Origin of the sequence: Variovorax sp. KBS0712, from assembly GCF_006323185.2 — a bacterium.
GTDB lineage: Bacteria > Pseudomonadota > Gammaproteobacteria > Burkholderiales > Burkholderiaceae_C > Variovorax > Variovorax boronicumulans.
Map to the genome: position 1 here is coordinate 843,975 of NZ_VCCD02000002.1, position 55,544 is coordinate 899,518.

Consider the following 55,544-nt stretch of genomic DNA (forward strand, 5'->3'; position numbering starts at 1 on the left):
GCACCCACCATCGGCGCCGAGTACGGCATGCCCCAGGCGTTGGCATGGAACATGGGCACGGCCAGCAGCAGCGTCATCTGCGAGCACACGCCGAAGGTGTCGGGCGCGCATTCCATCAGCGAATGCAGCACGGTGGAGCGGTGCGAATACAGCACGCCCTTGGGGTTGCCCGTGGTGCCCGAGGTGTAGCAAAGCGACGAGGCGGTGCGCTCGTCGAACTCGGGCCAGGTGTAGTCCTCGCTCTGCGCGCCGACGAGCTCGTCGTAGCACAGCAGGTTCGGCACATCGATGGCCGGCATGTGGGCGCGGTCGGTCATGGCGACGAAGGCGCGCACGCTCTTGAGCTTGGGCGCAAGCTTCTCGACCAGCGGCGCGAAGCTGGTGTCGAAGAACAGCACCTTGTCTTCGGCGTGGTTGACGATGTAGTCGATCTGCTCCGGAAAGAGCCGCGGGTTCACCGTGTGCAGCACCGCGCCCGAACCCGACACGCCGTAGTACAGCGCCAGGTGCCGGTAGGTGTTCCACGCCAGCGTGCCCACGCGGTCGCCGGGCGCCACGCCCAGCGCCTTCATCGCATTGGCCACCTGCTTGGAGCGCCGCTGCACCTCGCGGTAGTTGGTGCGGTGCACCGGGCCTTCGACGGTGCGCCCGACGATCTCGACGTGGGGGTGGAAGGTGGCCGCGTGGTCGATCAGCGACGAGATCAGCAGCGGGCGGTCCTGCATCAGTCCGAACATGGTGTGTGTCTCCTGTGGTTCTTTTGAGCGTGCGTCTGCGAAGGCTACTTCACGGCAATCGAATCACCCATGGGCTCGAACTCCTTGCCGTTGAACTGCACCAGCTGCAGCGTGTTGAACGGAAAGTAGTCGGTGGCCGAGGTGTTCAGCGCAATGCCCGGCAGCAGCATGCCGGTGCGCATGTTCTTCAGCGTGGTGGCCTGCTTGAGCACGTTCTCGCGCGTGAGGTTATCGCCCGAGGCCTTGAGCACCGTCTCCATCGCCTGCGCCACGCCGTAGCCGTACACGCCGGCGGCGTTGTTCACGTCTTCGTTGGGTGCGTACTTCTTCATGAAGGCCAGGAACTCCTGCGTGGCCGGGTCGTTGGCCCAGCGCGGCTGCGCGGCGTCCTTGAAGAAGGCCATGGCCATGATGCCCTTCGACTTCTCCAGGCCCGCGGGCTCCAGCGTCATCTTCACGTAGGCCGACACGTAGGTGAGGTACTGCTGCTTCGGTTTCCAGCCGATGTCCCACGCTTTGCGGATGGCCTGCGCGGCAAAGCGTGCCGTAGCGAAGTTGACGAACACGTCGGCGCCCGACGACTGCAGCTTGATGATCTGCGAGTCGACCGTCGGGTCGGCCACTTCGAACGAGGCCTCGGCCACCACCATCGAGGCCTTGTCGCCCAGGCCCTTCTTCAGGCCCTTGAGCAGGTCCTTGCCGAAGTCGTCGTTCTGGTAGAGCACGGCGATCTTCGCGTTCGGCATCGTTTTCAGGATGTTCTTCGCGTAGAGGCTGCCCTCGCCCTCGTAGCTGGGCATGTAGGGCGTGGTCCAGGGGTAGGCCTTGGGGTCGTTGAAGCGGTCGGCGCCCACGCCCAGGAACAGGTGCGGCACCTTCTTGGCGTTCATGTAGCGCTGGATCGCGGCATTCGATGCCGAGCCCAGGTTGCCGTACACGGCGAGCACTTCGTCCTGCTCGACCAGCTTGCGCACCACCTCGGTGGTGCGCGGCGGCGTGTACTGGTCGTCGTAGCTGATGAGCGTGACCTTGCGGCCGTTGATGCCGCCCTTGTCGTTCACCATCTTGAAGTAGGCCTCGTTGACCTTGCCGACGATGCCGTACGACGACACCGGGCCGCTGTAGGGCATGGCCATGCCGAGCTTGATCTCGGTGTCGGAGGCGCCGGTGTCGTACTTCTTCTGCGCGAGGGCCGCGCCGGCGGTGAACAGGAGGGCCGCGCCGCCCAGGGCGGCGGCCAGTCGAACGATGGAGGTCATGGAAGCTTCAGTGGAAAAACGAAAAGGGGGAAGACATCAAGAACGAGGCGCTCAGTCGCCGAGCACCTTGCCGAAGGGCTCGTAGCGCGTGCCGTTGAAACGCACCAGCTGCATGCGCTCGATCGGGTAGAAGTCGGTCGGCGAAGTCTTCACCTCGATGCCCGGGTAGAGCATGGGCGGGCTGTACTGCAGGTTGGCCGCCACCTTCATGATGTTGGCGCGCGTGAGGTCGTCGCCCGCCTTGCGCAGCACCTGCTCCAGCGTCTGCGCCGACGAGTAGCCCAGCACGTTGAGCGAATCGCTCAGGTCGCCCGAGGGGTAGTACTTGCTGAACCAGGTCTTGTAGTCCTCGTACTCCTTGGCGCCCTTCCACATGTCGTCGGCCGGGTCGCGCAGGTAGGTGGCCGAGATCACGCCCACCGCGTTCTCGGGGCCCGCCGGCTTGATCACCGCCGACACCGACACCGACACGCTCGACAGGTACTGCGTGGGCTTCCAGCCGATGTCGGCCGCCTTGCGGATCGCCTGCGCCGCGAACTTGGGCGTGGTGATGCTGAAGAAGGTGTCGGCGCCCGAGGCCTTCAGGTTGACCATCTGGCTGTCGATGGTCGGGTCGGTCACCTCGTAGGTCGATTGCGCCACGATCATCGTCTTGGCCTTGTCGCCCAGCGCCTCGAGGAAGCCCTTCAAAAAGTCCTTGCCGAAGTCGTCGTTCTGCATGAGCACGGCGATCTTCGCGTTGGGCTTCGTGGAGAGGATGTGCTGCGCGTAGATCTTGCCTTCGGTCTGGTACGTGGGCTGCCAGCCCATGGTCCAGGGGAAGGCCTTCGGATCGCCGAAGCGCGTGGCGCCCGTGGCCACGAACAGCTGCGGCACCTTCTTGGCGTTCATGTAGCGCTGGATCGCCAGGTTGTGCGCCGTGCCCAGCGGACCGAAGAGCACCAGCACTTCATCTTGTTCGACCAGCTTGCGTGCCTGCTCCACCGTCTTGGAGGGGTTGTAGGCATCGTCCAGCGAGATGAACGTGACCTTGCGGCCGTTGATGCCGCCCTCGGCATTGAGCTTGGCGAAGTAGCCCGCCGCCGCCTTGCCGATGGTGCCGTAGGCCGACACCGGGCCCGAGTACGGGACGATGTGGCCGATCTTGATCTCGGTGTCGCTCGCGCCCGGGTCATAGCGCTTCTGAGCCTGCGCCGTGAAAGCGGTGGCGAGGCCGAGCGTGGCGGCAAGGCCGGCGCCCAGCAGGCGGCGGCGCGTGCCGGGGCGGGCGGAAATGAGGGAACGTGTCATGGTGTTGTCTCCGTCGTTCTCGTGAAAAAGAAGCTGCGGCCGCGGGCCTCTCACCGGCCTCGCATCGGTCTCTTGCGGACCTCGTGCGGCGTTCGGGCTGGATGGTAGGCAGCGCCCCCTGCGCGTCACATCGTCGGAACGGACGATTGAGAGCGGCTGAGGGTTGCCCCTAGCATGAGCCTCGACACGGAGACACACCCACCGCCGCGCAACGCGGCGCGCACCGAAGGCAAGCACCGCATGGACCTCACGCTCAATCCCCGCTACGAAGCCTTTCGCGACGAGCTGCGCGCGTTCCTGGCCACGCACGGCCACCGCTCGGCCTTCGCGCGCACCGCCGAACGCCCCGACGCCGACGCCCTTGCGTGGCAGCGCCTGCTGCTGGACCACGGCTACGCCGGGCGCACCGTGCCGCGCGACTACGGCGGCCACGGCGCGACGCCCGACGTGATGGAGTCGCACCTCATCGCCGAAGAGTTCGCGCGCGCCGGCGCCGCGCCGCCGCTGGGCAACCAGGGCATCTCGATGCTGGTGCCCACCCTGCTCGAGCTGGGCAGCGAGGCGCAGCGGCGCGAGTGGATCGGCCCCACGCTGCGCGGCGAGGTGGTCTGGTGCCAGGGCTACTCCGAGCCCGGCGCGGGCTCCGACCTGGCCTCGCTGCAGACGCGCGCCACCGAAGACGGTGGCGACTTCGTCATCAACGGCCAGAAGATCTGGACCTCGACCGCGCACGTGGCCGACATGATCTTCTGCCTCGTGCGCACCGAACCCGGCGCCGCGAAGCATGCGGGCATCAGCTACCTGCTGTTCTCGATGAGGACGCCCGGCATCGAGGTGCGCCCGCTCAAGACCATGACGGGCCACGCCGAGTTCAACGAGGTCTTCTTCACCGACGTGCGCGTGCCGCAGCACCAGATCGTGGGCCAGCGCGGCGACGGCTGGAAGGTGGCCAACGCCACGCTCAAGCACGAGCGCGGCTCGCTCGGCAACCCCAACCTCACGACCCAGCGCTACCAGGAGCTCGCCACGCTGATGCAGGCCGAGACGGTGGACGGCACGCGCCTCATCGACCAGCCCGTGCTGCGCGACCGCCTGATGCGGCTGCAAGGTCAGGTGCTGGCGCAGAAGTGCCACGGCCTGCGGCTGCTCACGGCCGCGGCCACCGGCGAAGACCCGGGCCTGGCCGCGCTGGTCGTGAAGCTGCAGGGCTGCGAACTGCGCCACCAGCTGGCCGCGCTCGCCATCGACGCGCTGGGCGAACTGGGCCTGTTGATGCCGGGTAGCGCGCACCTGCGCGCGCAGGCGCTCTGGCAGGAGCGCTACATGTTCGACCTGGGTCTGATCATCGGCGGCGGCACCGCGCAGATCCAGAAAAACATCATCGCGGAACGCGGGCTGGACATGCCGCGCGAACCGCGCCTCGCCTGATCGCCATCGGAAGAAAGCACGCCATGGAATTCGCCCTCTCCGCCGACCAGAAGCTGCTGCAGGACAGCCTGCGCCGCGCCCTCGAACGCGCCTGCCCGCTCGATCGCGTGCGCCGCGTCGCGGCCGACGACCTGCCGCAGGACCGCGAGGTCTGGCGCACGCTGTGCGAGGTCGGCGTGCCGGCCCTGCTCGTGCCCGAGGCCTTCGGCGGGCTCGGCCTGTCGCTGCTCGACGCTGCGCTGGCCGCCGAGGAACTGGGCCGCCATGTCGCACCCACGCCCTTCCTCGGCACCGCCGTGCTCGCACCGCTGGCGCTGCGCGAGGCCGGCAGCGCGGCACAGCAGGATGAATGGCTGCCGCGCCTGGCGGCCGGCGAATGCATTGCCGGCGTGGCCATCGCCGAGGCCGTGGCCGGCGCACGCGACGGCGCCGGCGTGACGGCCAACACCAACGGCACGCTCGACGGCAGCGCGCTCTTCGTGCTCGACGCGGGCGCGGCCGATGTGTTCATCGTGGCCGACCGCGCGGGCGGCCTGCACCTTGTGCGCGCCGATGCACAGGGCCTCACGCGCGGCTCGCTGCGCAACATCGACGCCACGCGCCCGCTCGGCGAGTTGCACTTCGCACAGGTGAAGGCCGAACCACTGCCCCACGCCAACCCCGCCACGCTCGCGCGCCTGCGCAGCGCGGGCTGGGCCCTGCTCGCCGCCGACACGCTCGGCGCGGGCGAAGCCATGATCGGCCAGGCCGTGGCCTACGCCAAGGAGCGCCGCCAGTTCGGCCGCGTGATCGGTTCCTTCCAGGCCGTGAAGCACCTGTGCGCCGAGATGGCCGCCGCGCTGGAGCCCGGCCGCGCACTCGTCTGGTACGCAGCCCACGCCTTCGACGCGTTGCCCGAAGAAGCCGCACTGCTTGCCGCACATGCCAAGTCGCACCTGAGCGAAACCGGCACCTTCGTCGCCCGCACCGCCACCGAGGTGCACGGCGGCATGGGCATCACCGACCTGCTGGGCCTGCACTACTGGTTCAAGCGCATCGGCTTCAACCGCCAGCTGCTCGGCGGGCCCGAGCGCGTGCGCCATCTCGCTGCCGAGATGCAGGGCCTCGTCGCCGCATGACCTCCCACCCCATGACCACCACATCCCCCGCCCCCCGCATGCTCGAAGGCCTGCGCATCGTCGACCTCACCACGGTGATCTTCGGCCCCTACTGCACGCAGATCCTCGCGGACCTCGGCGCCGAAGTGGTCAAGGTCGAGCCGCCCGAGGGCGACAGCATCCGCATCATCGGCACGCCGCCCGTCACGCCGCTGATGAGCCCCGTGCACCTGCGGCTGAACCGCGGCAAGCGCTCGGTCGACTGGGACCTGAAGAGCGAGGACGGCCGCACCGCGATGCGACGCCTCATCGAGACCAGCGACATCTTCATCCACAACGTGCGTAGCGACGCCATCGCGCGCGCGGGCCTCTCGTACGACGACGTGCGCGCCATCCGCCCCGACATCGTCTACGTGCACTGCACCGGCTTCGACCAGCGCGGGCCGTATGCCGCGCTGCAGGCCTACGACGACATCATCCAGGCCGCCTCGGGCATCGCCTCGCTGCCGCCCAAGGTCGACGGCAACCCGCAGCCGCGCTATGTGCCGATGACCATGGCCGACAAGGTCTCGGGCCTGCACGCGGCGTATGCCGTGCTCGCCGCCGTGGTGCACCGGCTGCGCACCGGCGAGGGCCAGCAGGTGGAGGTGCCGATGTTCGAGTCGCTCGCCAGCTTCAACCTCGTGGAGCACCTGTGCGACAAGACCTTCGTGCCGCCCACCGGCCCCGCGCTGTACCCGCGCCAGATCGACCCCATGCGCCAGCCCATGCGCACGCGCGACGGCTACATCGCCATTGCGCCCTACCTGGACGACCGCTGGCTGCGCTTCTTCGAGGCCACCGGCCACCCCGAAGTGCTCGAGGCGCCCGAGCTGGCCGACAAGGCGCTGCGGCGCAAGCACATGAGCCGCATGTACGAGGCCGCCGCCGCGATCCTGCCCGAGCGCACCACGGCCGAGTGGCTCGACATCTTGAAGAAGGCCAACGTGCCCGCGATGCGCGTGAACGACATCGCCGACCTGCCCGACGACCCGCAGCTGCAGGCCGCCGGTCTTTTCCGACAGCGCACGCATCCGACCGAAGGCGCGTATCTTGAGGTGCGCCCGCCGGTGCGTTTCTCGGGCTATGACTACGCCGACCTGTCACATGCCGCGACACCCGGCCAGCACAGCGCCGAAGTGGCCCGCGAACTGGGCGTGACCCTCATGAACGAACGAAAGAACGCCGCATGACCATGACTGTCTACGACGCCGTCGCAAGCCGCCGCTCGGTGCGCGAATTTCTCGACCGCCCCGTGCCGGCCGACACCATTCGCCGCGTGCTGCAGGCCGCGCTGCGCGCGCCCTCGGGCGGCAACCTGCAACCGTGGCACCTGCATGTGGTGGGCGGCGAGCGGCTGGACGAACTCAAGGCCCTCATGCGCACCCGCGTGCAGGAAACGCCCGGCGGAGAAGGCAGCGAGTACGACATCTATCCGCGCGAGCTGGTGGCGCCCTACCGCGACCGCCGCTTTGCCGTGGGCGAGGCGATGTACGCGCGCCTGGGCATTCCGCGCGAGGACAAGGCCGCGCGTTTGAAATGGTTTGCGCGCAACTTCCAGTTCTTCGGCGCGCCGCTCGCGCTCTTTTGCACCGTCGACCGCCGCATGGGCCCGCCGCAGTGGTCCGACCTCGGAATGATGTTGCAGAACGTGATGCTGCTGCTGCGCGCCGAGGGCCTGGACAGCTGTCCGCAAGAGTGCTGGGCCATCTACCCGCAGACCATCGGCCGCTTCATCGACCTGCCGCCCGAACGCATGCTCTTCACCGGCATGGCCATCGGTTATGCCGACCGCGACAAGCCCCTCGACGCCCTGGAGACCGAGCGCGCGCCGCTGGACGACGTGGCCGAGTTCATCGGCATCTAGGAAGGCAATCACCCATGGACGATTGGGAAAGCGCCTGGGCGCCGATGGTGGCGCGCGTGGGCGAAGACTTTGCGAACGGCGTGATCCGCTGGGGCGTCGACGTGATCGAGGCCGGCGCGGTGCGCCGCTATGTCGAGGTGCTGGAGTTCGACTGCCCGTTGCATCAAGGCCCAGATGCAGTGGCGCCATCGACCAGCCTCGCCAGCCTCACGCTGCCGCCCATGTGGGCCCCGGGCCAGCCGCCCGTGTTCACCAGCGACGCGCGCAACGCCGAGCCCGAGCGCAGCCCGCTCAAGGGCACGCGCCCCGAGGGCATGCCGCCCACCACCGCCTACATGGCGACCGACTACGAGGTCGACTACCTGCAACCCGCGCGCCTGGGCGACCGCCTGGGCCGGCGCGGCAACCGGCTCGTGCGTTGCGAACCCAAGGCGACCAAGGTGGGAAAGGGCGCCTTCACGACGTGGGAGTACGACATCGTGAACCAGCGCGAAGAAATCGTGGCCCGCTGCCGCTTCGGCATGTACCACTACCTGCCGCACTAGCGAACAGACACCCAATGCCGTGCGGCCTCCCGCACCGGCGCGCTGCGTCCCGTGAACAGGGCATTGGGTGCTCCCCGCAGCGAAATCAAGGAGGAGGGGCGAAGCCCCGGGGGACATTCGCGGAGGGGAGTACCCGATGTCCTGTGCACGCGCCCTGAACCGACCCATAACGCCTCACAAGCAGAGCATCAAGATGAACTGGCAAACACAACGCCGCTGGGAAGAAGTCAACGAGGGCGACACCCTGGCCCCCGTTCCCTTCCCCCTCACCGTCTACCGCCTCGTGATGGCCGCCGGCGCCAACCGCGACTTCAACGCGATCCACCACAACACCGAGCACGCGCAATCGACCGGCGCCCCCGAGATGTACGCCAACGTCATGGTGCTGCAGGGCATGTGGGAGCGCGCGATTCGCGAGTACATCGGCACGGCCGGCGTGCTGCACGCCATCCGCGGCTTTCGCATGAAGTCGTTCAACACCGCGGGCGACACCGTCACCGTGCGCGGCCAGGTCGAGCGCAAATGGATCGACGACAGCGCCGACGCCGCGCACCGCCACCGCCTCGACCTGCGCCTGTGGAGCGAGAACCGCCACGGCGTGTCCGTCGGCCCCGGCCTGGCCGTCGTGAGCCTGCCACCCTGACATCGCACCCACACAGAAAAACCATCGGAGACAAGACAGACATGCACAGCAGATTCACCCGCCGCCACGCCCTCGCGCTGGCCGCCGCCCTGGCCATGGGCAGCGCCTTCGCGCAGCAGCCAACCTGGCCCGACAAACCCATCCGCATGATCGTGCCCTACGCCGCAGGCGGCGGCACCGACGTGTTCGCGCGCATCGTCGCCGAGGGCCTGGGCAAGCGGCTCGGCCAGAGCGTCATCGTCGACAACCGCCCCGGCGGCAACGGGCAGATCGGCATCACCGCCGTGCAGCGCGCACCGGCCGACGGCTACACCGTGCTGTTCTCGCTCACCTCCATCATCCAGAACCCGCTGCTGTACCCCAACGCCGGCTTCGATCCGTTCAAGGACTTCGTGCCCGTGTCGGAAGCGGGCCGCCTGCCCATCGTCTTCACCGTGAGCAACAAGCTCGGCGTCGACACCCTCGACGGCTTCGTCAAGCTTGCGCGCGCCGCGCCCGGCAAATACTCGTACGGCTCCTACGGCAACGGATCGAGCGCGCACCTGTACGCCGAGGTGCTGCAGGACGCCGCGGGCATCCAGCTGCTGCACGTGCCCTACAAGGGCGAAGCGCCGGCCATCACCGACCTGCTCGGCGGCACCGTCGATGCCGTGTTCGTCTCGGCCAAGGGCGTGGGCCCGCACGTCTCGGCCGGCAAGGTCAAGTCGATCGCCGTGGTCGGCACCGCACGCGCCCCGCTCGCGGCCGGCGTGCCCACCTTCAAGGAACAGGGCTTCGCCGGCATGGAGTCGGTCGGCTGGTTCGGCATCTACCTGCCTGCCGGCACGCCGCAGCCCATCGCGCAGCGCCTGTCGACCGAGGTGGCGCAGGTGGTGCAAAGCCCCGAGCAGGCGGCTCGCATCGAAGGCCTGGGCGTGATCCCGGTCGGCAGCACGCCCGCGCAGCTCACCGCCACCATGCGCGCGGACCATGCGCGGTGGAAGCAGGTGATCCAGGCCAAGAACATCAAGCTCGATTGAAGCGACTCCTCATGACACGTCTTTCCTCCACGCTCGGCATTGCGTTCGCTGCCTTTTTCGCCCTGCCCGCCGCCGCGCAACAACCACCGGCCGACTACCCCTCGCAACCCGTCACGCTCGTCGTGCCCTTCCCCGCCGGCGGCATCACCGACAACATCGCGCGGCTGGTCGCGCAGGAACTCGGCACTGCCTGGGGCAAGCCCGTCGTCGTCGACAACCGCGTGGGCGCCAGCGGCACCATCGGCGCCGCTGCCGTCGCGCGCGCCCCGAAGGACGGCCACACCGCCCTCTTCACCATCACCACCCACGTGCAGATGCCCGCGCTGCAGCGCAAGCTCTCGTACGACGCGGTGAAAGACTTCGCGGCCGTGTCGCAGATCGGCATCTCAACCTCGGCCCTGGTCGTGACGCCCGACGTGCCCGCCAAGACGCTGGTCGAACTCGTCACGCTGCTCAAGGCCGAGCCCGGCAAGTATTCGTACGGCTCCACCGGCGTGGCGACCACCTCGCACATCTACGGCGAGCTGTTCAAGAAAGAAGCCGGCGTCGACATGCCGCACGTGCCCTACAAGGGCGCCGCACCCATGGTGACCGACCTGCTCGGCGGCCACATCCGCGTGGCCGTGCTCGACACCGGCACCGCCCTGCCCTACCTGCAAAGCGGCAAGCTGCGCGCACTGGCGGCGCTGGGCACGCAGCGCTCGGCCACGCTGCCGCAGGTGCCGACCTTCCAGCAGGCGGGCTACGCGGGCTTCGAGCCCTATGCGTGGATTGCGCTGTTCCTGCCGGCCGGCACGCCGCAGCCGCGCGTGGACAAGATGTCGAAGGCCGTCGCCGCCATCATCGCCAAGCCCGAGGTGCAAAAGAAGATGCGCGACATGAACATCGAGCCCGTGGGCAGCACGGCCGCCGAATTTTCCGTGGTGCTGCGCCAGGACGCCGACACCTGGAAGCGCGTGATCGACAAGACCGGCATCCGCCTGGAGGACTGACCGATGACGCCCCCTCCACTTTTTCGCGGCGCCCTCGAAGGCGTCAAGGTGCTCGACCTGTCGTCCGTGGTGCTCGGCCCGCTGGCCAGCCAGATGCTGGCCGACATGGGCGCCGACGTCATCAAGGTCGAGGCGCCGCAGGGCGACCTGGCCCGCTCGGTCGGGCCCGCGCGCCACAAGGGCATGTCGTCGCTGTACCTGTCGTGCAACCGGAACAAGCGCAGCCTCGTGCTCGACCTGAAGCAACCCGCCGCGCGCGAGGTGCTCGACACGCTGGTGCGCGGCAGCGACGTGCTCGTGCATTCGGTGCGCACCGACGCAGCGGCGCGCATCGGCATCGACGCGGCGCGGCTGCTGGAACTCAACCTGCGGCTGGTGAGCGCGCACGTCAAGGGCTTCTCGGACGAGGGGCCGTACGCGGGCCTGCCGGCCTTCGACGACATCATCCAGGCCGCCTCGGGCCTGGCGCAGCTGCAATCGATCTACACCGGCGAGCCGCGCTACATGCCCGCGCTCGTGGCCGACAAGACCACCGCGCTGTATGCCGCCTACGCCATCGTCACCGCGCTGTTCCACCGCGAACGCAGCGGCCAGGGGCAGGCCGTCGACGTGCCGATGTTCGAGACCATGACCGCCTTCAACATGGTGGAGCACCTGTGGGGCCACACCTTCCAGCCGCCCATCGACGACATGGTGTACGGCTCGATCCGCTCCGGCGTGCGCAAGCCCTTTCGCACGGCCGACGGCTACATCGCGCTGGTGCCCTACACCGACGCACAGTGGCTGCGCTTCTTCGAGGTGGTGGGCCACCCCGAGCTGCGCGAGGACGAACGCTTTGCCACACTGGCCGCGCGCGTGCGCAACCACACCGTGGTGTTCGGCGAACTCGAACGCGCCACCGGCGCGCGCACCACGGCCGAATGGGTCGCGGCGTTCCGCCAGGCCGACATCCCGGCGATGCCGATCCAGACGCTGCAGCAGCTGCCCGATGACCCGCAGCTGAAAGCCAGCGGCCTGTGGCACGACGCCGAGCACCCGACCGAAGGCAGGCTGCGCTTTCCCGGCGTGCCGTTCACGCTGTCGGCCACGCCGGGCGGCGTGCAGCGGCTCGCGCCGTCGCTGGGCGAGCACACGGACGAGGTGCTGGAGGAGTTCGGGTTCGAACGCGCGGCGGTCGATGCGCTGGTGACCGCCGGCGTGGTGGCGCGGGCCTGAGGTCTATTCAAGCTTCAGGTTCATGTCCTTGATGAGCCGCGACCACAGCAGGTTCTCTCTGCGCACCGCCGCCATCAACTCCCCCGGCCCTTCACCCGAAGGCTCCAGCCCCAAACCGATCATCCGTTCCTGCAGATCAGGCTGCGCCACGGCCTGGCGCACCGCGCCGGCCAGCTTGTCGATGGCCGGCTGCGGCGTGCCCGTGGGCGCGAAGAAGCCCCAGAAGCCGCCGTGCTCGTAGCCCTTGAAGCCCTGCTCGGTGAAGGTGGGGATCTGCGGTGCGAGCGGCATGCGGCGCGTGCCGAACACGCCCAGCAATTTCGCGCGGCCCGACTTCGCGTGCGGCAGCGCCTCGCCCATGGTGACGAAGCCGCCCTGCACCTGGCCGCCGAGGATGTCGATCATCAGCGGCGCGCCGCCCTTGTAGGGCACGTGCGTCATCTGCAGGCCCTCGTCGCGCATCAGCTTCTCGCCGTAGAGGTGGCCCGACGAGCCCTGCCCCGCCGAGCCGAAACTCAGCTTGCCGGGCTGCGCCTTGGCCATGGCGACGAACTCGCGCATGCTCTTCGCGGGGACGCCCTCGCCCACCGCGAACACGAGCAGGCCGTAGTTCGACAGCGACACGGGCGCGAAGTCCTTGAACACGTCGTAGCCAGGCTTGGCCATCAGCAGCGGCGCGAGCACGAAGGAGTTGACGGCGAACAGCAGCGTGTGGCCATCGGCCGGCGCCTTGGCCACGAAGGACGCGGCAATGGCGCCGTTCGCACCGGGCTTGGGGTCGATGAGCACCGGCTGGCCCAGCGGCTTGGCGATGCGCTCGCCGATGGTGCGCGCGATGCCGTCGACCAGCCCGCCGGCGGCCGACGACACGATCACCTTGATCGGCTGGGTCGGGTAGGCGTCGGCCGCCTGCGCCTTCGGCAAGGCACCGAGCGCGGGGGCCAGCAGTCCGCTCGCGCCCCATTGCGCGAATCGACGTCGTTGCAGCATGAAGATGTCTCCTGTTGATTCTTTTGAAGATGAAGTTCTGCTCAGCCGGCCGCGCCCCACACGGCCAGCGCATCGAGCGCCTCGACCGTGCGACCGTCCACCCGCAGCGGGTTGACTTCGAGCGAGACCAGTTCGGGGCCGAGCGCGAGCGCCGCGTTGCCGATGGCGGCCACGGCTTCGGCGATGGCGTCGCGGTCGGCCGCGAGCGCGCCGCGCCAGCCGTCGAGCAGGCGCGCACCGCGCAGCTCGGCCAGCATGTCCTTCACTTCGGCGGGCGTCACGGGCAGCAGGCGCAGGCTGGTGTCGCGCAACGCCTCGACCCAGATGCCGCCGAGCCCCACGGCGAGCGCCGGGCCCCACTGCGGATCGCGCACGGTGCCGACGAACAACTCGAGCCCACCTTGGCGCATGGGCGCGACGAGGATGCCGTCGATCTCGGCCTCGGGCCGCGCGGCACGCACGCGCGCATCCATCGCCAGCCAGGCGGAGCGCACCGCGTCGGCGCCCTGCAGGTTGAGCGCCACGCCGCCGACCTCGGTCTTGTGCGCGATCTGCGCCGAGGCGATCTTCAGCACGACCGGGCCGCCGAGTTCGTCGGCAAAACGCACGGCCTCGTCGGCGCTGCGCGACAGCCGCACGGGCACCACCGGCACGCCGCGCTGCGAGAGCCATTCGAGCGTCTCGCGCTCCGAACGCAAGGGTTGCGTGGGCGGCGAGGCCGACACCGCAGCAGCCACGCCTTGTGCGCCTTGACGCCGGCGCAGCGTTTCCGACCAGCGACGCACCGCACCCGCCGCGCTCATCGCATGGTGGATGCCGCAGGCGATGTGGCGGATGCCGGTCTCGGCGATGAGCTCGCGCGACCGCTCGCTCACCTGCATCACGTAGTGGCTGCAGACGATGGCGGGCACCGGGCTGGCCGACAGCCCGCGCGCCACCTGCGCCAGCACGGCGCGGTTCAGCGGCGTGTCGTTGGCCGGTGCGTTGGGCACGTCGGCCACGACGATGGCGGCGCCCAGCGCGGGGTCGCGCACCAGCGCTTCGAGCGCGTTGCCGAACAGCTCGGGCTGCAGCATGGCGGCGCCGGTCACGTCCAGCGGGTTCTGCGGCGTGCCGTAGCCCGGCAGCACCTCGCGCAGCGCGGCCTCGGTGCTGGGCGCAAGCGGCGTGAGCGCCAGGCCTTCTTCTTCGGCGCGCTCGGCAAAGATCTCGCACATGCCGCCCGACATCGACACGGCCGCCAGCCCACCGGCCGCGAAGGGCCCGGTCATGCTGGCGAAGGCGGCGGTGAACACCAGGTCCTCGATGGAACGCACGCGCATCAGGCCCAGGCGCTGGCACATGGCGTCGAACACGCGGTCGTCGCCCACCAGCGAGCCGGTGTGGGCCTGCGCGGCCTGCGCCGTGATCTCGCTGCTGCCCATCTTCAGCACCACGATGGGCTTGGCCACGGCCAGCGCGCGCTCGGCCGCGGCGGCAAAGCGCTGCGGGTCGCGCACGGTCTCGGCGAACACGGCGATGGAACGCGTGTGCTCGTCGTCCACCAGGTAGTCGATGACCTCGGCGATGTCGATGTCCGACTCGTTGCCGGTCGAGACCATGCGGCTCAGGCCGATGCCGTGCACCTGCGCCATGAACGACAGCTGCCCCGCGAGCGCGCCGCTTTGCGACACGATGCCCAGCGTGCCCGCCGGCAGCGGCTCGCGCAGCGAGGCGGTCCACACGGCCGAGCGGTCGACGAAGTTGACGAAGCCCAGGCAGTTCGGCCCGAGGATGCGCAGGCCGCGCGAGCGCGCCTTGGCCGTGAGCTGGCGCTGGCGCTCGCGGCCTTCCTCGCCGGCTTCGGCGAAGCCCGAGCTCAGCAGCACCGCGTTGCCGATGCCCGCGCGCTGCAGGTCGGCCAGCGCGTCGTCGAGCGCGTCGGCCGGCACCATGAGCAGCGCCGTGTCGACCGGCTCGCCGATGGCCTCGGCCGAGGTGGCCGCCGCCATGCCGTGAAAGCTGCCGCCGCGCCGGTTGACCGGGTAGAGCTGGCCCGCGTAGCCCAGCGTGCGCAGGCTGGCGAGCGCCGCGTTGGACCACACCGAGCGCTCGGTGGCGCCGACGAAGGCGATGGCCTTGGGGTGGAGTAAGCAGTGAAGAGAAGAAGAGGAAGAAGAAGTCATGGCAGGAAGGAAGGTCGGGTTCAGTCGTCGAGCTTGATGCGCAGATCGCTCACGAAGCGCTTCTCGTCGGCGTAGGTCTTGTGCGCCCAGGCCGTGTAGGCGGGGCTGTCCATGTAGAACTTGACGTAGTCGTTCAGGTCGAGCGTGCGAATGAACTCGGGGTCGTCCACGGCCTTGCGGAAGGCCTCCTGCAGCGCCTGCACCACCTTCGGGTCCATGCCGCGCGGGCCGGCGATGCCCCACGAGCCGTTGGCGACCACGTCGTAGCCGAGTTCCTTCACGGTCGGCACGTTCAGCCGCGTGGGCGAGCGCGCCTCGTTGAAGGTGGCCAACAGGCGCACGCGCCCGCCCGCCACGGCGGCGCCGAAACCGGCCTCGGAGACCGCGTCCACATGGCCGCCCATGAGCGCGTTGTACAGCTCGGCCGCGCCCTTGAAGGGAATGAAGTTGAACTTCACCCCGGCCAGCGCGGCCAGCCGCTCCATCGACACGTGCGAGGTACCGCCGCGCCCCGTGGTGCCGTACGACACCTCGCCCGGCTTGGCCTTGGCCGCGGCCAGCAGCGCGTTCAGGTCTTTCCACGGCGCGTCCTGGCGCACCGTGATGCCCAGCGTGGCGGCCGTCACGTTGGCCACGTAGGTGAAGTCGGTGGCCGGGTCGTAGCTCACCTTCTGCAGGTGCGGCAGCCGGTACAGCGAACTCAGCATGAGCGACAGCGTGTAGCCGTCGGGCGCGGCCTTGCGCGCCATGGTGGTCGGCGCCAGCGTGGCGGCCACGCCGGGCTGGTTGAGGATCACGATCTGCTGCTTCAGCTCGCGCGAGGCCGCCAGCGCCAGCGCGCGCGCCTGCACGTCGGTGGCGCCTCCCGCGGGGTACGGCACCAGCAGCGTGATCGGCTGCTTGCCGAACAGGCCCTGGGCGCGCGCCAGGAAGGGCAGCGCGGTGCCCGCGGCGGCGAGCGCCGCGCCGTGGATCAGGCGGCGGCGCGCCGGGTCGGTCGGGAAGGAATGCATGGCTTGTCTCCGGTCGGTCGAACAGTCGAATCGTTCGTTCTTCGGCGATGGTCGCGCGCAGCCCTTGGCCGGTCACCGTCGCTTCGGACGACTTTGGCCGCCGCAGCGCTTTCGATCCCGTCGCTTCCGACGATGCCGGCTCGGCGCGGCCATTCCATACTCGGCGCACAACAACGAACCGACCGACGGAGACCGCAGTCCATGGACCTCACCCAGCCCCTGCACAAGGCCCTGCAGGAACGCCCCGGCGCCACCGCCCTCGTGTGCGGCGAGCGCCGCAGCACCTTCGCCCAGTTCGTCGACCGCGTGGCGCGGCTCGCGGCCGTGCTGCAGTCGCTCGGCCTGCAACCCGGCGACCGCGTGGGCCTGCTGGCGCTGAACTCCGACCGCTACGTGGAGTACCTCTACGCCACCTGGTGGGCGGGCGGCGTGATCAACCCCGTCAACATCCGCTGGAGCGCGCGCGAGGTCGCGTACTCGCTGGACGACTGCGACACGCGCATCCTGCTGTCGGACGCGCACTTCGGCGCCGTGGCGCAGCAGCAGCGCGAACTCTCGCGTTCGCTGAAGACGCTGGTGCACTTCGGCGACGGCCCTGCGCCCGACGGCATGGCCGATGCCGAAGCCCTCATGGCGCGGGCGCAACCCGTGCCCGACGCGCGGCGCGGCGGTGCCGACCTGGCCGCCGTGATGTACACCGGCGGCACCACCGGCCTGCCCAAGGGCGTGATGCTCACGCACGGCAACCTCTACACCGGCCAGCTCTCGGCCAACATGGCCGCCACGCGCCCCGCCGAGGCCGTGGGCCTGAACATGGCGCCCATGTTCCACGTGGGCGGCACCGGCCTCACGCTGCAGCTGATGATGCGGCTGTGCACGCAGGTCATCATCCCGGCCTTCGACGAAGTGAAGGTGCTCGAGGCGATCCAGAACGAGCGCGCCAGCGAGACCTTCATGGTGCCCACCATGCTCAAGCGGCTCATCGAGCACCCGCGCTTCGGCGAGTTCGACACCACCCCGCTGCAGCTGGTGCTGTACGGCGCCGCGCCCATCGACGACGCGCTGCTGCTGCAGGCCATCGACAAGCTGCCGCGCGCGGGCTTCTGCCAGCTCTACGGCATGACCGAGCTGTCGCCCGTGGTCACCGTGCTGCCCACCTGGTGCCACCAGCCCGACCAGCCGGCCGCGCGCCGCCGCTCGGCGGGGCGGCCCGTGCCCATCGCCGAAGTGCGCATCGTCGATGCCGACGGCTGCCCCGTACCGAACGGCACCGTCGGAGAGATCGCCGCGCGCGGGCCGATGGTGATGGCCGGCTACTGGAACAAGCCCGAGCAGACCGCCGAGGTGCTGCGCGATGGCTGGATGCACACCGGCGACGGCGGCGTGATGGACACCGACGGTTTCGTCTACGTGGTCGACCGGCTCAAGGACATGATCGTGAGCGGCGGCGAGAACATCTACTCGGCCGAGGTCGAGAACGCCATCACCCAGCTGCCGCAGGTGTCGATGTGCGCCGTGGTCGGCGTGCCCGACGACCAGTGGGGCGAGCGCGTGCATGCCGTGGTCGTGCTGCGCGCCGGCGAAGCCCTGAGCGCCGAGGCGCTGGTGGCGCACTGCAAGACGCTGATCGCCGGCTACAAGTGCCCGCGCAGCGTGGAGTTTCGCGAAGAGATTCCGCTGTCGCCGGCGGGGAAGATGCTCAAGTACAAGCTGCGCGAGCCGCACTGGGAAGGGCGCGCGCGCAAGGTGGGGTGACGCGCCGGCGGGTGTGTCTGGGTGTGTACGGGTGTGTTTCACCTGCTTGGGGTATGGTGGCGGGCCGCCACCTGCACCCACTGCGACATGCACCGCCGCCCCCTCGCTCTCGCCCTGCCCTGCTTTCTGCTCCTTGGCCTGTCGCCCGCCTTTGCGAACGGCAGCCTGCAGTGCGACGGCCGGCCGTATGCGGTCGAGATCCAGTTCAGCCTCTCGACCGGCCAGCTGACCGAGCTGATCGTGGCGAACACCGCCTCCGATGCGGGCGAGACCGAGCGCTTCAGCCTGCAGCAGCGCTTCGTCGACCATCGCCGCCAGTTCATGCGCGCGCGCGGCACCGGCCTGGACCGTCCGCAGGTGGCCGTGGCGCTGCGCGTGGCCGGCGCGACCGGCACGCTCAGCTACCGCGGCACGCAGTACGAGCTGCGCTGCAACTGGACCGCGCTGGGCTGACCCACTCTGTCGTGCGTTCACGCTTCGCATGCCGCAAGACCGCACCCTTCTCTATGCCGGACGCGGGTTCGAGGTGGCGCATGTGCGACTGCACGCGCCGCAGGGGCCGGCGTGGAGCGACCTGTACACCGTGGCCTCGCCGCGCGTCGTCTTCCCCATCGGGCGCACGCGGCTCGACGTGCGCTCGGGCGAGCACACTTGGCTGACCGACGCGCTCACCGCCATCCGCTTCGGCGATGCCACCGCCTACCGGCTGCGGCCCGAGACCGCGACCGTGCGGCACAGCCTCGTGGTCAGCGGCCAGGCGTCGGTGAGCCCGGCCCACGGTGAAAGCGCGGCGGGCGTGAGCGTCTGCCTGCTCACCCCGCAGGCGCTGTACCGCATGCACGCGGCACGGCGCCAGCTGCCGGACACCGACAGCGCACAGGCTGCCGCGCTAGTGGCCGCGCTCGTCGCCGAGCTGGGCAGCGCGCCGCACCAGGCGCCCTGGCACGGCGCCGTCGCGCGCGCACGGCAACTGCTGCTGTCCGAAGGCAGCGGCCCGGGCGCGCGGCCTGCTCTCTCGCTGGACGAACTGGCCGAAGCCGTGTCGCGCTCGCCCTTTCACCTGGCGCGGCGCTTTCGCCAGCAGACCGGCCTGAGCCTGCACCAGTACCGCCAGCACCTGCGGCTGGCGGCGGCGATGGAGCGACTGGCCGACGGCGAGCGCGACCTTGCGGGCCTCGCGCACGACCTGGGTTACTGCAGCCAGAGCCACCTGGGCGCCGTGTTCCGGCGCGGCGTCGGCGTCACGCTCGGCGAGGCCCGTCGCGTGCTCGGGCCGGCCGGCGCAGCAGGCGCACGAATCTGATAGCTTTCGCGCCGGCCGGGCCACAGACTGGCCCGATGACGACATCGCCTCGCACCCTCTGGACCGGCGCGCTCGCCGCGCTGGCCGCCGCCCTCATCGGCAGCGCCTGGCAGCTGCTGTCGCGCCACGGCGTGACCGCCACCGCGCTCGGGCCGATGGACCTCGCGCTGCTGCGCTACGGCATTCCCGCGCTGCTGCTCAGCCCGCTGTGGCTGCGCGGCAGGCTCGTGCCGCCGGGTGCATCGCGCGGCGCGCTCGTGCTGCTCGTCGTCGGCAGCGGCCTGCCCTTCGGCCTGCTGGTGCTGGCCGGCGCGCAGTGGGCGCCCGCCAGCCACATGGGCATCTTCATGGCCGGCAGCCTGCCGCTCTTCACCGCGCTGGGCGCGTGGGTCTACCGGGGCGAGCGCGTGCACGGCCTGCGCCTGCTCGGGCTGGCCGGCATCGCCGCCGGCATGGCCGTGTTCGCGGCGGGCAGCTTCGGCGAGGGCTTGCGGCAACAGCACTGGCGCGGCGACCTGCTCTTTCTGCTGGCGGCCTTGCTGTGGACCGTCTACTCCCTGGCCTTCGGACGCTGCGGCATGAGCGCCTGGCAGGGCGCGGCCTTCGTCAACGGTGCGTCGACCCTGCTGCTGTTGCCGCTGCTCTGGCTCGCCGGCCCGCCGCGCCTGTTCGCCGCGCCGTGGACCGACATCGCGATGCAGGCCGCAGGGCAAGGCGTGGTCGCCGGCCTGCTGGGGCTGGTCGTCTACGGCGTCGCGATCACGCGGCTGGGCGCCGCACGCGCCGCGCTGTCGTCCGCGCTCGTGCCCGTGCTGACCACGCTCGGCGCGGCGTGGTGGATGAACGAGCCCGTCACGCGCGCCGCGCTGCTGGCGCTGTCGTTCGTGGTGCCCGGCGTCGTGCTCGCGAGCGGCGCGCTGCGGTGGCGGGTGCCGGCGCCGCGAGAGAGCGAAGGGCAGGCCCCGGGGCAGAATGCGGCGGCGTCCTTGCCCACTTCCGAAAGCACTCGCTCATGAAGCAAAAGATGAATCGCCTTCGCACCGCCGCGCTCGTGGCCGCCTCGTTCGCGTCGCTCTTCGCCTTCTGCGGCGCGGGGTGGGCGCAACGACCGGAGCCGCAGCAGCAGCCACAAGCACAGCAGCAGCCCCCGGCATCGCCGCTGCACCGCAGCGTCGTGCGCGTGCCCACGCCCTTCGTCGAGAACGGCGCGCCCCTCACGCTCGAGATGGTCATCTACAAGCCCGACGGCGCCGGCCCGTTCCCCACCGTCGTGTTCAACCACGGCTCCACCGGCATCGGCAACGACCCGGCCTTGTTCAAGCAGACCTGGGCCCCCGAGCGAACCGCCCGCTGGTTCACGCAGCGCGGCTGGCTCATCGCCTATCCACAGCGGCGCGGACGCGGCCAGTCGGACGGCCTGTACGACGAAGGCTTCACCGCCAAGCGCGAGCACTACAGCTGCGAGCCCGCCATCGCCCTGGCCGGCTTCGACCGCGCCGTGGCCGACCTCGACGCCGCCGTCGCATGGCTGCAGCGCGACCCCGACGTCGACACCCGCCGCATGGAAATCGCAGGCCACTCGCGCGGCGGCATCCTCGCGGTTGCGTATGCAGGCCTGCACCCCGATATGTTCCAGGGCGTCATCAACTTCGTCGGCGGCTGGATGGGCGACAAGTGCCCCGGCAACGCCGCTGACGCCATCAACCCCGCCACCTTCCGCCGCGGCGCGGCCTTTGCCAAGCCCACGCTGTGGCTCTACGGCGAGAACGACCCGTTCTACGCAATGTCGCACAGCCGCAAGAACTTCGAAGCCTTTCGCGAAGCGGGCGGCAAGGGGCGCTTCGAGAGCTTCACGCTGGAGGGCGGCGCGAGCGGGCACGGGCTGCTCGGGCAGCAGGGGCTGTGGGGGAAGGCGGTGGAGGCGTATCTGGCGGCGCCTTGAGGTGGTGCGGCACCGTCGTGCGCTAACGGCGCAGGTCGGCTGCCGCGGCGTTCAGTTGCGCGATGAAGTCAGGAAGAGGAATGCGTGAGCCCAGGCTTCCGTCCTTCGCGGGGAACGCAACGCAGAGCTGATCTCGCCCTTCCTCGCGATCGAGCAGCAACAAGAACTGGCCATCGAAACTCAGTTCCGCGACGAGGTGCTCGTGCGCCGTGTCGCTCAGGATGGTGGTTTCCCATTTCTCGTTGTTCATGTCTGCTCTGCGGATGAAAGATGACGCTACCGTGCGCTGCGGGTTGAGGTTCAGCAGGGCCGGATGATAGGTCGACAGGTCTGCGAATCCGCCCTCGCCCGACCAGCCAATCACTGCGTGCAGCTCTTGGTGGAAGCGGTGTGCAATGAGCGCCTCGCGCCATTCACCCCTCTTCAAATCGGCTCGAAACGGAAGCTGAAAGAGCCAGCGGCGCGCCGAATGGTCGGGGATAGCCTACCTCGCTCAAGATTTCGTCGAAGTCCAGGTGCAGCAGTTCGACAAGCTTGTCGATATCCCGCAGTTTCATGGTCCCGTTCGCCATCAAGGTTTGGGCACGCCGTTCGGACGTGCCGATCGCGCTCGCCACGTCGCCGAGGGTGAAACCGGCGGCGGCAAGCTCTCTTCGAAGAATGGCGAGTAAATGCGGCGTTCCGTGCATCGCTGGACTGGCAGTAGTGATGCCCGCGCTCGAATCGCGCGGAGCTGTTCCGCGCGATTGTTCCGAGCATGGCGCTGATCGCGACGTGTTATCCGGGAGGTAGCATCTCTTGGCACTCCGGGTATCCCGGTATCGCGAACCTTGCCCAAGGCTCAGACCATTGCAACCGGTCGTGGCTCAGACGCCGCTTCGGATGAGCGGTGGTGTCAGGCGCCTGACCTGAGGGAGGGTCTTTCGCCAATCAGCGCGACGAAACACCGTCAGGCCCGCCAGCACGACGCCGCCTCCAAATCACGGCGTCTGCCAAGTAGTGATGGAAGTTCAAGACGAAGTGCGCGATAAGAATGGTCGGAAGCCCCAGCCAAAGAAGACTCTCGCCAACACGATCGGCAGCCACGAACAAGACAGCGCCCACGATTGAACACGTCAGAAAAAAAGTCGCGGGGGATTTCAGAACCGCAACCAACGGCTTGTGGCGTGCCGAAGCGTTGTCTGGTTTCTCGCCGTCTTTTTCCGTCGTGATTTCAGGACGCCGTTGGCGATAGACGAATATCAGGTACTGAATGTTGTGCCAGACGTTGACCACCAACCAGCCCACCGTGATGTCGCTGATCCAGACATAGCCAACCAACGAAATCACCAGGTGCGAGAGCACGAAGCTGTTGAAGGGCTCATTCGCCGGCTTCTCGCTCCTGGCATGCATCATCAGGTGAGCGAACCAGAACAATGCACCGGCGATGGCTGCGACGCCCACCGCAAAGGCCAACTCCGGCGGAACGGGAGGAAACCAGATGGGGTACCCCAGGAAGCTTTGGGGCGCCTGCGCGCTGCGATGCAGGTACCCCCACGCAGGAAACAAATAGACCAGCAAATAGGGCAGCTTCCGGAAAGGCACCTGAAGCCGCCGGTCATGGCGTCTGGCGATTCCATAGCTTTGGCGGGCAACATGGAACGTCTGAAGCACGAAATACAGGGCGAGCAGCCCGGCCGCTTCATAGGCCAGCGCAACGACCGTCAAAGCCGCCAATATCAAGAGAGGTGCGACAACGATCAGGACCCAGCGCAGGCGAAGGCGCGAATAGATGACGCCGATGCGCGTGTAGGTCGCAACCAGATGAGGGTTCGCCAGCAGCCATACATTGATATAGAGAATGGCCAGCATCATCGGCGCGGACCACAATGCCAGCGCCCCGGCCGACAGCGCCACGAACAGGTTTCCAAAGATGAACCAATGCTCCTGGCGCATCGCGGTGTTGGTGCCGCTCCCCGCCGCAAGCTGCGCGTGGGCAGTCATGTCGCCGCAACCGGCATGGGCGGAGGACGTGGCGACCCGAGGGGCGCTGGTTTGGGCGGCACCGAAAACACGGAGCGAGGCCGCAGATAACGTTCGAGGTCGGTGCGCATGCTTTCGTATGCCGCATTCCGCGCTGCCGTGAATCTCGACTCGAGGCTCGCACGGCTCACGACGCCGGACAGACCCGCCGGGGGAAGTTGCTGGTGCGGATCGAAGTATTCAATGACCTCGCAGGGGTAGCAATGGCCGTCCGCGTCGTACTGGCTGAGGACCTTCACCTTGTAGACCACCCCGCCCTCCTTGGCCGGATCCACGGGAAAACTGAAAGCCAGAGTGAGCTCGGGGGCCTTCGGAGGAGCCTCGCCTTCAATGGGCTGAAAGCCAGCGCTCTGGTAAGCGCGAACAATGTTCTCCTTGAGGCTGGGCAAACTGAGGCCAACGAAGGCGTTGCCGAACAAGGTCTTTTCCCCTTCCCATTGCCGCTTGTAGTCGAACCGAAACGCAGGGTCGATATGTTCGCGCCCGACAGACTCGATCGTCGCGTACGCGTTGTCGATCGCCGGTAAGAGCCGCGCGCTCAGGTCGTACTGAGCCATCCACGGAAGCGCCTTGACCTCTGGCGCGTTTTTTATCTCGAAGAATCTCAAGTAGCATGGATTGCACTTCTTCTTTCCATCGAGCAACTCCTCGGCAGATACGAGAACTGTCGGCACGAACCGCCACTTCGGGTCCGCATTGAATTTGAACTCGAAGACCGTCGACTTGTTCTTCTGCTGGCCCACAGCCACAAGAGAGAAGTCCGACTTCTGGAACGCCTTGTTCACCATCGACCTGAATTCCGCCCCGCTGATATTTCGGTAGGCGGCGACCGGAAGAGCGGGCCTTGCACTCTTGTAGCTGAGATCCAGAACGCTTCGATACAGCTCCGGCTGGGCGAATGCGGTCAGTCCGACCAGCAAGAAGCATCCGCCAAGCAAAGCTTTTCGAATACCGGAAGTAAATACCATGTGTGCTCCCTGTAACAGCGCCTGTGTGTGCGTGGACTCGCCATTGGCGCAAATTGATTTTTTTGACGAATGTCCAATACCGGCCGATAACGCGGCCCCGAATCGTCGCATGGAACCTCTCTGCGAGATAGGCACGGCCTTGGTTAAACGCCTCAGACAAGCATCCATCGGCACGATGGAATTCGGCGTTTAGCGAAAAAGTTCCGAGACCCATTGGGGGCTCAAACACCTGTTGCCCGCAAACGACGGCATCCGCCTACAGAGCGCCCCCTCCATTTGTGTCCCCAAATTGAGCACAATCCCCCCATGCCAAACATCGCCTCCATCCTCAAAGCCGAAATCTCCCGTGTCGCTCGCAAGGAAGTGCGAGCGGAAATCGAAACTCTCAAGAAGGCCTCCGTCGCACACCGCGCATCGATTGCCGACTTGCGCCGTCAGGTGAGCGCGCTTGAAAAGGAATTGCGCAAGGTCGCCAAGGGCTCCGCGCGCCAAGCAACTGCCGCAGCCGGTGCTGCAGGCGATGACGCCGACGCAGGCGGCCCCAAGCGCCGCTTCAGTGCCAACCGGCTGGCCGCGCACCGCGCCAAGCTCGGGCTTTCCGCGGCGATCTACGGGCAGCTGGTCGGCGTGTCGGGCCAGACGATCTATCACTGGGAACAAGGCAAGGCACGCCCGCGTGCGGCGCAGCTGGAGCGACTGGCCACGGTGCGCGAACTCGGGGCGCGCGAGATTTCTGAGCGGCTGGAAGCGCAGTAAGTAAGCCACGGGCCGCACACCATGAAACTCGGCTACACCATCGTCTACGTTCCCGACGTCGCCCAGTCGCTGAAGTTCTTCGAACAAGCCTTCGGCCTGCCCACGCGCTTCCTGCACGAATCGGGCACTTATGGCGAGCTCGAAACTGGCGAGACCACGCTGGCGTTCGCCGCGCACGCGCTCGGCGATTCCAACTTTCCGGGCGGGCATGTCGCCGCCTCGGAATCCGCGCAACCGCTGGGCATGGAGCTGGGCCTCGTGACGCCTGACGTGCCCACCGCGCACAGCCGCGCGCTCGCAGCCGGCGCCACGCAGCTGTCGGCACCGGTGACCAAGCCCTGGGGGCAGGTGGTCTCGTACGTGCGCTGCCCCGACGGCACACTGGTCGAGCTGTGCTCGCCCATCGGCGGCTGACGGGCGCCCTGCCCGGCTAGCTGGTCAGCCAGCGCCTAACGGAGATAGTTGCCGATCCACGTGCCGGCCTTCGTGATGTAGCCACGAACACCATCGCGCACGACCTCGAGCACCTGCGGATCGAACGACAGATCGATGTCGTCGTACACGGGGTCGATGACCACGTCGCCCGTGGCATCGATGCATCCCCATTTGTTGTTGGTGTGCAGAAAGACGGCGAATCCCGCGTAGCAGAAGCTCGACAGGTCGTCGAAGACGGGGTCGATCGCCACATTCCCGGCCGTGTCGATGAAGCCCCATTTCTCCCCGATGCGGACTTTGGCCAGTCCGTTCTTGGCGAAGCCGGCAGCCTCCACATAGCGGGCCGGAATTCGGGGTTCACCGCTCGCGTCCATGTAGCCATGGCGATGGTTGCCTCCCTTGAAGGTCGCCAGCCCGCACGCATCGAACTCATCGAATGTCTTGAATGCCGGGCGCAGCACTTCCTTGCCGGTGACGTCGATGAATCCTGTGAAGTCGGCGCGCCTGGCCTTGGCGAGGCCATTGACGGCGAATGCACCGATCCCGTCGTAGAGGGTCGGAACCACCAGTTCCCCTCGGATATCGATGCATCCGCAGGTGCTTTCCGGGGTGCGAATCATCGCGAGGCCCGAGTCGTCGAACGAGCGGGCGTATTCAAAAACCGACGCGAAGACCTTGCGGCCCTTGGCGTCCACAAAGCCGTGCTGAAACAGCTGTTCCCGGTCGAGGATCACCTTGGCGATGCCCTGGCTGGAAAAAGCCTCGGCCTGATGGAACGACGGGCCGACCACGGTGCGACCCGTTCGATCGATGAAACCGAGGCCGGTTTCGCTTTCGAGATCCAAACGCGCAACCGCAAGGCCGTTCGTGGCAAAAGGCCCGACGTCATGGAACTGCGGAGGAACAACGACCTCCCCTCCGAGATCGATAAATCCGAAGAGGCCGCTCGTGGCGGATCTGATGAGAAGCATGGACTCTTTCGCTGTACCGAGGGACAGTCGAAATGATACGGAGGCTTCTCAGGCGCAGATTTCTAGTCGATCAACGCCACCGCCCGCCGCGCAAACCCCGCGGCCTGCGCGCCCACCTGCACCGCATCTGCCGCCGCCGCGCTGCCGCTCTTCGCGCGCGCCGCGATGCCTTCGAGGATCACGGCGAAGCGGAACAGCGAGAACGCCAGGTGGAAGTTCGTCACCGGCTCGGCGCAGCCGCCGGCCTGCTGGTAGTGGGCGATGTACTCGGCCTGCGTGGGAATGCCCTCGGCCGCGAGGTCGATGCCCTGCATGCCTTCGAACTCGTCGGCGCCGGTGTGCCAGGCCATGCAGTTGTAGGCCACGTCGGCCAGCGGGTGGCCCAGGGTGGACAGCTCCCAGTCGAGCACGGCGATCACGCGCGGCTCGGTGGGGTTGAACATGAGGTTGCCGAAGCGGAAGTCGCCGTGTGCGATGGTGGTCTGGTCGCCCGGCGGCAGGTTGGCGGGCAGCCAGGCGATGAGGCGCTCGATGTTGGCGTCTTCGCGGGTGCGCGAGGCCTCCCACTGCCGGGTCCAGCGGGCGATCTGGCGCTGGAAGAAGTTGCCGGGGCGGCCGTAGTCGGTGAGGCCGACGGCGGCAAGGTCGACCGCGTGCAGGCGCGCCAGGGTTTCGGCCATGGCGAAGTAGTACGCGCGGCGCTCGGCGGGCGCGATGCCGGGCAGCGCGTAGTTCGACAGCACGCGGCCTTCGAGCTTCTCCATGACGTAGAAGGGCGTGCCCACCACGGCGCGGTCGTCGCAGTACAGCACGGTGCGCGGCACGGGCACGTCGGTGGCGGCCAGCGCGCGCAACACGCGGTACTCGCGGTCGACCGCGTGGGCCGAGGGCAGCAGCTCGCCGGGCGGCTGCTTGCGCAGCACCAGCGCGCGGTTGTCGAAGTCGACGAAGAAGGTGGGGTTCGACTGACCGCCGCCGATGCGCGCCAGGCGCATCGGGCCTTCGAGCGCGGGCAGCGCCTGCCGCAGGTGGCGCTGCAGGCGGTCGGCGTCGAACTCGATGCCTGCCGGGGCGGCGTCTGCAGCTGCGCTCATGGCCGGCGGAACACGGGCTCGCGTTTCTCCAGGAAGGCTTTCACGCCTTCGGCGAAGTCGGGCCGGTCGATCAGCTCGCGCTGGCGCTCGGCCTCGTGGCGCATCTGGCCGATGAGCGACTGGCTCGCGGCCGATTCGTACACGGCGCGGATCTCGTGCGCCGCGTGTGCAGGCAGGCGCGCGAGCCGCTGTGCGACGGCCACCGCCTGGGCGCGCAGTTCGGCGTCGTCCACGCAGGCCCACACAAGGCCCCATTGCGCGGCCTGTTCGCCCGACAGGCGTTCGCCGAGCAGCGACATGCCGACGGCACGCGCGCGGCCCACGAGCCGTTCGAGGAACCAGGTGGTGCCCAGGTCAGGCACGATGCCCAGGCGCGGCATGAAGGGCAGGTAGAAGTAGGCCGATCGCGCCACCAGCACGACGTCGGCGGCCAGCGCCACGCCCACACCGGCGCCCGCGGCGGGGCCGTTGATGGCGCTCACCACGGGGAAGGGCATGCTGCGCAGGTCTTCGATGAGGCGGTTCGACATCGCCTCCATCGCGTCGGCCGTGCGCTGGCCCAGGCTGCCGGGCGCGCTGGCGTCCATGCTGCCCAGGTCGGCACCCACGCAGAACGATTTGCCGACGCCGGTGAGCACCACGGCGCGCACCTCGCCCTCATCGCGCACCTCGCCCTCATCGCGCAGCTGCGCGAGCCGCTGGCGCAAGGCCTCCTGCAGCGGCTGGGTGAGCGGGTTGAGCCGCTTGGGAATGTTGAAGCTGAGGATGGCAACGTCGCCGTCGCGCTCGTACAGAAGGGGGTCCTGGTCGTCAGGTTGGCTCATGGGTGGGCTCCGAAGGGCGTGAGTAGGCAAAGGGGGTTCACTTCATGTTCAGCGCGGGCCCGACCGGGTCGAGGTCCACGCCGTTGAAGCGCACGGGTTGCATCGACGCGTAGGCGTGCAGGTCGGCGGCCGAATTGGCCATGGCCACGCCGGGCAGCAGCATCGAGATGCGCGGGCTCTTGAGGGTGCTGGCAGCCACGCGCACGCTCTCGCGCGTGGGGTTGGCGCCGGCCTCGCGCAGCACGTGGGCCATGAGCTGCGCGACGATGTAGCCCGACACGCCGCTGCCGTTGCTCGGGTCGACGCCGCTGGCGTGGGTCTTGAGCAGTTCGAGGTACTCGAGCACCTCGGGGTCGCGGCTCCAGCGCGGGCTCATGGGCTCCTTGTAGACAGCGAGCGCGACCACGCCCTTGGCCTTGTCGGCGCCCGCGGGCTCGAAGGCCATCTTCACGGAGGCGGCGGCAAAGTTGAGGTAGCGGTCGGGCGTCCAGCCCACGTCGGCGACCTTGCGGATGGCCTGCGCGGCGGTGCGCGCGGTGGCGGCCATCACGAGCACGTCGGCGCCCGACGACTTGAGCTGCACCACCTGCGAGTCGACGGTGGGGTCGGTCACCTCGAAGGTGGCCTGCGCCACGATCCTGGCCTTGCCCTGCTTCGACAGGCCCTCCTGCAGGCCCTTGAGCACTTCGCGCCCGAGGTCGTCGTTCTGCATGAGCACGGCAATCTTGGCGTCGGGGCGGTTGTCGATGATGTGGCGCGCGAACACGCGGCCCTCGCCCTGGTAGCTGCCGAGAAAAGGCACGGTCCACGGGTACCTGGCGGCGTCGTCGAACTGCGAGGCGCCCGACTGCACGAACAGCTGCGGCACCTTCTTGGCGTTCATGTAGCGCTGGATCGCCATGTTGGGCGCGGTGCCCAGGTTGCCGAAGATGGCGAGCACCTGGTCTTCCTCGACGAGGCGGCGTGCCACCTCGACGGTCTTGGGCGGCGAGTACTGGTCGTCGTAGATCAACAGGCGCACCTTGCGCCCGTGGATGCCGCCTTGCTCGTTGAGCTTCTTGAAGTAGGCCTCGGCCACCTTGCCGACCACCGAGTAGCCCGACACGGGCCCCGACAGCGGCATGGGCATGCCCAGCACGATCTCGGCGTCGCTCACGCCGGCTTCGGGCTTCTTCTGGGCCAGGGCCGGCAGGCTGGTGCAGAGCGTGGCAAGGCCAGCCACCAGGGCGGTGCGGCGGGAAAGCGGATGAACCATGTCGCGTGTCTCCTTCTGTGTTGCTGAGTGGCCGGGTGGCCTGCGTCGTCAGTCGTCGTCGGAAAGCGGTTCAGGCGGTGGTGGCCCGGTTCGGCCCCATGTAGCCGAAGAGGTGGCCCGCCACCTTGCGCATCTGGATCTCTTCCGAGCCCTCGGTGATGCGGTAGCGGCGGTGGTGGCGGTAGATGTGTTCGAAGGGCTTGTGGCGCGAATAGCCGATGCCGCCGTGCACCTGCATCGCGCGGTCGGCGGCCTCGCACACGAGGCGGTTGGCCCAGTAGTTGCACATCGAGACCTTGTCGGACAGCTGCTTCTCGACCTGCGGCTTGGGCATCTGGTCCATCTGCCAGGCGGTCTTGCGGATCAACAGGCGCAGCATCTCGACCTGCGTGGCCAGCTCGACCAGCGGAAACTGGATGCTCTGGTTGCGCGCCAGTTCCTCGCCGAAGGGCTTGCGCTCGCGCGCGTACTTGACGCTCTCGCGCACGCAGTAGTCGGCGGCGCCCAGGCTCGACGCGGCCTGGCGGATGCGGTTCTCGTGCACGAAGTGCTGGGCAATGGCCAGGCCGCCGTCGAGCGGGCCGAGCACGGCGTCCTCGGGCACCCACACGTTCGTGAAGCTCACGCGCGGGTGGTCGGTGGGCATGTTGAAGGTCCAGAGGTACTCCTCGATCTTCACGCCCTCGGCCTTCGCGGGCACGAGCAAGGCGCTGATGCCGCGCGCGTCGCCGTCGCGCCCGCTCGTGCGCGCGAACAGCACGCAATGCGTGGCGGTGTGCATGCCGGTGGTCCACATCTTTTCGCCGTCGATGCGAAAGCCGGTGCGGCCGTGGCGCACCTCGGGCACGGCGCGCGTTTCCATGTGGGTGGCGTCGGAGCCGTGCTGCGGCTCGGTGAGGCCGAAGGTCAGGCGCACGCGCTCGTCGAGCATGCCCTGGATGAGTTCGTCGCACTGCGCGGGCGTGCCGAAGTCGCGGATGGCGAGCACGAAGGGGTTGTTGGCGACGATCGAATGCTCGTTCTGCAGGTCGTTGTGCAGGCCCAGGCCGCGCGCCGCAAAGTGCTCGCGGATCACGGCCATCCAGAGGTTGCTGCCGTCGCGTCCGCCGAACGCGGCGGGCAGCCCGAAGCGCAGGTGGCCCGCGCGGTCGGCGCGGCGGCGCGCCTCGGCCAGCAGCGCTTCCCACTCGGGGCGCGGCAGGCCGCCGTTCTCGAAGTCGGTGCGGGCCCACTCGCGGCGGTGGTCGAAGAAGCGCTCGTTGTCGTCCTGCGCCTGCAGCGGCGCAATCTCGAGGTCGATGAAGGCGTCGAGTTCCGCGAGGTAATCGACGAGGTCGCGGGGCAGGTCGAAGTCCATGGCTCAGTCTTTCTTCTTCGTGCCGGCGGCATAGCCGGGCTGGTCGATGGCGAGCTTGTCGCGCGTGGTCTGGCGCAGGTGGTCGATCAGGCCGGGGGTGGCGGCGTCGAGTTCGCCTGCGGCGATGCAGGTGCAGAGCAGGCGGTTGGCTTCGGCCAGGTCGGTGGGTGCGCCGGGGCCCAGCAGTGCGAGCAGCCGCGCCAGTTCACTTGCTTGCGCCGTGGGGCCGAGCTGCACTTCGCGCCGCGCGATGTCCAGCGTGTTCGCGGCCACGCGCGCATGGAACGCGACCTGCCCATCGGTGGCCGGCACCACCTGCTCGCGCAGGAAGGCGGCGACGGCCTCGAGCAGCTCGGCGATGTCGGGGCGGTCCTGCATCAGGCGGCCTCTTCCTCGGGGGTGAGCAGCGCCAGCAGGTCCGACTCGGCCTCCGACGCGCGGCGGCCGATGGCGGCCTTCTCCACATCGCGCTCGCGGCCGCTGAGCCAGGCATGCACCATGGCCTCGCAGACGATGCCCCACTTGAGCGTGCCCAGCACCTCCCACCAGCGCACGCGTTCCGCATCGACCTGCCCGCCTTCGGCCGTGTAGCCCTCGAAGAGCTGCTCGCGCGTGCCGAAGCCGCCCACGGGCAGCGCGCCGTGGCCGAAGCGCCAGGAGCGCACGCACATCCAGCCGAGGTCTTCCATGGGATCGCCGAGGTGCGCGAGCTCCCAGTCGAGCACGGCGCGCAGGCCCTCCTCGCCGACCATCAGGTTGCCGTTGCGAAAGTCGCCGTGCACGAGCACCGGCGCGGGCACGTCGGCCGGCGCGTTCGCGCGCAGCCAGCGGAACGCGAGTTCGAACACCGGGCGCGCGGTGCCGTGGCTGCGGTGCAGGCCGATCTGGAAGTCGAGCTCGGCCCGCGCGGCGGCCGTGCGCAGCGGCGGCAGGTGATGCGCGGGCAGGCGGTGGATGCGCGCGATGGCCGCGCCGCACTGGCGCGCGAGCACGCGGCGCGCGCCGGCCAGGCGTTCGTCGCGCACGATGCGGCGGCCCAGGGTTTCGCCCTCGATGCGGTCCATGACGAAGCCTTCGCCGAGCCCGTCGGCCGGCTGCAGCACATGGCGCACGCCGGGCACGGGCACGCCGCCTGTGCGTGCGGCCTCGATGAGCTGCGCTTCCGCCGCCAGGCCCGCGGTGCCCAGCGCGCGTGCGCCGCTGGCATCGGCCGCGCGGCGCAGCACCAGCGGCAGGGCCTGGCCCGCGCCGCCTGTCGCCACATCGAAAGCCCAGGTCTGCTGGCTGGCGCCGCCCGAAAGCCGGCGCACGGCCTGCACCGCATGGCCATCGGGCACGAGCCGCCCGGCCAGCCGCTGCAGTGCGTTCGCGATCAGCGTCGCGTCATCGCGCACGGGCGACGCGTGCCTGGAGCTTGCGCAGCAGCCCGACCACGCCGCCGGGCATCGCGAACATGAAGGCGATCAGCACCACGCCGTACACCGCCCAGGGCGCGGCCTTGGAGACCTTCTCGGCCAGCGAGGGCACGAACATGATGAAGATGGCGCCGAAGATCGCGCCGTACAGCGTGCCCACGCCGCCCACCACGATGCCGACCAGCAGCGAGATCGACAGGAACAGCGTGAACGAATCGGGTGCCACGAACTGCACGGCAATGGCCGACAGCGCACCGCCCACGCCCGTGTACGCGGCCGAGACGCCGAAGGTCATGGCCTTGTAGTGGCTGTTGTCCACGCCCATTGCTTCCGAAGCCATGGCGTGGTCGCGGATGGCGCGCATGGCCCGGCCGCTGCCGCTTTGCAGCAGGTTGTGGGCAATGAAAAACATCACGACCGCGACGAACAGCGAGAACAGGTAGAGCCACTGGTCTTCGTTCAGCGGCAGGCCGAAGGGCGCGGCGGGCTTCATGAGCACGATGCCCTGCACGCCGCCGGTCCAGGCCTCGAGGTGCTTGTACTTGAGCAGCTGCGGCATCGCCACGCCGAGCGCGAAGGTGGCCAGCGCCAGGTACAGCCCTTCGAGCTTGAGCGCGGGCCGCCCGAACAGGTAGCCGACGATCAAACACACCACGGCCGCCGCCGGCACCGTGAGCCAGTACGGCACGCCCGCGTGCTCCATGAGGATGCCGGTGGTGTAGGCCCCAATGGAATAGAAGGCGCCGTGGCCCAGCGAGATCTGCCCGTTGTAGCCCGTGAGGATGTTCAGGCCCAGCAGCGCAATGGCATACGAGATCACCATGGTCGCCTGGAACAGCTGGTAGCCGCGCGCGACGAAGGTGATGCCGATGGCCAGCACGATCAGCAGGCCGACCCACATGAGCGGCGAGCGCGAAGGCTTGGCGGTGCGTGCGCTGGCCGATGCAGCGAGCGGTGCCATGGCGGTCGGCATGGAGGAGGCTTGAGGGGAGTTCATGCGATCAGACTCTCGTGACCAGTTTGCGGCCCATGAGGCCGGAAGGCTTGACGATGAGCACGCCGACGATCAGCACCAGCGCCACCGACAGCTTGAGTTCGGTGCCCACCACGTAGGTGCCGATGAGGTTCTCGAGCACGCCGACGATGAAGCCGCCGAGCACCGCGCCCACGGGGCTGTCGATGCCGCCGATGAGCGCACCGGCAAAGGCGTACAGCAGCACGCCGGTCATCATGTGCGGGTCGAGGAAGACCACGGGCGCGACCATCATCCCCGCCACCGCGCCGATGGCGCCGGCCAGGCCCCAGCCCAGCATGAGCATGCGCCCGACGTTGATGCCCACCAGCCGCGACGAGGCCGCGTTCTGCGCCGCGGCGCGCATCGCCAGGCCCAGCGGCGTGAAGCGGAAGAACGCGAACAGCAGCAGCACCACCAACAGCGTGACGCCGATGGCGCCCATCTCGTGCGCCGACATCATGGCGCTGCCGAACCACGCGTCCGACGGGAACGGGCTCGGGAACTGCTTGATGGTGTAACCGAAGAGCCAGCCCGCCAGGCTGTGGAAGATCACCAGCAGGCCGATGAACACCACCACCACCGACAGCGCCGGCTTGTCGTGCATGGGCCGGATGACGGTGAACTCCACCACGGCCGCGAGCACGAAAGACAAGGCCACGGTCGCGACGAAGGCGGCCCAGTACGGCAGGCCGGCCTGCATGAGGCTCCAGGCGATGAAGGTCGAGAACATCGCCATCTCGCCCTGCGCGAAGTTGATGTGGTGCGTGGCCTGGTAGATCATCACCAGCGCCAGCGCAACGCTGGCGTAGATGCCGCCGGTGGCCAGGCCCGCCAGCAGTTGGTGCAGGAATGCGTTCATCGGTGTGAGGCCCCTATTCGCCCAGATAGGCTTTACGGACTGCGTCGTTGCGGCGGATTTCGGCGGCCGTGCCCGAAAGCACGATGCGGCCGGTTTCCAGGAGGTAGGCCGAGTCGGCCAGGTCGAGCGCGAGCTTGGCGTTCTGTTCCACCAGCAGGATCGACACGCGCTCTTCCTTGTTGATGCGCCGCATGATCGAGAAGATGTCCTTCACGATGAGCGGCGCGAGCCCGAAGGAGGGCTCGTCGAGCAACAGCAGGCGCGGCTTGCCCATGAGCGCGCGGCCGATGGCGAGCATCTGCTGCTCGCCGCCCGACAGCGTGCCGGCCTGCTGCGCACGGCGCTCGCGCAGGCGCGGGAAGTAGTCGAACACGCGCTCCATATCGGCATCGATGCCGTCCCTGCTGGCACGGGCGTAGGCGCCCAGCCGCAGGTTCTCTTCGGTCGTGAGGCCCAGGAAGGTGCCGCGCCCGTCGGGCACGTGGCCCACGCCGGCCTTGGCGATCTGCTCGGTGGAGCGGCCGTCGATGCGCTGGCCGGCCAGCATGATGCGGCCCTCGGTGCTCACCATCATCTGGCACAGCGCGCGCAGCGTGGTGGTCTTGCCGGCGCCGTTGGCGCCCAGCAGCGCCACGACCTGGCCGGTGGGAATGTCGAGGTCGATGCCCTGCAGCACGCGCGTCGGGCCGTAGGCCGCGTGCAAGCCGCGCACCTCAAGAATGTTGGTCGTCATGCCATCGCCTCCGCTTCTGCCTCTTCGCCCAGGTAGGCGCGGATCACCTCGGGGTGCGCACGCACCTCGGCCGGCGTGCCCTCGGCGATCTTCTTGCCGAAGTTCAGCGCCACCACCTTGTCCGACACGCCCATCACGAGGCTCATGTGGTGCTCGACCAGCAGCACCGTCACGTTCAGGCGGTCGCGGATGTCGCGAATCAGCGTGCCCAGGCTTTCGAGTTCTTCGTGGTTCAGGCCACAGGCCGGCTCATCGAGCAGCAGCAGCTGCGGCTCGGCCGCCAGTGCGCGCGCCAGCTCGACGCGCTTCTGCGTGCCGAAGGGCAGGTCGGCCACCTCGCGTTCGGCCACGGCCTCGAGGTCGAGAAAGTGGATCAGCTGGTCGGCCCGCGCCCGCGCCTGCGACTCGATGGCCGCCACGCCGGGCAGCCGGAAGGCGTTGCGCAAGAAACCCGCGTGGTGCTTGCTGTGGCAGCCCACCAGCACGTTGTCGCGCACGGTCATCGTGCGAAACAGCGCCAGGTTCTGGAAGGTGCGCCCGATGCCCAGGCCCGCCATGCGGTGGCGCGGCAGGCGCGTGAGCGGATGGCCGTCGAACTCGATGCGGCCGGCGCTGCACTCGTACAGGCGCGAGAGACAGTTGAACAGCGTGCTCTTGCCCGCCCCGTTCGGCCCGATGAGGCCGCAGATCTGGCCCCTCCGCACGTCGAACGAGACGCCGTCGAGCGCCACGATGCCGCCGAAGCGCACCGACACCGCGTCGATGCGCAACAGGGGGGTGTTCTCTTTGTCTCCGCGATCGGTGTCATGAATCATGCGTCGATCTCTTTTTGTGAGGGAACGGAAAAGGTCAGCGCCGCCCCCGCGGGCGCTGCCAGGTGGCGGCGCAAAAAAGGCCGCCCGGCTTCGTCAGAGCCGTTCGATGATGGTCACATTCGCCATGCCACCGCCTTCGCACATGGTCTGCAGGCCGTAGCGTTTGCCGCGCTGGCCCAGGGCGTTCACCAGCGTGGTCATCAGCTTGGTGCCCGAGGCGCCCAGCGGGTGGCCCAGCGCAATGGCGCCGCCGTTCACGTTGATGCGGGCCGGGTCGGCGCCCAGCGCCTTCAGCCAGGCGATGGGCACGGGCGCGAAGGCTTCGTTGACTTCGTACAGGTCGATGTCCTCGATCTTCATGCCGGCCTTTTGCAGCGCGCGCTGCGTGGCGGGCAGCGGGGCCTCGAGCATGATGACCGGGTCGTGGCCCAGCACGCTCATGTGGTGGATGCGCGCCAGCGGCTTCACGCCCAGCGTCTTCAGGCCGCGCTCGTTCACGACCATGAGGCCGCTGGCGCCGTCGCAGATCTGGCTGGCGGTGGCCGCCGTGCAGCGCCCGCCTTCGGCGATGAGCTTGACGCCGGCGATGCTCTCCAGCGTGGCGTCGTAGCGGATGCCTTCGTCGGTGGTGTGCAGCTCGCCGGTCTCGGTGCCGTCGGCCATGCGCACGGCCACGGGCACGATCTCGCGCTCGAAGTGGCCGGCCTTGGTGGCGGCGATGGCGCGGTGGTGGCTTTCGAGTGCGTAGCGGTCGAGCGCGTCTTTCTCGATGCCGTAGTTGCGCGCGATCATCTCGGCGCCCGTGAACTGGCTGAACTGGATGCCGGGGTAGCGCTTTTCCATGCCGGGGCTCACGTAGAAGCCCAGGTTGTTCTTCAGCGGCAGCGTGGTGGGCAGGCCCATGGGCACGCGGCTCATGCTCTCGACGCCGGCGGCGATGACGATGTCCATCGTGCCCGACATCACGGCCTGCGCCGCGAAGTGCAGCGCCTGCTGCGACGAGCCGCACTGGCGGTCGACCGAGGTGGCGGGCACCGACTCGGGCAGGCGCGAGGCCAGCACCGCGTTGCGCGCCACGTTGGAGGCCTGCTCGCCGGCCTGGCCGACGCAGCCCATGATGACGTCCTCGATCAGGGCGGGGTCGGCATCAGTGCGCTCCACGAGGGCGTTGAGCACCTGGGCAGCCAGGTCGGCCGGGTGCCATCCGGCGAGACGGCCGTTGCGGCGGCCGCCGGCGGTGCGCGCGGCGGCGACGATATAGGCTTCGGGCATGTGAAATCTCCGGTGAGTGATCGGTTCGCGTCCTGCGCATTGTTGGCGCCACGCCGCCGCGCAGCGTCGTCGGAACCGACGATTTTGGGCGCCATGCCGGGCGCCCCACCCCTCACCGGTGGCCGAACACGGGCGGGCGCCGCGTCAGGAAGGCGCGCAGGCCCTCGTGCGCGTCTTCGGTGGCGAAGCGCGCGTGCAGCTGGCGCCGCTCGAACAGGATGCCCTCGGACAGCGACGACTCCCACGCGCGGTTGACCGACTCCTTGATCGCCACCAGCGCCGGCAGCGAATACGCCGCGATGCGCGCGGCCAGCGCCAGGGCCGCGGGCATGAGTGCCTCGGGCGTGACCACGCGCGACACCAGGCCGCAGCGGTCGGCCTCGGCCGCGTCGAGCACGCGCGCGGCCAGGCACATTTCCATCGCCTTGGCCTTGCCGATGGCGCGCGGCAGGCGTTGGGTGCCGCCGGCGCCCGGCAGCATGGCGAGCTTGACCTCGGGCAGCGCGAAGCGCGCCGATTCGGCGGCCAGCACGATGTCGCAGGCCAGCGCCAGTTCGCAGCCGCCGCCGTAGGCCACGCCGGCCACCGCGGCGATCACGGGCTTGCGCACGCGGCGGATGGTTTCCCAGTTGCGGGTGATGAAGTCGTCGCGCACCACGTCGGCGTAGCCCCAGTCGGCCATGGCCGCGATGTCGGCACCGGCGGCGAAGGCGGTGTCGCCGCCGGTGACGACGATGGCGCCGATGCCCGCATCGGCATCGAAGGCCAGCAAGGCGGCGCCGAGGGCGTCCATGAGCGCGTCGTCCAGCGCGTTGAGCTGGCGCGGGCGGTTCAGGGTGATCACGCCGACGCGGCCGTCGACCTGGGTGAGCACGGGGGCGTCGGGCATCGTCATGAACTCAGTCCACCACGATCTTCTGGCGCGCAATCAGCGAGGAGAGCATCGCGCCTTCGTCGGCCAGCAGCTTGCGGAACTCGGGTGTGCTCATGGCGATGGGCTCCGCGCCCAGGTCGCCGTAGCGCGACTTGACGCTGGGCAGTGCGAGCGCCTTGCCGAGCTCGGCGCTCATGCGGGCCAGCACCTCGGGCGGCGTGCCGTTGGGGGCCCACATGCCGAACCAGATGTCGAGGTTGGCGCCCGGGAAGCCCTGCTCGCCCACGGTGGGCACGTCGGGGAAGAAGGGCGAACGCTTGGCGCTCACGATGCCCAGCAGCTTCGCCTTGCCGGCGCGGATGTGCTGGAAGGCGATGCCGGGGTCGCAGACGAAATCGGCCTGGCCCGAGAGCACGTCCTGCAGCGCAGGCGCGGCGCCGCGGTAGGGCACGTGCGTCACCTGCGTGCCGGTGGCCTGCTTGAACAGCTCGCAGGCCAGGTGCGGCGGCGTGCCCGCGCCGGCCGAGGCGTACGAGAGCGTGCCGGGCTTGGCCCGCGCCAGCATGACCAGCTCGCGCACGTCTTTCGCGGGCAGCTGCGGCTTGGCGACGAGGTACATCTGCGTGCGCCCGACCGTGGCCACCGGCGTGAGGTCGCGCGAGGGCAGCAGGCTGGCCTTGAAGAGCGAGGGGTTGGCGGTCTCGACCGAAGTCGGCGCGATGAGGAAGGTGTGGCCGTCGGGCGCGGCGCGCACCACCTCGGAGGCCGAGATGTTGCCGCTGGCGCCGGGCTTGTTGTCGATCAGCACGGTCTGGCCGAGCGACTCCGACAGCGACTGCGCGAGGATGCGCGCCATGACGTCGGTGCTGCCGCCGGGCGCAAAGCCGACGACCACGCGGATGGGCTTGGACGGCCACGCGCCAGCGGGTGTAGTTGCAGGCGCCTGGGCCCAGGCCGCATGGCCGGCGAGCGCGAGGCCGCCCAGTGCGGCCATGGCGCGGCCCAGCCGCCGGCCCACGCCGGCGGCGAATTGCTTCTTGTGCATGTGTTGTCTCCGTTGTGGTGTCGAAAGGATCGGCAGGTGCGCTCAGGCGGCCGGGGCGCCCGATTCGTCCGCGCGCAGCAGGTCGCGCAGCTTGAATTTCTGGATCTTTCCGGAGGGCGTGGAGGGCATGCTCTCGCGCACCACGAGGCGCTCCGGGATGTACTGCAGCGCCACCTTCTCGGCCTTGAGGAAGGCGACGATCGACGCCAGGTCGACCTGCCGCCCCGGCCTGGGCACCACCACCGCGCAGGCGCGCTCGCCCAGGCGCTCGTCGGGGTAGGCGACCACGGCGGCCATGGCCACGTCGGGGTGGCGGTACAGCAGCGACTCGATCTCGACCACGGGGATGTTCTCGCCGCCGCGAATGATCACGTCCTTGGTGCGCCCCGCGATGCGCACGTAGCCGCGCTCGTCGATGCGCGCGAGGTCGCCGGTGTCGAACCAGTCGGCCGCATCGGTGCCGTTGAGCTGCGGGCGCTGCAGGTAGCCGCCGAAGTTGGAGCAGGCGCGCAGCAGCAGCTTGCCGACCTCGCCGGCCGGCAGCGCGAGGCCGTCGACATCGACCACCTTGAGCTCCACGCCGGGCAGCGGGCAGCCGTCGGTGTGGATGGAACGCTCGTCGTCGTCGTCCAGCCGCGTGAGCGTGACGGCGCCGTTCTCGGTCATGCCCCAGGCCGACACGATCTTGGCGCCCAAGGCCTGGCGCGCCTGCTCGACCAGCGCGCCCGGAATGGGCGCGCCGGCACACAGAAAGGCGCGCAGCGTGGGCACGGCCGTGCCCGAATCGGCCACGGTCTTCGACAGGTCGGAAAGAAAGGGCGTGGACGCCATGGTGAAGCTCACGCCCTCGGCGTTGATCGAGGCGATGGCCTGCTTCGGCTCCCAGATGTCCTGCAGCACGACCGAGGCCTGCAGCACGATGGGCATCATGAGCCCGTACATGAAGCCGGTCTGGTGTGCCATGGGCGAGGCCATGAGCACGACGTCGCCGGCGCCCAGGCCCAGGCGCTGCGCGTAGGGCACGATGTTGGCCATGGTGGTGTTGGCCGAGTGCATCACGCCCTTGGGCTCGCCGGTGGTGCCCGAGGTGTAGATGAGCTGGGTCACGTCGTCGGGGCCGGGCCGGTGCTTCTGCAGGATCTGCGCGGCATCGGGCTCCTGCTCCCATGCGGGGCCGGCCAGCAGTGCCTCGAAGCTGTTCGCACCGCTGCCGCCGACCACCACCACCTGCGCCAGGTCGGGCAGGCCGGCCTGCAGGCCCGTGGCCATCTGCTCGAAGTCGAAGCCCCGGAAGCGCGCCGGCACGACCAGCACCTTGGCCGCACCGTGCCGGAGCATGAACGACAGCTCGCGCTCGCGAAAGATGTGCATCAGCGGGTTCATCACCGCGCCGATGCGCGAGCAGGCCAGGTAGGTCAGCGTGAACTCCCACCAGTTGGGCAGCTGGCAGGCCACCACGTCGTTGCGGCCCACGCCCAGCTTCGCCAGGCCCACGGCGATGCGGTCGGCCATGCGGCCCAGCTCGCGGTAGGTGAAGCGCACTGTGGCGGCCTCGCCCTCCCCGTCCTTCACGCGCACCGCGGTGAGCGCCACCTTGTCGGGACAGGCGGCAATGCAGGCGTCGAGCGCATCGTTGATGGTGCGGTCGTGCCACAGGCCCTGGGCCACCATGCGCGCGCGGCGCGGGGGCAGCAGTACGGCGTCGAATTCCATGATGTCTTGTCTCCTCTTGTTGTGCGAACCGGAAAACCAGGAACCGCCGACTACGCCGGCACCGCCGAGCGCCCGGCGCGCGTGCGGGCCACGATGGTCTTCATGATCTGGGCCGTGCCGTCACCGATCTGGAAGCCCAGCACGTCGCGCAGGCGCTGCTCCATCGGCCCGCGGTCGTAGCCGCCGTGGCCGAACATCAGCAGGCACTGGTGGATGGCGTCGTAGGCCAGCTTGGGGCCCCACCACTTGCACATGGCGGCCTCGGCGGTGTGCGGCGCGCCCTTGTCCTTGAGCCACAGGGTCTGCAGGCACAGCAGGCGCGCGGCCTCGATCTGCGTGTCGAAGTCGGCCAGCGGGTGCGCCACGCCCTGGAACGCCGACAGCGGCTTGCCGAAGGCCTCGCGCTGCGCGACGTACTCCCAGGTTTCTTCCAGCGCCACGCGCGCCACGGCCAGCACCTGCAGCCCGATGAGCGCGCGCGAGAAGTCGAAGCCCTGCATGACCTGCACGAAGCCCTTGTTCTCCTCGCCCAGCCGGTGGTCGACAGGCACGCGCACGTTCTCGAAGAACAGCGAGCCGCGCCCGATGGCGCGCTGGCCGTGGCAGTCGAAGCGGTTGCGCGTGACGCCGGGCAGGTCCATCGGCACCAGCAGCGCGGTCACGCCGTGGGCCGCCGACTCGAGGCTGCCGGTGCGCCCGAACACCACGGCCGCGTCGGCCTGGTCGGCGGCCGAGATGGAGGTCTTCTCGCCGTTGAGCACGTAGTGATCGCCCACGCGCTCCACGCGCAGGCGCAGGTTGGCGGCGTCGGAGCCGCCGCGCGGCTCGGTCAGCGCAATGGCGAACAGCGCCTCGCCCTGCGTGAGCTTGGCCAGCCACGGCGCCACCACCTCGGGCCGGCCGTGCTCGCACAGGATCTGCCCGTTGAGCGAGGCCAGCAGGTTGATGTAGCTCAGGCTCAGGTCGGCGCGGGCGATCTCTTCGTGGATCACGCCGGCGGCCAGGCAGCCCAGGCCCTGGCCGCCGTGGGCCTCGGGCAGCTCGGGCGCGATGAAGCCCATCTCGCCCATCTCGCGCATCAGCGCGCGGTCGAGCACGCGCGTGGCGTCGCGCTCCAGGAAGCCGGGCGCCACGCGCCCGGTGGCGAAGCGGCGCGCATGCTCGGCCAGCGTCGCCAGGTCGTCGTCGATGTACGGGTTCATCGCGGTGGTCCTGCTGCGGCTACTTGGCGTACTTGCGGAACTCGGGCTTGCGCCGTTCCTGCAGCGCCGCGACGCCTTCGCGCGACTCTTCGGTGTCGTAGTACAGCTTGAGCGCGTACATGCCCAGGCCCGCGATGCCGGCCTGGTGCGCGGTGTCGGCGTTGAAGCTGCGCTTGGCGATGGCCAGCGCGGTGGGGCTGCGCTCGCAGATTTCCTCGGCCCACTTCTGCACCTCGGCGTCGAGCTGCTCGTGCGGCACCACGGCGTTGGCCAGGCCCATGGCCACGGCCTCGGCGCCGCTGTAGCGGCGGTTCAGGTACCAGATCTCGCGCGCCTTTTTCTCGCCGACCACGCGGGCCAGGAAGGCGGTGCCGTAGCCCGGGTCGACCGAGCCCATCTTCGGGCCCACCTGGCCGAACACGGCTTTCTCGGACGCGATGGTCAGGTCGCAGATGGTGCACAGCACGTTGCCGCCGCCGATGGCAAAGCCCTGCACGCGTGCGATGACGGGCTTGGGCACGTTGCGGATGGCGTCGTGCAGCTCTTCCATCGGCAGGCCGATGGTGCCGCGCCCGTCGTAGTTGCCGTTGTGGGCCGACTGGTCGCCGCCGGTGCAGAAGGCCTTCTCGCCGGCGCCGGCCAGCACGATGGCGCCCACGCCGCGGTCGTAGCCCGCGCGGTTGAGCGCGCGGATGATCTCGTCGCAGGTCTGGCCGCGGAAGGCGTTCATCTTCTCGGGGCGGTTGATGGTGATCCACGCCACGCCGTTGCGCACGTCGTAGAGGATGTCTTCGAAGTCGGGGGATGCCATGGGGGTCTCCTGAAAGGTGTCGGGTGTGTGGGGGGTCAGCCGTTCATCGTCAGGCCGCCCGAGACGCTGAGCACCTGTCCGGTCACGAAGGCCGCGTCGTCGCTGGCGAAGAAAAGAATGGCGCCCGGCAGGTCGTTCGGCTGGCCGATGCGGCCCAGCGGAATGGAGCGCGTGAAGGCCTCCATGAGCTTCTCGGGGTTGCCCGCGCCCTCCTTGTATTCGGCGAACAGCGCGGTGTCGGTGGGGCCGGGGCACACCACGTTCACGGTGATGCCGTGGCGCGCGTGCTCGCGGGCGATGGTCTTGGAGAACGCCACCAGCCCGCCCTTGCAGGCCGCGTACACCGCCTCGCCCGAGGAGCCCACGCGCGCCGCGTCGGAGGCGATGTTGACGATGCGCCCCGCCTTGCGCGCGGCCATGCCGGGCAGCACGGCGTGGTGCATGTGCAGCGCGCCGGTGAGGTTGATGGCGATGAGCTTGTCCCACTGCGCGGGCTCGGTCTTGGTGAAGGGCTTGAACACGTCCCAGCCGGCGTTGTTGACCAGCACGTCGACCGGGCCGAAGCGCTCCACCACGGCGGCCACGGCCGCGTCGACGCCGGGGCGGTCGGTGATGTCGCAACGGAAGGCCTGCGCCTGGCCGCCGTCGGCGCGGATCTGCGCGGCCACCGCTTCGGCGGCCTCGAGGTTCATGTCGAACACCGCCACGCGGGCGCCGTCCTGGGCGAAACGGCGGCTGGTGGCGCCGCCGATGCCGCCACCGCCGCCGGTGACGATCACTGTCTTGTCCTGAAATCGCTGCATCTGGTTCTCCTGGGGTGCGAGGGCTTGCTATATCGTTGGGCCGTTGGGTGCCACTTTTGAGGCATTTACGTAAATATGTTGACGTATTATGAGATGCTGCCATGGCGTCGCGCAAGCCTTTCCGAAAGAAAAAACATGCCAAATACTAGTGAAAACACCGACGCAGCACGCATGGCGCTGGCCAACCGGGTGTTCTTCCGCCTCTATCAATGCGCAAACATGTTGCATAAAACCGGCAGCCGAGCGGTCGAGGCCGAGGGCCTGACGACGCAGCAATGGGCCGTGCTCGGCGCCCTGTCGCGCGACGAGGCCGAGGGGGGAATGAGCGTGGGGGACCTGGCGCGCTACCTGAAGGTCAGCCGCCAGAACCTGTCGGGCCTGGTCAGCCGCATGGAGCGCGACGGGCACGTGACGACCGCGCCCGACAGCCGCGACCGGCGGTCACGGCTGGTCACGATGACCGGGTCGGGGCAACACGTGTGGAAGGTGGAAGCGCAGCCGAAGATCTACGCCTACTACGAGCAGGTGCTGGACGGGTTCTCGGTGAACGACGTCACGCACACCCTGCACTACCTGCTGAAGCTGCTCGACAACATGCAGCGGGTGGACGATGCGCAGGGGGGCGCGGAAGAGCCGGCGGAATGACGCCGGCCCCCGCGGCCTGAATCAGGCCTTGGCCAGGCGCTTGGCCATGCTCCAGCGGTGCACCTCCGACGGGCCGTCATAGATCCGGAAGGCCCGCATGTCGCGAAAGATGCGCGCGGCCACGGTCTCGTCCGACACGCCGCTCGCGCCCAGGATCTGCACCGAGCGGTCGACCACGCGCCACTCGGCCTCCGAGCACAGCACCTTGGCCACGCTCGACTCGTGGCGGCCCTTGCCGCCCTGATCGAGCACCCACGCGCAATGCCAGATGGTCAGGCGCGAGACGTGCAGGTCCATCTCGTTGTCGGCCAGCATGAAGCCCACGCCCTCGTGCTCCACCAGCGCATGGCCGAAGGCCTGGCGGCGGCGGGCGTAGTCGGCGGCGAGCTCGTGCACGCGGCGCGCGGCGCCGAGCCAGCGCATGCAGTGCGTGAGGCGCGCGGGCGCCAGCCGCACCTGCGCGTAGCGAAAGCCCTCGCCGATGGCGCCCAGCACGTCGGTGGCCGGCACGCGCAGGCCGTCGAAGCGCACCACGCCGTGGCCGCCGGTGAAGCAGCTGTCGAGCGCGTCGATCTGCCGCTCGATCACGATCTCGGGCTGGTCCATGTCGGCCAGGAACATGGTCGACGACCCGTCTTCCATGCGCGCCATGATGATCGCGAAGCCCGCGCCGGTGGCGCCGGTGATGAACCACTTGCGCCCGGTGATCACGTAGTGGTCGCCGTCGCGCACGGCCACGGTCTGCATCATCGACGGGTCGGAGCCGGCGCCGGGCGGCGGTTCGGTCATGCAGAAGCACGAGCGCACGTGGCCGTCGATGAGCGGCTGCAGCCAGCGCGCCTTCTGCGCCGGCGTGGCCACCACCTCCATCAGGTGCACGTTGCCCTCGTCGGGCGCGTGGATGTTGAGGGCCACCGGGCCGAGCGGCGAGTAGCCCGCCTCCTCGAAGACGATGGCCTTGTCGACGTGCGACAGGCCCAGCCCGCCATGTTCCTTCGACGCGTGCGGCGTGAGCAGGCCGGCGCGGCGTGCGCGCGCCACCAGCTCGTCGCGCAGCGCCTCGGCGGGGCCGTGCGAATCCTGCCGGGGGTCGGATTCGAGCGGAATCACCTGCTCGGCGATGAAGCGACGCGTTCGTTCCTGCAGGTCGAGCTGGGCCGGGGTGAGGCTGAAGTCCATGGTGGGACGCTCCTTCTTTCTCTCAGTGGATTCAAGGACGGATTGAAGACAATGCGGCGCATGGTGCCGACGCGGGCGCGGGTTTCGAGTCGTGAGCGGGACAAGCCCGCCGGATTCGTCCGTTCCGACGATGCCGCGGCCCGGCCTGCGCCCAACACTGACACGCCATGAACACACCTGCAACCGACAACGACGACACCATCCTCCTGCTCACCCGTCCGCAGGACGGCTGCGCCTGCCTCACGCTGAACCGCCCGCAGGCCATGAACGCCCTGTCGCTCGCGCTGCGGCGCGCGCTGGTGCGCACGCTCGACACGCTCGCGCAGGACGACAGCGTGCGCGTGCTGATCCTCACCGGCGCGGGCCGCGCCTTCTGCGCCGGCCTCGATCTGCGCGAGATCGACCCCGGCGCCATCACCGGCGACGCCGGCACCGACGTGGCCACCGCGCTCGCGAACTTTCCGCGCCCGGTGATCGGCGCCGTCAACGGCGCGGCCATCACCGGTGGCCTCGAGGTGGCGCTGGCCTGCGACCTGCTGATCGCGTCGAGCGAGGCGCGCTTCGCCGACACCCACGCGCGCATCGGCGTGATCCCGGGCTGGGGGCTGTCGCAGCGGCTGTCGCGGCTCATCGGCATTGCGCGTGCGAAGGAGATGGCCTTCAGCGGCAACTTCGTCGGCGCCGAACAGGCCGAGCGCTGGGGGCTGGTCAACCGCGTGACGACGCCCGAGCAGCTGATGCCCGAGGCGCTGGCGTTGGCCGCCGACATCGCGAGCGCGCTGCCCGAGATGCTGCCGGTCTACAAGCGCCTGATCGACGACGGCCATGCGCGCAGCTTCGCCGAAGGCATGGCGCTGGAGCAGGCCGCCACGCGCGACTGGGCCGCGTCGCTCACGCCCGAGGTGCTGCGCGCGCGGCGCGAGGCGGTGCAGGCGCGCGGGCGGGCGCAGAAGGGCTGACGACGGCCCTTCGCCCCGGCCTCAGCGCGGCGCCATGCGGATCGCGCCGTCCAGCCGCACGCTCTCGCCGTTGAAGTAGCCGTTGGTGATCATCAGCTCGGCCAGCGTCGCGTACTCGGCCGGGTTGCCCAGGCGCTTGGGGAAAGGCACCGAGGCGGCCAGTGCGGCCTTCACGTTGTCGGGTGCGCCCTGCAGCAGCGGCGTGTTGAAGATGCCCGGCAGGATGGTGTTCACGCGGATGCCCTCGCCCATGAGGTCGCGCGCGATGGGCAGCGTCATGCCGACCACGCCGGCCTTCGAGGCGGTGTAGGCGGCCTGGCCCATCTGGCCGTCCTGCGCCGCGACCGAGGCGGTGTTGACGATGGCGCCGCGCTCGCCGTCTTCCAGCGCATCGAGCGTGAGCATGCCGGCCGCCGACTTGGCGATGCAGCGGAAGGTGCCCACGAGGTTGATCTGGATGATGCGGTCGAAGTTGGCGAGCGGAAAGTGCTTGATCTCGCCCGAGGCCTTGTCGCGGCTCGCGGTCTTCACCGCGTTGCCGGTGCCGGCGCAGTTGACCAGCACGCGCTCCTGGCCGTGCGCGGCGCGGGCCTTGGCGAAGGCCGCGTCGACCTGCTCTTCCGACGTGACATCGACCTTGCAGAACACGCCGCCCAGCTCCTTGGCCAGGGCCTCGCCCTGCTCCACGTTGAGGTCGAACAGCGCGACCTTCACGCCGTGGCTGGCCAGGCGGCGCGCGGTGGCGGCCCCGAGGCCCGAGGCGCCGCCCGTGACGACGGCGGCAATGCTGGAATCGAGTTGCATCTCTTGTTGTCCTTGGATAGAGAGAGAAAGGAAGAAAGAAAACCGAAAACGCCTGCCGTTCAGACCGGGTAGTAGCGCAACTTGCGCGCCGCCATCTCGCGCATGCGCGCCGTGGGAACATACGGCGCGCCGAGCGCCGCATGTTTGTCGCACAGCGCAACCACGCGGTCCAGCCCCAGCCAGTCGGCGTACTTGAGCGCGCCGCCTGCATAGGCCGGAAAGCCCACGCCGAGCAGCAGCGCCATGTCGAGCTCGGCCGGCGTGGCGACCACGCCATCTTCGAGCGCGTGCGCGGCCTCGACCACCATCGGCAGCATCATGCGTTCGACGATCTCCGCGTCCGCGAAGTCGCGCCGCCCTTGCGGCTGCAGTGTGGCGACCAGCGCATGCGCCTCGGGCGCGGCCGACTTGCGCGGGCGGCCCGTGGGGTCGTTCTCGTAGCGGTAGAAGCCCGCGCCGTTCTTCTGGCCGTAGCGCTTGTTCGCCACCATGAGCTTCACGGCGTTGCGTTCCAGGGCCGGCATGCGCTGCGGGTAGCCCGCGGCGATCACGTCGCCCACGTGCGCGCCCACGTCCATGCCCACCACGTCCTGCAGGTAGGCCGGGCCCATGGGCCAGCCGAAGGCTTCCATCGCGCGGTCGACCGCCTCGAAGTCGGCGCCATCGGCCACCAGCTGCACGAAGGCGTTGATGTACGGCGTGAGGATGCGGTTGACCAGGAAGCCCGGGCAGTCCTTCACCACGATGGGCGTCTTGCCCATGGCCACGGCATAGCCCACGGCGGTGGACACGGCGGCGTCGCTGGTCTTCGCGCCCTGGATCACTTCCACCAGCTGCATCACCGGCACGGGGTTGAAGAAGTGCATGCCGACAAAATCTTCAGGTCGCGCAAGCGGCTGGGCGATGTCGTCGATGCGCAGGCTCGAGGTGTTCGAGGCGATCACGGTGCCGGGCTTGACGCTGCCTTCCAGCGCGGCCAGCACCTTGCGCTTGACCTCGAGGTTCTCGACCACGGCCTCGACCACGCAGTCCACCGTGTCGAAGCCGGTCTCGTCGAGCTGCGGCACGATCGACGCTTGAATGGCATCGGCCTTGGCCTGCGCGAGCCGTCCGTTCTTCACCTGCTTGGCGAGCTGCTTGCCGGCCTCGGCCATGCCCAGGTCGAGCTGCGGCTGCGCGATGTCCTTCATGCGCACCGGCGTGCCGCGCAGCGCGCTGGTGTAGGCGATGCCGCCACCCATGATGCCGGCGCCGAGCACGGCCGCCTGCTTCACCGGACGGCCTTCGCGCGCATGGCGCTTGTAGAGCTTCTTGAGCGCCTGGTCGTTGAGAAAGGCCTGCACCAGCGAGGCGGCGGCCTGCGTCTTGGCGACGCGGCCGAAAGCGGCCGACTCGAGGTCGAGCGCGCCCGCGCGGTCGCGGCCTGCGGCCTCGGCCATCATTTCGAGCGCGATGATTGCTGCGGGCTGGTGCTTGCCGCTGCGCGCCACCACCTGCGTGCGCGCGGTCTCGACCAGCGCGCCCGCCTCTTGCTTCGACAGCGCCAGCGGCGCGCGCTTGCGTTGCTGCGCCGCTCGCCAGTCGATCTCGCCGCGCACCGCACGTTGCAGCAGCGCGAGCGCACGGTCGCGCAAAGCATCGGGCGTCGCGACCTCGTCGGTCACGCCCGCGGCCAGCGCGGCCGGCGCCTTGGCCGGCTTGCCGCTCGCCACCCAGTCGATGGCCGTGGCCAGGCCCGCCAGGCGCGACAACCGCACCGTGCCGCCGAAGCCGGGGAACAGGCCCAGCTTCACTTCGGGCACGCCGACCTGGGCCGTGTCGGCCATCACGCGCAGCGGCGCAAGCATCGCCAGCTCCAGCCCGCCGCCGAGCGCGAAGCCGTTGATGGCGACCACGCTAGGCACGGCCAGGTCCTCGAAGGCGTTGAACAGCTCGTTGCTGGCGCGCACGCCGCGCGCAATGTCGGCCTCGGCCTGCTGGAAGGTGGCGCCGAACTCGGTGATGTCGGCACCGACGATGAACACGTCTTTCGCGCTCGTCACGAGCACGCCGCGCACGGCGGGCGAGGCCGCGATGCGCTCGGTGGCCTGGCGGAACTCGTCGACGGTGCGCGCGTCGAGCTTGTTGATGGCCTCGCCGCGCCGGTCGAAGCGCAGCTCCACCAGCCCGTCCTGCAACGGCAGGACTTCGATACTTTCGCCTTGGAACAAAGGGGGTCTCCTCGCGGCCGGCGACGCGCCAGCCTGTGGGAAAAAGTTTAGGGACGCGCCCTGCGCGCAGGCATCGTCCGAAGCGACGATTACAGGCGGCCGCGCGCCTGCAGGTAGTCGCGGACCGCCTCGGCGGTGGGGTCGCCGACCACGGCGAATTCGTCGGTGAAGAAGATCGGCGAGGCGGCCAGGTCGATGAAGCGGCGCTCGTCCGCGAGCAGCTCGGCGCTCGCGCGGCGGGCGTCCTCGCGCCTTGCACCGGTGCGCGCTTCGAGGCTGTCCCACCACAGCTCGGCCACACCGTCGAAGGGCGCGGGGCTGCCGCGCGGCACGGCCAGCGGCTGCACCAGCGCGTCGTCGAGCGTGTGCGACTGCACGTAGCGACGCAGGCCCAGCACCTCGGCGCGCTCGGCGACGAGCGGCGCGTGCACATGGCGCCAGTGGTGCTGGAACTGCGCGCGGTCCAGGTGCGGCAAGCGCCGCAGGCAGAAGACGAGCTTGATCATCGGCGCACCCGGATCAGCCCTTCCTGCGCGACCGAAGCCACGAGCCGGCCGGCGCGATCGAACAGCGCGCCACGGCAGAAGCCCCGCGCATGCTCGGCCGAGGGCGAGTCGGCGTCGTACAGCAGCCAGTCGTCGCAGCGGAAATCGCGGTGGAACCACATCGCGTGGTCCAGGCTCACGCCCTGCACGCCAGGTTGCTGAAACGCCAGGCCGTGCGGCTGCATCGCGACGCCCATGAAGCTGTAGTCGGAGGCATAGGCCAGCATGGCCTGGTGCAGCAGCGGGTCGTCGGGCAGCGCGTCGGCGGTGCGCAGCCAGAGCTGGCTCTGCGGCGGGCGTGGGCCGGCCGTGACCGGGTCGCGCGGATCGACGTAGCGGAACTCGATCGGTCCTTCGACGCGCACGCGCGGGCCGGCGCGCGGCGTGAGGTCTTCGGGCGGTGGCGCCTCGGGCATTGCGCACTGGTGCGACACACCCGCCTCGCGCCGGTGGAACGAGGCCGACATGTGGAAGATCGGCTCGCCATGCTGGATGGCGACCACGCGCCGCGTGGTGAAGCTCGCGCCGTCGCGGATGCGGTCCACGTCGTAGACGATGGGCGCGGCCTTGTCGCCCGCGCGCAGGAAGTAGCCGTGCAGCGAATGCGCCGCATGCCCGTCGACCGTGCGGGCCGCCGCCATCAGCGCCTGCCCGAGCACCTGGCCGCCGAAGACGGCAGGCGCGCCGATGTCGGTGCTGGTGCCGCGAAACAGGTTCTTCTCGAGCTGCTCGAGTTGCAGCTGCGCGACCAGCGACTGCAGCGCTTGCGCGCGGCCTGGGCTCACGCGGCCTGCTCCACGGAATAGAAGGGCGTGTTCGATTGCGCGCGCTGACGCAGTGCGGCCGTGGGCTTGAAGCGCTCGCCGTGGCGCTGTGCGAGTGCATCGCAGCGCGCGACGAAAGCGGCGAGGCCGACGGTCTCGATGTACGAGAGCGTGCCGCCGGTCCAGTCCGGGTAGCCCAGCGCGAGCACGGCACCGAGGTCAGCCTCGACCGGCTGCTTCAGCACGCCTTCTTCGAGGCAGCGCGCCGCTTCGAGCGCGAGCAGCGACAGCAGGCGTTCGCCGACGGCGCGTGCGTCGGGCTGCGCTGCGGCGGTTTGTCCTGGCGTTGCATCGGCAGCCAGCGGACTCTCGCCCAACCCGGCCTGCTGCGCAGCGTTCGCGATGAGCGCAGGCGACACGCCTTCACTCAACAGCGCCGCACCTTCACTGCGGTACAGCTGCCGCAGCCGTTCGACATACGCAGCATTGACCGCACCCAAGTCGCCCTTGCGCCGCAGCGCCGCGCCCCGGTTCACGAACAGCGTGCGCATCAGGTTGCGCGCCACCGGGCCGGCCAGCAAGGGACCGAAGCACTGCGCCTCGACCGCCAGGCCCGCGTCCATCGGCAGCTGCGTGCCTTCGTACACGGCCGACAGGATGGCCAGCGGCGCCGGCAGCTGGTCGTGCGTGTCGCGCCGCACCTGCGCCAGCGTGGCGCCGAAGCTGGCGCCCGCGTGCGGTGCGAGTGCACCCGCGCCGCCCGGCACCTGGAAACCCTTCACGTCCCACGGCTGCTGGCCGGCGTCGGGGTGGTCGAGCACCCAGCGACGGGCCACGGCCACGAGCTGGTCGGCCGGCGCGAGCGCATCGACCATGCCCAGCGCCAGCGCCTCGGCCGGCGCCACGTGCCGGCCCGACAGCAGCAGCGGCAGCGCGCGCGCAATGCCGATGAGGCGCGGCAGCCGTTGCGTGCCGCCGCCCACGGGCAGCAGGCCGACCGTGACTTCGGGCAGGCCGACCACCGCGCGCGCTTCGTCGAGCAGCACGCGGTGGTGGCAGGCCAGCGCGAGCTCGAAGCCGCCGCCCAGCGCCACGCCGTTGATGGCCGCCGCCACGGGCTTGCCGCAGCGCTCCAGCTCGCGCAGCGCGCGCCCGCCGGGCGCGATCGCCTCGATGGCCTCGGCCGCACCGCCGCCCGTGGCATGAAAGCCCACGAGGTCCTTCAGGTCGGCCCCGGCCATGAAGCCGCTGGCCTTGCCCGAGGTGATGACCGCGCCGCGCACGTCGGCGCGCTGCGCGACCTGCGCCACGGCCTCGCGTAGTTCGGCCGTGAAGCCGGGCGTGAACACGTTCATGGGCCGCTCGGGCACGTCGAGGGTGAGGAGCGCGACGCCGTCGGCATCGACCTCGAATCGGATGTGGGAAGGCATAGGAAAAAAGGAAAGAGAAGACGTGCGGCTCAGACGCGCTCGATCACCAGCGCGGTCGACTGCCCCGCCGCGGCGCACAGCGTGACCAAGCCCAGGTGGGCGTCGCGCCGCTCCAGCTCGTCGAGCAGCGTGCCCGTGAGGATCGCGCCGGTCGCACCCAGCGGGTGGCCCAGCGCGATGGCGCCGCCGTTCACGTTGATGCGCGCGGGGTCGATGTCGAAATGGCGCCCATAGCGCATCGGCACCACCGAGAAGGCTTCGTTCACTTCGAACAGGTCGATGTCGCCGATGCGCAGGCCGCAGCGCGCCAGCAGGCGCTCGGTGGCGGGCATCGGGCCGCCCAGGCTCAGCAGCGGCTCGTCGGCGCACGAGGCGCTGCCGACGATGCGCGCACGCGGCTTCAATCCGTTGCGCGTGCCGTAGGCGCGGTTGCCCAGCAGCACCGCGCAGGCGCCGTCGACGATGCCGCTCGAATTGCCGCCCGTGTGGATCGGCGCGATGTGCGACAGCTGCGGATAGCGCTGCAGCAGGATGGCTTCGTAGCCCTGCGCGGCCACGCCAGCGAAGGCGGGCTTGAGCTTGGCGAGGTCGGCCATCGTGGTGCCGGGGCGGTTGGCCTCGTCTTTCGCGAGCACGGTGCGCCCGAGCCGGTCGCGCACGGGCACGAGCGAGCGGTCGAAGCGGCCCTCGGCCTGCGCCACGGCGGCGCGGCGCTGGCTTTCCACGGCGTAGGCATCGACCGCCTCGCGGTCCACGCCGTCGAGCATGGCCATGAGGTCGGCCGCCACGCCGTTGGGGATGTAGGGGTAGCGCTGGCCCACGGCGGGGTCGGTGTAGACCGCGCCGCCGTCGCTGCCGATGGTCACGCGCGACATCGACTCCACGCCGCCGCCGATCACCGCATCGGCCTGGCCCGAGGCCACGAGGCCGAAGCCCATCTTCAGCGTGTCGAGCGCCGAGGTGCAGAAGCGGTTGAGCTGGAAGCCCACCACGCTGTCGCCGTAGCCCGCCGACAGCAGCGCGACGCGCGCGATGTCGGCGCCCTGCTCGCCCACGGGCATCACCACGCCCAGGCCCACGTCCTCGATCTGCGTGGGGTCCAGCGCATGGCGTTCGCGCAGCGCCTGCAGCACCTGCGTGGCCAGCTGCACCGGCGTGATGGGGTGCAGCGCACCGTCGGCGCGGCCCTTGCCGCGCGGCGTGCGCACGTGGTCGTAGATGAAAACGTCGTGGGTCATGGGCAGGGCGCCGCCCGGGTGCGCAAGGCCACCGGATGCAGGGGAATTCAGTTTGTCTGCGGCCAGTTTAGGAAGCAGAATCGGTTGCCGGAATCGTCGGAAGCGACGGAATTTCCAGGCACTCACTCCCCCTTCGCGATGCCTGCTCCAGCCCCCGTTCCCCCTTCCTCGCTCCGGATTCTCGAGACCAAGCTGAACCCGCCGGCCTTCGTGGCCACGCAGGTGCCGCGCACCGCCATCAGCGAAGAGATCGCCGCCGCCACCGTCAAGCTCGTGCTGGTGCGCGCGCCCGCCGGCTTCGGCAAGACCACCGCCATGGCGCAGATCCGCGAGCGCATGGACGCGCAGGGCATCGCCACCGCCTGGCTCACGCTCGACCGCGCCGACAACGACGTGTCGCGCTTTCTCAACTGCCTGGCCGAGGCCGTGCAGCGCATCGGCGTGGACGAGCCCGCAAGCCACGCGCCCTTCGACGCCGTGGCCGCGCTGGCCGCGCACGACTCGCCCTTCACGCTCTTTCTCGATGACTTCGAGGTGGTGCAGGAGCCCGCCGTGCTCGGCCTCGTGCGCGAGCTGGTCGAGCACCTGCCGCGGCGCGGGCAGATCGTGATCGGCTCGCGCAGCCTGCCCGACCTGGGGCTGGGCCGGCTGCGCGCGCGCGGCCAGCTCATCGAGATCGACACCGACCGCCTGCGCTTCTCGCTGGAAGAAACCAGCGCCTTCATCGGCCTGCGCCAGGCGCATGCGCCGCACGCCGCCGCGCAGCCGCCGCAGGCGTTGCCGGCCGACCTGCTCTCGCAGCTGCACCGCAAGACCGAAGGCTGGGTGGCGGCCATCTGGCTGGCGTCGATGGCGCTGGAGCGGCACGGCATCGAGACCGGCTTCATCGAGCGCTTCTCGGGCTCCGACCGCGCCGTGGCCGATTACCTGGCCGAGGACGTGCTCGCGCACCAGCCGCCCGAGATCCACGACTTTCTGCTGCGCACCAGCATCCTGCGCCAGCTCGACGCCTCGGTGTGCCAGGCGCTCAACCCGCGCGGCGACAGCGCCGTCATCCTCGAGCAGCTGGCCGCCGCCAACCTGTTCCTCACGCCCGTGAGCGGCGACGCCGGCGGCGAGGTGCGCGCGTGGCGCTACCACAGCCTCTTCGCCGATTTTTTGCGTGCGCAGTTGGCGCGCGAGCGGCCCGGCGAGCTCGCGCGGCTGCACCTGGCGGCCTCGGGCTGGTACGAGTCGCACGGCCGGCCCGTGCCCGCCATCGACCATGCCATCGAGGGCGGCGACCATCCGCACGCGCTCACGCTGCTCGACAGCTACGCCGAGCAGTTCCTCGAACAGGGCCGCATGCGCATGCTGGCGCGCTGGTTCTCGGCCATCCCTGAACATCAGCTGCGCGAGCATCCGTTCCTGCAGCTCATCGCGCTGTGGGCCACCTGCTTCACGCACGGCCCGTGGGACGCCATGCGGCTGCTCGAACAGTCGGGCTGCCTCGACAGCCCCATTCCCGAGGTGCGCGCCAACGCCCACACGCTCATTCCGCTGCTGCTGGCCATGGAAGACCAGCACGATGCCGCGTATGAGGCCGGCCGCGAAAGCCTCGCGCGCCTGCCCACCGGCCTGGCCTTTGCCGAGGGCGTGCTGCTCAACGCGATGGCCCACATCCTCGCGGTGCGCGGCGACCAGCGCGAGGCGCAGCGCCTGCTCGAGGCCGCCCGGCGCGAGCAGGGCAACAGCACCTTCAACCGCATGTACACCGAGTCGCTGGCGGGCCTGTTCGACCTCACCGAAGGCCGGCTGCGCCAGGCCACCGCGCGGCTGCGCATGGCGGTCGACTCCACGCATGCCGTGTCGTACAACCACAGCCACGGCAACGCCTGGGCCGGTGTGCTGTACGCGGGCGCCGTGTACGAGACCAACCAGCTGGTGCAGGCCGAGCACCTGCTGAACGTGTACCTGCCGCTGGCGCGCGACGTGGGCCTGCCCGACCACATGATCCTGAGCCACGTCATGCGCTCGCGCATCGCCTTCCACGCAGGCGACATCGACGCCGCGTTCCAGGCGCTCACCGAACTCGAGTACCTCGGCCACCACCGCCAGCTGCCGCGCGTGGTCGCGGGCGCCAAGCTGGAGCGTGCCCACATGCTGCTGCTGCAGGGCAACGGCCCCGCCTCGCGCGACGAGCTGCAGCGCGCCGACGACCCCGAGCTGTGGGAGCGCGAGCGCCGCCAGCGC

54 protein-coding genes (2 of these 54 cut by a window edge) are annotated in these 55,544 nt (G+C 69.5%); 19 read left to right on the forward strand and 35 right to left on the reverse strand.

Going from position 1 to position 55,544, the window contains the following annotated elements:
* The 3 genes in view from FFI97_RS20855 to FFI97_RS20865 are tightly spaced (at most 51 nt apart) and all read right to left on the reverse strand, a layout consistent with a single transcriptional unit that may run on beyond the window.
* On the reverse strand, positions 1-737 hold the 5' end (the start) of the coding sequence (locus FFI97_RS20855; protein WP_139704313.1) for a 3-(methylthio)propionyl-CoA ligase. The gene continues 904 nt to the left of window position 1, outside the view; 737 of the gene's 1,641 nt are visible here — the first part of the coding sequence; it begins with the start codon at positions 735-737; the stop codon falls past the left edge of the window.
* 44 nt (positions 738-781) lie between these two features.
* Positions 782-1,996, reverse strand: a complete 1,215-nt coding sequence (locus FFI97_RS20860; protein ID WP_062475166.1) for an ABC transporter substrate-binding protein — start codon at positions 1,994-1,996, stop codon at positions 782-784.
* Positions 1,997-2,047: 51 nt separating this feature from the next.
* A complete protein-coding gene (locus FFI97_RS20865; RefSeq protein ID WP_095746814.1) occupies positions 2,048-3,286 on the reverse strand; it encodes an ABC transporter substrate-binding protein in 1,239 nt (412 codons plus the stop codon).
* A 174-nt stretch (positions 3,287-3,460) separates the two neighbouring features.
* Between FFI97_RS20865 and FFI97_RS20870 the strand changes: the two genes are divergently transcribed.
* The 9 genes from FFI97_RS20870 to FFI97_RS20910 all read left to right on the forward strand — a co-directional run bounded on the left by FFI97_RS20870 (position 3,461) and on the right by FFI97_RS20910 (position 12,131).
* Entirely contained in the window at positions 3,461-4,714 is a 1,254-nt protein-coding gene (locus tag FFI97_RS20870; RefSeq protein ID WP_221937703.1) for an acyl-CoA dehydrogenase family protein, read from the forward strand.
* Between the two features lie 23 nt (positions 4,715-4,737).
* Positions 4,738-5,832, forward strand: a complete 1,095-nt coding sequence (locus FFI97_RS20875; protein ID WP_139704315.1) for an acyl-CoA dehydrogenase family protein — start codon at positions 4,738-4,740, stop codon at positions 5,830-5,832.
* A gap of 11 nt (positions 5,833-5,843) precedes the next feature.
* Positions 5,844-7,043, forward strand: a complete 1,200-nt coding sequence (locus FFI97_RS20880; RefSeq protein WP_139704317.1) for a CaiB/BaiF CoA transferase family protein — start codon at positions 5,844-5,846, stop codon at positions 7,041-7,043.
* Positions 7,044-7,045: 2 nt separating this feature from the next.
* On the forward strand, positions 7,046-7,717 hold the full coding sequence (locus tag FFI97_RS20885; RefSeq protein WP_139704416.1) for a nitroreductase: 672 nt from the start codon (positions 7,046-7,048) through the stop codon (positions 7,715-7,717).
* Positions 7,718-7,731: 14 nt separating this feature from the next.
* Complete coding sequence (locus tag FFI97_RS20890) at positions 7,732-8,262, forward strand: MaoC family dehydratase N-terminal domain-containing protein (protein WP_139704319.1); 531 nt, start codon at positions 7,732-7,734, stop codon at positions 8,260-8,262.
* 193 nt (positions 8,263-8,455) lie between these two features.
* Positions 8,456-8,905 carry an acyl dehydratase gene (locus FFI97_RS20895; RefSeq protein ID WP_139704321.1) on the forward strand — a complete coding sequence of 150 codons (450 nt, stop codon included), beginning with the start codon at positions 8,456-8,458 and terminating at the stop codon, positions 8,903-8,905.
* 41 nt (positions 8,906-8,946) lie between these two features.
* Positions 8,947-9,924, forward strand: coding sequence for a Bug family tripartite tricarboxylate transporter substrate binding protein (locus tag FFI97_RS20900; protein ID WP_260685087.1), 978 nt, complete (start codon positions 8,947-8,949; stop codon positions 9,922-9,924).
* Positions 9,925-9,935: 11 nt separating this feature from the next.
* Entirely contained in the window at positions 9,936-10,916 is a 981-nt protein-coding gene (locus tag FFI97_RS20905) for a Bug family tripartite tricarboxylate transporter substrate binding protein (protein WP_139704323.1), read from the forward strand.
* A gap of 3 nt (positions 10,917-10,919) precedes the next feature.
* Positions 10,920-12,131 (forward strand): CaiB/BaiF CoA transferase family protein, encoded by a 1,212-nt coding sequence (locus tag FFI97_RS20910; protein ID WP_139704326.1) that lies wholly within the window; start codon positions 10,920-10,922, stop codon positions 12,129-12,131.
* A 3-nt stretch (positions 12,132-12,134) separates the two neighbouring features.
* Here the strand turns inward: FFI97_RS20910 and FFI97_RS20915 are convergent, their stop codons facing one another.
* From FFI97_RS20915 to FFI97_RS20925, 3 genes are read right to left on the reverse strand one after another with little or no spacing between them, the layout of a single operon-like run.
* Positions 12,135-13,121: a Bug family tripartite tricarboxylate transporter substrate binding protein gene (locus tag FFI97_RS20915; protein WP_139704328.1), complete on the reverse strand. Its 987-nt coding sequence runs from the start codon at positions 13,119-13,121 to the stop codon at positions 12,135-12,137.
* 41 nt (positions 13,122-13,162) lie between these two features.
* Positions 13,163-15,286, reverse strand: coding sequence for an acetate--CoA ligase family protein (locus FFI97_RS20920; protein ID WP_139704329.1), 2,124 nt, complete (start codon positions 15,284-15,286; stop codon positions 13,163-13,165).
* A gap of 20 nt (positions 15,287-15,306) precedes the next feature.
* Positions 15,307-16,299, reverse strand: coding sequence for a tripartite tricarboxylate transporter substrate binding protein (locus FFI97_RS20925; protein ID WP_139704331.1), 993 nt, complete (start codon positions 16,297-16,299; stop codon positions 15,307-15,309).
* Between the two features lie 201 nt (positions 16,300-16,500).
* Between FFI97_RS20925 and FFI97_RS20930 the strand changes: the two genes are divergently transcribed.
* The 5 genes from FFI97_RS20930 to FFI97_RS20950 all read left to right on the forward strand — a co-directional run bounded on the left by FFI97_RS20930 (position 16,501) and on the right by FFI97_RS20950 (position 21,299).
* Positions 16,501-18,054, forward strand: coding sequence for a long-chain-fatty-acid--CoA ligase (locus FFI97_RS20930; RefSeq protein ID WP_139704333.1), 1,554 nt, complete (start codon positions 16,501-16,503; stop codon positions 18,052-18,054).
* A gap of 87 nt (positions 18,055-18,141) precedes the next feature.
* A complete protein-coding gene (locus FFI97_RS20935; RefSeq protein ID WP_139704335.1) occupies positions 18,142-18,507 on the forward strand; it encodes a hypothetical protein in 366 nt (121 codons plus the stop codon).
* A 28-nt stretch (positions 18,508-18,535) separates the two neighbouring features.
* A complete protein-coding gene (locus FFI97_RS20940; RefSeq protein ID WP_139704337.1) occupies positions 18,536-19,357 on the forward strand; it encodes a helix-turn-helix transcriptional regulator in 822 nt (273 codons plus the stop codon).
* 35 nt (positions 19,358-19,392) lie between these two features.
* Positions 19,393-20,373, forward strand: a complete 981-nt coding sequence (locus FFI97_RS20945; RefSeq protein WP_139704339.1) for a DMT family transporter — start codon at positions 19,393-19,395, stop codon at positions 20,371-20,373.
* A gap of 8 nt (positions 20,374-20,381) precedes the next feature.
* On the forward strand, positions 20,382-21,299 hold the full coding sequence (locus FFI97_RS20950; RefSeq protein ID WP_139704341.1) for an alpha/beta hydrolase family protein: 918 nt from the start codon (positions 20,382-20,384) through the stop codon (positions 21,297-21,299).
* Between the two features lie 22 nt (positions 21,300-21,321).
* Here FFI97_RS20950 and FFI97_RS20955 read toward each other — a convergent pair whose 3' ends face one another.
* From FFI97_RS20955 to FFI97_RS20970, 4 genes are all read right to left on the reverse strand, one after another.
* Positions 21,322-21,663 carry a hypothetical protein gene (locus FFI97_RS20955; protein WP_221937704.1) on the reverse strand — a complete coding sequence of 114 codons (342 nt, stop codon included), beginning with the start codon at positions 21,661-21,663 and terminating at the stop codon, positions 21,322-21,324.
* A 49-nt stretch (positions 21,664-21,712) separates the two neighbouring features.
* Positions 21,713-21,988 carry a hypothetical protein gene (locus FFI97_RS20960; protein ID WP_139704343.1) on the reverse strand — a complete coding sequence of 92 codons (276 nt, stop codon included), beginning with the start codon at positions 21,986-21,988 and terminating at the stop codon, positions 21,713-21,715.
* Between the two features lie 241 nt (positions 21,989-22,229).
* The gene (locus FFI97_RS20965; protein ID WP_139704345.1) at positions 22,230-23,282 is read right to left on the reverse strand and encodes a hypothetical protein; all 1,053 of its coding nucleotides are present in this window, start codon (positions 23,280-23,282) and stop codon (positions 22,230-22,232) included.
* Complete coding sequence (locus FFI97_RS20970) at positions 23,279-24,289, reverse strand: hypothetical protein (RefSeq protein ID WP_260685089.1); 1,011 nt, start codon at positions 24,287-24,289, stop codon at positions 23,279-23,281. Before FFI97_RS20970 ends, FFI97_RS20965 begins: the two co-directional genes overlap by 4 nt.
* A gap of 306 nt (positions 24,290-24,595) precedes the next feature.
* Here FFI97_RS20970 and FFI97_RS20975 point away from each other — a divergent pair, with 306 nt between their 5' ends.
* Both FFI97_RS20975 and FFI97_RS20980 read left to right on the forward strand, forming a co-directional pair.
* Positions 24,596-25,045 carry a helix-turn-helix domain-containing protein gene (locus FFI97_RS20975; protein WP_139704347.1) on the forward strand — a complete coding sequence of 150 codons (450 nt, stop codon included), beginning with the start codon at positions 24,596-24,598 and terminating at the stop codon, positions 25,043-25,045.
* A 21-nt stretch (positions 25,046-25,066) separates the two neighbouring features.
* The gene (locus FFI97_RS20980) at positions 25,067-25,459 is read left to right on the forward strand and encodes a VOC family protein (protein WP_139704348.1); all 393 of its coding nucleotides are present in this window, start codon (positions 25,067-25,069) and stop codon (positions 25,457-25,459) included.
* Between the two features lie 35 nt (positions 25,460-25,494).
* Here FFI97_RS20980 and FFI97_RS20985 read toward each other — a convergent pair whose 3' ends face one another.
* The 18 genes from FFI97_RS20985 to badH form a co-directional block, all read right to left on the reverse strand.
* Positions 25,495-26,451 carry a WG repeat-containing protein gene (locus FFI97_RS20985; protein ID WP_139704350.1) on the reverse strand — a complete coding sequence of 319 codons (957 nt, stop codon included), beginning with the start codon at positions 26,449-26,451 and terminating at the stop codon, positions 25,495-25,497.
* A 62-nt stretch (positions 26,452-26,513) separates the two neighbouring features.
* Complete coding sequence (locus FFI97_RS20990; protein ID WP_139704355.1) at positions 26,514-27,545, reverse strand: phosphotransferase family protein; 1,032 nt, start codon at positions 27,543-27,545, stop codon at positions 26,514-26,516.
* A complete protein-coding gene (locus tag FFI97_RS20995; RefSeq protein ID WP_139704356.1) occupies positions 27,542-28,369 on the reverse strand; it encodes an enoyl-CoA hydratase-related protein in 828 nt (275 codons plus the stop codon). Before FFI97_RS20995 ends, FFI97_RS20990 begins: the two co-directional genes overlap by 4 nt.
* Positions 28,370-28,406: 37 nt before the next feature.
* Positions 28,407-29,624, reverse strand: coding sequence for an ABC transporter substrate-binding protein (locus FFI97_RS21000; protein WP_139704359.1), 1,218 nt, complete (start codon positions 29,622-29,624; stop codon positions 28,407-28,409).
* A 70-nt stretch (positions 29,625-29,694) separates the two neighbouring features.
* A complete protein-coding gene (locus FFI97_RS21005) occupies positions 29,695-30,981 on the reverse strand; it encodes an acyl-CoA dehydrogenase family protein (RefSeq protein ID WP_139704360.1) in 1,287 nt (428 codons plus the stop codon).
* Between the two features lie 3 nt (positions 30,982-30,984).
* Positions 30,985-31,359, reverse strand: coding sequence for a DUF6285 domain-containing protein (locus FFI97_RS21010; protein ID WP_139704362.1), 375 nt, complete (start codon positions 31,357-31,359; stop codon positions 30,985-30,987).
* Positions 31,359-32,375, reverse strand: coding sequence for a phosphotransferase family protein (locus FFI97_RS21015; RefSeq protein ID WP_260685090.1), 1,017 nt, complete (start codon positions 32,373-32,375; stop codon positions 31,359-31,361). Before FFI97_RS21015 ends, FFI97_RS21010 begins: the two co-directional genes overlap by 1 nt.
* Positions 32,365-33,393, reverse strand: coding sequence for a branched-chain amino acid ABC transporter permease (locus tag FFI97_RS21020; RefSeq protein ID WP_409574638.1), 1,029 nt, complete (start codon positions 33,391-33,393; stop codon positions 32,365-32,367). The genes FFI97_RS21015 and FFI97_RS21020 overlap by 11 nt, the downstream gene beginning before the upstream one ends.
* 4 nt (positions 33,394-33,397) lie before the next feature.
* Positions 33,398-34,270, reverse strand: coding sequence for a branched-chain amino acid ABC transporter permease (locus FFI97_RS21025; RefSeq protein WP_056577629.1), 873 nt, complete (start codon positions 34,268-34,270; stop codon positions 33,398-33,400).
* A gap of 13 nt (positions 34,271-34,283) precedes the next feature.
* A complete protein-coding gene (locus FFI97_RS21030) occupies positions 34,284-35,003 on the reverse strand; it encodes an ABC transporter ATP-binding protein (protein ID WP_139704363.1) in 720 nt (239 codons plus the stop codon).
* Positions 35,000-35,818: an ABC transporter ATP-binding protein gene (locus FFI97_RS21035; protein WP_062478152.1), complete on the reverse strand. Its 819-nt coding sequence runs from the start codon at positions 35,816-35,818 to the stop codon at positions 35,000-35,002. Before FFI97_RS21035 ends, FFI97_RS21030 begins: the two co-directional genes overlap by 4 nt.
* A 93-nt stretch (positions 35,819-35,911) precedes the next feature.
* On the reverse strand, positions 35,912-37,090 hold the full coding sequence (locus FFI97_RS21040; RefSeq protein WP_095746834.1) for an acetyl-CoA C-acetyltransferase: 1,179 nt from the start codon (positions 37,088-37,090) through the stop codon (positions 35,912-35,914).
* 112 nt (positions 37,091-37,202) lie between these two features.
* The gene (locus tag FFI97_RS21045; RefSeq protein ID WP_139704425.1) at positions 37,203-37,979 is read right to left on the reverse strand and encodes an enoyl-CoA hydratase-related protein; all 777 of its coding nucleotides are present in this window, start codon (positions 37,977-37,979) and stop codon (positions 37,203-37,205) included.
* Between the two features lie 10 nt (positions 37,980-37,989).
* Positions 37,990-39,009, reverse strand: coding sequence for a Bug family tripartite tricarboxylate transporter substrate binding protein (locus tag FFI97_RS21050; protein ID WP_260685091.1), 1,020 nt, complete (start codon positions 39,007-39,009; stop codon positions 37,990-37,992).
* Positions 39,010-39,051: 42 nt separating this feature from the next.
* Positions 39,052-40,722 (reverse strand): cyclohexanecarboxylate-CoA ligase, encoded by a 1,671-nt coding sequence (gene aliA, locus FFI97_RS21055; protein ID WP_139704365.1) that lies wholly within the window; start codon positions 40,720-40,722, stop codon positions 39,052-39,054.
* A 50-nt stretch (positions 40,723-40,772) separates the two neighbouring features.
* On the reverse strand, positions 40,773-41,924 hold the full coding sequence (gene aliB, locus FFI97_RS21060; RefSeq protein WP_139704367.1) for a cyclohexanecarboxyl-CoA dehydrogenase: 1,152 nt from the start codon (positions 41,922-41,924) through the stop codon (positions 40,773-40,775).
* A 19-nt stretch (positions 41,925-41,943) separates the two neighbouring features.
* Entirely contained in the window at positions 41,944-42,735 is a 792-nt protein-coding gene (gene badI / locus FFI97_RS21065; RefSeq protein ID WP_095947987.1) for a 2-ketocyclohexanecarboxyl-CoA hydrolase, read from the reverse strand.
* A 35-nt stretch (positions 42,736-42,770) separates the two neighbouring features.
* A complete protein-coding gene (badH, locus tag FFI97_RS21070; protein WP_056577609.1) occupies positions 42,771-43,538 on the reverse strand; it encodes a 2-hydroxycyclohexanecarboxyl-CoA dehydrogenase in 768 nt (255 codons plus the stop codon).
* A gap of 171 nt (positions 43,539-43,709) precedes the next feature.
* On the opposite strand from badH, the gene FFI97_RS21075 reads away from it, so the two are divergent.
* A complete protein-coding gene (locus tag FFI97_RS21075; protein WP_221937705.1) occupies positions 43,710-44,183 on the forward strand; it encodes a MarR family winged helix-turn-helix transcriptional regulator in 474 nt (157 codons plus the stop codon).
* Positions 44,184-44,204: 21 nt separating this feature from the next.
* Here FFI97_RS21075 and FFI97_RS21080 read toward each other — a convergent pair whose 3' ends face one another.
* A complete protein-coding gene (locus tag FFI97_RS21080; protein ID WP_139704369.1) occupies positions 44,205-45,362 on the reverse strand; it encodes an acyl-CoA dehydrogenase family protein in 1,158 nt (385 codons plus the stop codon).
* Positions 45,363-45,529: 167 nt separating this feature from the next.
* On the opposite strand from FFI97_RS21080, the gene FFI97_RS21085 reads away from it, so the two are divergent.
* Positions 45,530-46,321, forward strand: coding sequence for an enoyl-CoA hydratase (locus tag FFI97_RS21085; protein WP_139704370.1), 792 nt, complete (start codon positions 45,530-45,532; stop codon positions 46,319-46,321).
* Positions 46,322-46,342: 21 nt separating this feature from the next.
* On the opposite strand, the gene FFI97_RS21090 is transcribed toward FFI97_RS21085, so the two are convergent.
* The 6 genes from FFI97_RS21090 to FFI97_RS21115 all read right to left on the reverse strand — a co-directional run bounded on the left by FFI97_RS21090 (position 46,343) and on the right by FFI97_RS21115 (position 53,312).
* A complete protein-coding gene (locus tag FFI97_RS21090; RefSeq protein WP_062478161.1) occupies positions 46,343-47,125 on the reverse strand; it encodes an SDR family NAD(P)-dependent oxidoreductase in 783 nt (260 codons plus the stop codon).
* 59 nt (positions 47,126-47,184) lie between these two features.
* A complete protein-coding gene (gene fadB / locus FFI97_RS21095) occupies positions 47,185-49,335 on the reverse strand; it encodes a fatty acid oxidation complex subunit alpha FadB (RefSeq protein WP_139704372.1) in 2,151 nt (716 codons plus the stop codon).
* An 89-nt stretch (positions 49,336-49,424) separates the two neighbouring features.
* Positions 49,425-49,841, reverse strand: coding sequence for an EthD domain-containing protein (locus tag FFI97_RS21100; protein WP_139704374.1), 417 nt, complete (start codon positions 49,839-49,841; stop codon positions 49,425-49,427).
* Positions 49,838-50,665 carry an acyl-CoA thioesterase gene (locus FFI97_RS21105; RefSeq protein WP_139704376.1) on the reverse strand — a complete coding sequence of 276 codons (828 nt, stop codon included), beginning with the start codon at positions 50,663-50,665 and terminating at the stop codon, positions 49,838-49,840. The genes FFI97_RS21100 and FFI97_RS21105 overlap by 4 nt, the downstream gene beginning before the upstream one ends.
* Positions 50,662-52,074, reverse strand: a complete 1,413-nt coding sequence (locus FFI97_RS21110; protein ID WP_139704377.1) for an enoyl-CoA hydratase-related protein — start codon at positions 52,072-52,074, stop codon at positions 50,662-50,664. Before FFI97_RS21110 ends, FFI97_RS21105 begins: the two co-directional genes overlap by 4 nt.
* A gap of 29 nt (positions 52,075-52,103) precedes the next feature.
* A complete protein-coding gene (locus tag FFI97_RS21115; protein WP_139704379.1) occupies positions 52,104-53,312 on the reverse strand; it encodes an acetyl-CoA C-acetyltransferase in 1,209 nt (402 codons plus the stop codon).
* 138 nt (positions 53,313-53,450) lie between these two features.
* Between FFI97_RS21115 and FFI97_RS21120 the strand changes: the two genes are divergently transcribed.
* On the forward strand, positions 53,451-55,544 hold the 5' portion of the coding sequence (locus tag FFI97_RS21120; RefSeq protein ID WP_062478179.1) for a LuxR C-terminal-related transcriptional regulator. The gene runs 645 nt beyond the window's last position; only the first 2,094 of its 2,739 coding nucleotides appear in the window; it begins with the start codon at positions 53,451-53,453; its stop codon lies beyond the right edge, outside the window.

Bases quoted from the DNA above. Each gene is read 5' to 3' on its own strand.
- FFI97_RS20860 (WP_062475166.1), bottom strand. From the start codon at position 1,996: ATGACCTCCATCGTTCGACTGGCCGCCGCCCTGGGCGGCGCGGCCCTC.
- FFI97_RS20865 (WP_095746814.1), bottom strand. From the start codon at position 3,286: ATGACACGTTCCCTCATTTCCGCCCGCCCCGGCACGCGCCGCCGCCTG.
- FFI97_RS20870 (WP_221937703.1), top strand. From the start codon at position 3,461: ATGAGCCTCGACACGGAGACACACCCACCGCCGCGCAACGCGGCGCGC.
- FFI97_RS20875 (WP_139704315.1), top strand. From the start codon at position 4,738: ATGGAATTCGCCCTCTCCGCCGACCAGAAGCTGCTGCAGGACAGCCTG.
- FFI97_RS20880 (WP_139704317.1), top strand. From the start codon at position 5,844: ATGACCACCACATCCCCCGCCCCCCGCATGCTCGAAGGCCTGCGCATC.
- FFI97_RS20885 (WP_139704416.1), top strand. From the start codon at position 7,046: ATGACTGTCTACGACGCCGTCGCAAGCCGCCGCTCGGTGCGCGAATTT.
- FFI97_RS20890 (WP_139704319.1), top strand. From the start codon at position 7,732: ATGGACGATTGGGAAAGCGCCTGGGCGCCGATGGTGGCGCGCGTGGGC.
- FFI97_RS20895 (WP_139704321.1), top strand. From the start codon at position 8,456: ATGAACTGGCAAACACAACGCCGCTGGGAAGAAGTCAACGAGGGCGAC.
- FFI97_RS20900 (WP_260685087.1), top strand. From the start codon at position 8,947: ATGCACAGCAGATTCACCCGCCGCCACGCCCTCGCGCTGGCCGCCGCC.
- FFI97_RS20905 (WP_139704323.1), top strand. From the start codon at position 9,936: ATGACACGTCTTTCCTCCACGCTCGGCATTGCGTTCGCTGCCTTTTTC.
- FFI97_RS20910 (WP_139704326.1), top strand. From the start codon at position 10,920: ATGACGCCCCCTCCACTTTTTCGCGGCGCCCTCGAAGGCGTCAAGGTG.
- FFI97_RS20915 (WP_139704328.1), bottom strand. From the start codon at position 13,121: ATGCTGCAACGACGTCGATTCGCGCAATGGGGCGCGAGCGGACTGCTG.
- FFI97_RS20920 (WP_139704329.1), bottom strand. From the start codon at position 15,286: ATGACTTCTTCTTCCTCTTCTTCTCTTCACTGCTTACTCCACCCCAAG.
- FFI97_RS20925 (WP_139704331.1), bottom strand. From the start codon at position 16,299: ATGCATTCCTTCCCGACCGACCCGGCGCGCCGCCGCCTGATCCACGGC.
- FFI97_RS20930 (WP_139704333.1), top strand. From the start codon at position 16,501: ATGGACCTCACCCAGCCCCTGCACAAGGCCCTGCAGGAACGCCCCGGC.
- FFI97_RS20935 (WP_139704335.1), top strand. From the start codon at position 18,142: ATGCACCGCCGCCCCCTCGCTCTCGCCCTGCCCTGCTTTCTGCTCCTT.
- FFI97_RS20940 (WP_139704337.1), top strand. From the start codon at position 18,536: ATGCCGCAAGACCGCACCCTTCTCTATGCCGGACGCGGGTTCGAGGTG.
- FFI97_RS20945 (WP_139704339.1), top strand. From the start codon at position 19,393: ATGACGACATCGCCTCGCACCCTCTGGACCGGCGCGCTCGCCGCGCTG.
- FFI97_RS20950 (WP_139704341.1), top strand. From the start codon at position 20,382: ATGAATCGCCTTCGCACCGCCGCGCTCGTGGCCGCCTCGTTCGCGTCG.
- FFI97_RS20960 (WP_139704343.1), bottom strand. From the start codon at position 21,988: ATGCACGGAACGCCGCATTTACTCGCCATTCTTCGAAGAGAGCTTGCC.
- FFI97_RS20965 (WP_139704345.1), bottom strand. From the start codon at position 23,282: ATGACTGCCCACGCGCAGCTTGCGGCGGGGAGCGGCACCAACACCGCG.
- FFI97_RS20970 (WP_260685089.1), bottom strand. From the start codon at position 24,289: ATGGTATTTACTTCCGGTATTCGAAAAGCTTTGCTTGGCGGATGCTTC.
- FFI97_RS20975 (WP_139704347.1), top strand. From the start codon at position 24,596: ATGCCAAACATCGCCTCCATCCTCAAAGCCGAAATCTCCCGTGTCGCT.
- FFI97_RS20980 (WP_139704348.1), top strand. From the start codon at position 25,067: ATGAAACTCGGCTACACCATCGTCTACGTTCCCGACGTCGCCCAGTCG.
- FFI97_RS20985 (WP_139704350.1), bottom strand. From the start codon at position 26,451: ATGCTTCTCATCAGATCCGCCACGAGCGGCCTCTTCGGATTTATCGAT.
- FFI97_RS20990 (WP_139704355.1), bottom strand. From the start codon at position 27,545: ATGAGCGCAGCTGCAGACGCCGCCCCGGCAGGCATCGAGTTCGACGCC.
- FFI97_RS20995 (WP_139704356.1), bottom strand. From the start codon at position 28,369: ATGAGCCAACCTGACGACCAGGACCCCCTTCTGTACGAGCGCGACGGC.
- FFI97_RS21000 (WP_139704359.1), bottom strand. From the start codon at position 29,624: ATGGTTCATCCGCTTTCCCGCCGCACCGCCCTGGTGGCTGGCCTTGCC.
- FFI97_RS21005 (WP_139704360.1), bottom strand. From the start codon at position 30,981: ATGGACTTCGACCTGCCCCGCGACCTCGTCGATTACCTCGCGGAACTC.
- FFI97_RS21010 (WP_139704362.1), bottom strand. From the start codon at position 31,359: ATGCAGGACCGCCCCGACATCGCCGAGCTGCTCGAGGCCGTCGCCGCC.
- FFI97_RS21020 (WP_409574638.1), bottom strand. From the start codon at position 33,393: ATGAACTCCCCTCAAGCCTCCTCCATGCCGACCGCCATGGCACCGCTC.
- FFI97_RS21025 (WP_056577629.1), bottom strand. From the start codon at position 34,270: ATGAACGCATTCCTGCACCAACTGCTGGCGGGCCTGGCCACCGGCGGC.
- FFI97_RS21030 (WP_139704363.1), bottom strand. From the start codon at position 35,003: ATGACGACCAACATTCTTGAGGTGCGCGGCTTGCACGCGGCCTACGGC.
- FFI97_RS21035 (WP_062478152.1), bottom strand. From the start codon at position 35,818: ATGATTCATGACACCGATCGCGGAGACAAAGAGAACACCCCCCTGTTG.
- FFI97_RS21040 (WP_095746834.1), bottom strand. From the start codon at position 37,090: ATGCCCGAAGCCTATATCGTCGCCGCCGCGCGCACCGCCGGCGGCCGC.
- FFI97_RS21045 (WP_139704425.1), bottom strand. From the start codon at position 37,979: ATGCCCGACGCCCCCGTGCTCACCCAGGTCGACGGCCGCGTCGGCGTG.
- FFI97_RS21050 (WP_260685091.1), bottom strand. From the start codon at position 39,009: ATGCACAAGAAGCAATTCGCCGCCGGCGTGGGCCGGCGGCTGGGCCGC.
- aliA (WP_139704365.1), bottom strand. From the start codon at position 40,722: ATGGAATTCGACGCCGTACTGCTGCCCCCGCGCCGCGCGCGCATGGTG.
- aliB (WP_139704367.1), bottom strand. From the start codon at position 41,924: ATGAACCCGTACATCGACGACGACCTGGCGACGCTGGCCGAGCATGCG.
- badI (WP_095947987.1), bottom strand. From the start codon at position 42,735: ATGGCATCCCCCGACTTCGAAGACATCCTCTACGACGTGCGCAACGGC.
- badH (WP_056577609.1), bottom strand. From the start codon at position 43,538: ATGCAGCGATTTCAGGACAAGACAGTGATCGTCACCGGCGGCGGTGGC.
- FFI97_RS21075 (WP_221937705.1), top strand. From the start codon at position 43,710: ATGGCGCTGGCCAACCGGGTGTTCTTCCGCCTCTATCAATGCGCAAAC.
- FFI97_RS21080 (WP_139704369.1), bottom strand. From the start codon at position 45,362: ATGGACTTCAGCCTCACCCCGGCCCAGCTCGACCTGCAGGAACGAACG.
- FFI97_RS21085 (WP_139704370.1), top strand. From the start codon at position 45,530: ATGAACACACCTGCAACCGACAACGACGACACCATCCTCCTGCTCACC.
- FFI97_RS21090 (WP_062478161.1), bottom strand. From the start codon at position 47,125: ATGCAACTCGATTCCAGCATTGCCGCCGTCGTCACGGGCGGCGCCTCG.
- FFI97_RS21100 (WP_139704374.1), bottom strand. From the start codon at position 49,841: ATGATCAAGCTCGTCTTCTGCCTGCGGCGCTTGCCGCACCTGGACCGC.
- FFI97_RS21110 (WP_139704377.1), bottom strand. From the start codon at position 52,074: ATGCCTTCCCACATCCGATTCGAGGTCGATGCCGACGGCGTCGCGCTC.
- FFI97_RS21115 (WP_139704379.1), bottom strand. From the start codon at position 53,312: ATGACCCACGACGTTTTCATCTACGACCACGTGCGCACGCCGCGCGGC.